This window comes from Streptomyces sp. NBC_01017, from assembly GCF_045162795.1.
GTDB lineage: Bacteria > Actinomycetota > Actinomycetes > Streptomycetales > Streptomycetaceae > Streptomyces > Streptomyces machairae.
This window is the reverse complement of the sequence record NZ_CP108683.1, coordinates 7,560,368-7,616,779: the sequence shown is the minus strand read 5'-3', so window position 1 is coordinate 7,616,779 and position 56,412 is coordinate 7,560,368. Positions and strand designations below refer to the sequence as shown.

The 56,412-nt window shown below is 71.1% G+C and carries 50 protein-coding genes and 1 pseudogene (2 of these 51 only partly in view); 28 read left to right on the top strand and 23 right to left on the bottom strand.

The window, feature by feature from the left end; translation table 11 throughout:
• The 4 genes from OG331_RS35000 to OG331_RS34985 all read right to left on the bottom strand — a co-directional run.
• A protein-coding gene (locus OG331_RS35000; RefSeq protein WP_406203746.1) for a glycoside hydrolase family 13 protein crosses the window boundary here: on the bottom strand, positions 1-384 show its 5' portion. It extends 1,296 nt beyond the left edge of the window; 384 of the gene's 1,680 nt are visible here — the first part of the coding sequence; the start codon lies at positions 382-384; its stop codon lies off the left edge, out of view.
• Between the two features lie 155 nt (positions 385-539).
• Positions 540-1,448 (bottom strand): sugar ABC transporter permease, encoded by a 909-nt coding sequence (locus tag OG331_RS34995; protein ID WP_406203743.1) that lies wholly within the window; start codon positions 1,446-1,448, stop codon positions 540-542.
• A 13-nt stretch (positions 1,449-1,461) separates the two neighbouring features.
• A complete protein-coding gene (locus tag OG331_RS34990) occupies positions 1,462-2,466 on the bottom strand; it encodes a sugar ABC transporter permease (protein WP_362378025.1) in 1,005 nt (334 codons plus the stop codon).
• Between the two features lie 112 nt (positions 2,467-2,578).
• Positions 2,579-3,847: an extracellular solute-binding protein gene (locus OG331_RS34985; protein WP_406203740.1), complete on the bottom strand. Its 1,269-nt coding sequence runs from the start codon at positions 3,845-3,847 to the stop codon at positions 2,579-2,581.
• Between the two features lie 382 nt (positions 3,848-4,229).
• On the opposite strand from OG331_RS34985, the gene OG331_RS34980 reads away from it, so the two are divergent.
• The gene (locus OG331_RS34980; RefSeq protein WP_406203737.1) at positions 4,230-5,264 is read left to right on the top strand and encodes a LacI family DNA-binding transcriptional regulator; all 1,035 of its coding nucleotides are present in this window, start codon (positions 4,230-4,232) and stop codon (positions 5,262-5,264) included.
• A gap of 143 nt (positions 5,265-5,407) precedes the next feature.
• Complete coding sequence (locus OG331_RS34975; RefSeq protein WP_406203734.1) at positions 5,408-6,391, top strand: phosphatase PAP2 family protein; 984 nt, start codon at positions 5,408-5,410, stop codon at positions 6,389-6,391.
• A gap of 72 nt (positions 6,392-6,463) precedes the next feature.
• Here the strand turns inward: OG331_RS34975 and OG331_RS34970 are convergent, their stop codons facing one another.
• A complete protein-coding gene (locus OG331_RS34970; RefSeq protein ID WP_406203731.1) occupies positions 6,464-9,463 on the bottom strand; it encodes a bifunctional [glutamine synthetase] adenylyltransferase/[glutamine synthetase]-adenylyl-L-tyrosine phosphorylase in 3,000 nt (999 codons plus the stop codon).
• A 172-nt stretch (positions 9,464-9,635) separates the two neighbouring features.
• On the opposite strand from OG331_RS34970, the gene OG331_RS34965 reads away from it, so the two are divergent.
• Both OG331_RS34965 and OG331_RS34960 read left to right on the top strand, forming a co-directional pair.
• A complete protein-coding gene (locus tag OG331_RS34965) occupies positions 9,636-10,148 on the top strand; it encodes a pyridoxamine 5'-phosphate oxidase family protein (protein ID WP_406203728.1) in 513 nt (170 codons plus the stop codon).
• Positions 10,149-10,159: 11 nt separating this feature from the next.
• Positions 10,160-10,612 (top strand): VOC family protein, encoded by a 453-nt coding sequence (locus tag OG331_RS34960; RefSeq protein ID WP_406203725.1) that lies wholly within the window; start codon positions 10,160-10,162, stop codon positions 10,610-10,612.
• A 53-nt stretch (positions 10,613-10,665) separates the two neighbouring features.
• On the opposite strand, the gene OG331_RS34955 is transcribed toward OG331_RS34960, so the two are convergent.
• On the bottom strand, positions 10,666-12,027 hold the full coding sequence (locus OG331_RS34955; protein ID WP_328428208.1) for a glutamine synthetase family protein: 1,362 nt from the start codon (positions 12,025-12,027) through the stop codon (positions 10,666-10,668).
• A gap of 331 nt (positions 12,028-12,358) precedes the next feature.
• Between OG331_RS34955 and OG331_RS34950 the strand changes: the two genes are divergently transcribed.
• Entirely contained in the window at positions 12,359-13,594 is a 1,236-nt protein-coding gene (locus OG331_RS34950) for a globin domain-containing protein (RefSeq protein ID WP_406203722.1), read from the top strand.
• Positions 13,595-13,607: 13 nt separating this feature from the next.
• On the opposite strand, the gene OG331_RS34945 is transcribed toward OG331_RS34950, so the two are convergent.
• Positions 13,608-14,042 (bottom strand): Rrf2 family transcriptional regulator, encoded by a 435-nt coding sequence (locus OG331_RS34945; RefSeq protein ID WP_369270625.1) that lies wholly within the window; start codon positions 14,040-14,042, stop codon positions 13,608-13,610.
• A gap of 176 nt (positions 14,043-14,218) precedes the next feature.
• Here OG331_RS34945 and OG331_RS34940 point away from each other — a divergent pair, with 176 nt between their 5' ends.
• From OG331_RS34940 to OG331_RS34930, 3 genes are all read left to right on the top strand, one after another.
• Complete coding sequence (locus OG331_RS34940) at positions 14,219-14,890, top strand: DUF3105 domain-containing protein (protein ID WP_406203719.1); 672 nt, start codon at positions 14,219-14,221, stop codon at positions 14,888-14,890.
• Positions 14,887-15,510: a DUF305 domain-containing protein gene (locus tag OG331_RS34935; RefSeq protein WP_406203716.1), complete on the top strand. Its 624-nt coding sequence runs from the start codon at positions 14,887-14,889 to the stop codon at positions 15,508-15,510. The genes OG331_RS34940 and OG331_RS34935 overlap by 4 nt, the downstream gene beginning before the upstream one ends.
• Before the next feature lie 190 nt (positions 15,511-15,700).
• A complete protein-coding gene (locus tag OG331_RS34930; protein ID WP_406203713.1) occupies positions 15,701-17,656 on the top strand; it encodes a protease pro-enzyme activation domain-containing protein in 1,956 nt (651 codons plus the stop codon).
• Between the two features lie 133 nt (positions 17,657-17,789).
• Here the strand turns inward: OG331_RS34930 and panB are convergent, their stop codons facing one another.
• Positions 17,790-18,668 (bottom strand): 3-methyl-2-oxobutanoate hydroxymethyltransferase, encoded by an 879-nt coding sequence (gene panB, locus OG331_RS34925; protein ID WP_406203710.1) that lies wholly within the window; start codon positions 18,666-18,668, stop codon positions 17,790-17,792.
• Between the two features lie 219 nt (positions 18,669-18,887).
• Here panB and OG331_RS34920 point away from each other — a divergent pair, with 219 nt between their 5' ends.
• The 6 genes from OG331_RS34920 to OG331_RS34895 all read left to right on the top strand — a co-directional run bounded on the left by OG331_RS34920 (position 18,888) and on the right by OG331_RS34895 (position 25,839).
• Complete coding sequence (locus OG331_RS34920) at positions 18,888-20,474, top strand: MFS transporter (RefSeq protein WP_406203707.1); 1,587 nt, start codon at positions 18,888-18,890, stop codon at positions 20,472-20,474.
• Between the two features lie 112 nt (positions 20,475-20,586).
• On the top strand, positions 20,587-21,216 hold the full coding sequence (locus OG331_RS34915) for a TetR/AcrR family transcriptional regulator (protein WP_406203704.1): 630 nt from the start codon (positions 20,587-20,589) through the stop codon (positions 21,214-21,216).
• A gap of 189 nt (positions 21,217-21,405) precedes the next feature.
• A complete protein-coding gene (locus OG331_RS34910) occupies positions 21,406-22,467 on the top strand; it encodes an endonuclease/exonuclease/phosphatase family protein (protein ID WP_406203701.1) in 1,062 nt (353 codons plus the stop codon).
• Positions 22,468-22,625: 158 nt separating this feature from the next.
• Positions 22,626-23,849: an MFS transporter gene (locus OG331_RS34905; protein WP_406210484.1), complete on the top strand. Its 1,224-nt coding sequence runs from the start codon at positions 22,626-22,628 to the stop codon at positions 23,847-23,849.
• 146 nt (positions 23,850-23,995) lie between these two features.
• Positions 23,996-25,021 carry an ATP-binding cassette domain-containing protein gene (locus OG331_RS34900; RefSeq protein ID WP_362378002.1) on the top strand — a complete coding sequence of 342 codons (1,026 nt, stop codon included), beginning with the start codon at positions 23,996-23,998 and terminating at the stop codon, positions 25,019-25,021.
• Positions 25,018-25,839: an ABC transporter permease gene (locus tag OG331_RS34895; protein WP_406203697.1), complete on the top strand. Its 822-nt coding sequence runs from the start codon at positions 25,018-25,020 to the stop codon at positions 25,837-25,839. Before OG331_RS34900 ends, OG331_RS34895 begins: the two co-directional genes overlap by 4 nt.
• 47 nt (positions 25,840-25,886) lie before the next feature.
• Here the strand turns inward: OG331_RS34895 and OG331_RS34890 are convergent, their stop codons facing one another.
• Positions 25,887-29,531, bottom strand: a complete 3,645-nt coding sequence (locus OG331_RS34890; protein WP_406203694.1) for an AfsR/SARP family transcriptional regulator — start codon at positions 29,529-29,531, stop codon at positions 25,887-25,889.
• A 291-nt stretch (positions 29,532-29,822) separates the two neighbouring features.
• Here OG331_RS34890 and OG331_RS34885 point away from each other — a divergent pair, with 291 nt between their 5' ends.
• Positions 29,823-30,623 (top strand): site-2 protease family protein, encoded by an 801-nt coding sequence (locus OG331_RS34885; protein ID WP_406203691.1) that lies wholly within the window; start codon positions 29,823-29,825, stop codon positions 30,621-30,623.
• Positions 30,624-30,635: 12 nt separating this feature from the next.
• On the opposite strand, the gene OG331_RS34880 is transcribed toward OG331_RS34885, so the two are convergent.
• The 3 genes from OG331_RS34880 to OG331_RS34870 are packed head-to-tail and all read right to left on the bottom strand — an operon-like array spanning position 30,636 to position 32,713.
• On the bottom strand, positions 30,636-30,821 hold the full coding sequence (locus tag OG331_RS34880; protein WP_391394561.1) for a hypothetical protein: 186 nt from the start codon (positions 30,819-30,821) through the stop codon (positions 30,636-30,638).
• 54 nt (positions 30,822-30,875) lie between these two features.
• Positions 30,876-31,601 (bottom strand): NADPH-dependent F420 reductase, encoded by a 726-nt coding sequence (gene npdG, locus OG331_RS34875; RefSeq protein WP_406203688.1) that lies wholly within the window; start codon positions 31,599-31,601, stop codon positions 30,876-30,878.
• 38 nt (positions 31,602-31,639) lie between these two features.
• Entirely contained in the window at positions 31,640-32,713 is a 1,074-nt protein-coding gene (locus OG331_RS34870) for an exo-alpha-sialidase (RefSeq protein WP_406203685.1), read from the bottom strand.
• 161 nt (positions 32,714-32,874) lie between these two features.
• On the opposite strand from OG331_RS34870, the gene OG331_RS34865 reads away from it, so the two are divergent.
• Positions 32,875-33,477, top strand: a complete 603-nt coding sequence (locus OG331_RS34865) for a hypothetical protein (protein WP_406203682.1) — start codon at positions 32,875-32,877, stop codon at positions 33,475-33,477.
• A 76-nt stretch (positions 33,478-33,553) separates the two neighbouring features.
• Positions 33,554-34,946: pseudogene (locus OG331_RS34860) on the top strand (MFS transporter).
• Here the strand turns inward: OG331_RS34860 and OG331_RS34855 are convergent.
• On the bottom strand, positions 34,947-35,177 hold the full coding sequence (locus OG331_RS34855) for a hypothetical protein (protein ID WP_362377992.1): 231 nt from the start codon (positions 35,175-35,177) through the stop codon (positions 34,947-34,949). It abuts the pseudogene before it with no gap.
• Between the two features lie 58 nt (positions 35,178-35,235).
• Here OG331_RS34855 and map point away from each other — a divergent pair, with 58 nt between their 5' ends.
• Together map and OG331_RS34845 are read left to right on the top strand one after the other, a co-directional pair.
• Positions 35,236-36,093 (top strand): type I methionyl aminopeptidase, encoded by an 858-nt coding sequence (gene map, locus OG331_RS34850; RefSeq protein WP_406203679.1) that lies wholly within the window; start codon positions 35,236-35,238, stop codon positions 36,091-36,093.
• A 122-nt stretch (positions 36,094-36,215) separates the two neighbouring features.
• On the top strand, positions 36,216-36,863 hold the full coding sequence (locus OG331_RS34845; protein WP_406203676.1) for a heme oxygenase (biliverdin-producing): 648 nt from the start codon (positions 36,216-36,218) through the stop codon (positions 36,861-36,863).
• 13 nt (positions 36,864-36,876) lie between these two features.
• Here the strand turns inward: OG331_RS34845 and OG331_RS34840 are convergent, their stop codons facing one another.
• From OG331_RS34840 to OG331_RS34825, 4 genes are all read right to left on the bottom strand, one after another.
• Positions 36,877-37,521, bottom strand: coding sequence for a PhzF family phenazine biosynthesis protein (locus tag OG331_RS34840; RefSeq protein WP_406203673.1), 645 nt, complete (start codon positions 37,519-37,521; stop codon positions 36,877-36,879).
• The gene (locus tag OG331_RS34835; RefSeq protein WP_406203670.1) at positions 37,518-38,402 is read right to left on the bottom strand and encodes a hypothetical protein; all 885 of its coding nucleotides are present in this window, start codon (positions 38,400-38,402) and stop codon (positions 37,518-37,520) included. The genes OG331_RS34840 and OG331_RS34835 overlap by 4 nt, the downstream gene beginning before the upstream one ends.
• 10 nt (positions 38,403-38,412) lie before the next feature.
• A complete protein-coding gene (locus OG331_RS34830; protein ID WP_406203667.1) occupies positions 38,413-39,948 on the bottom strand; it encodes an HtaA domain-containing protein in 1,536 nt (511 codons plus the stop codon).
• 99 nt (positions 39,949-40,047) lie between these two features.
• Complete coding sequence (locus OG331_RS34825; protein ID WP_406203665.1) at positions 40,048-41,472, bottom strand: HtaA domain-containing protein; 1,425 nt, start codon at positions 41,470-41,472, stop codon at positions 40,048-40,050.
• 127 nt (positions 41,473-41,599) lie between these two features.
• Here OG331_RS34825 and OG331_RS34820 point away from each other — a divergent pair, with 127 nt between their 5' ends.
• The 7 genes from OG331_RS34820 (at position 41,600) to OG331_RS34790 (ending at position 49,024) form a co-directional block, all read left to right on the top strand.
• A complete protein-coding gene (locus OG331_RS34820; protein ID WP_406203662.1) occupies positions 41,600-42,613 on the top strand; it encodes a hemin ABC transporter substrate-binding protein in 1,014 nt (337 codons plus the stop codon).
• Positions 42,610-43,695 carry a FecCD family ABC transporter permease gene (locus OG331_RS34815; RefSeq protein WP_406203659.1) on the top strand — a complete coding sequence of 362 codons (1,086 nt, stop codon included), beginning with the start codon at positions 42,610-42,612 and terminating at the stop codon, positions 43,693-43,695. Before OG331_RS34820 ends, OG331_RS34815 begins: the two co-directional genes overlap by 4 nt.
• A gap of 121 nt (positions 43,696-43,816) precedes the next feature.
• Entirely contained in the window at positions 43,817-44,632 is an 816-nt protein-coding gene (locus tag OG331_RS34810) for a heme ABC transporter ATP-binding protein (RefSeq protein ID WP_406203656.1), read from the top strand.
• A 148-nt stretch (positions 44,633-44,780) separates the two neighbouring features.
• Positions 44,781-45,926, top strand: a complete 1,146-nt coding sequence (gene efeO / locus OG331_RS34805) for an iron uptake system protein EfeO (RefSeq protein ID WP_406203653.1) — start codon at positions 44,781-44,783, stop codon at positions 45,924-45,926.
• A 10-nt stretch (positions 45,927-45,936) separates the two neighbouring features.
• Positions 45,937-47,196, top strand: a complete 1,260-nt coding sequence (efeB, locus tag OG331_RS34800) for an iron uptake transporter deferrochelatase/peroxidase subunit (protein WP_406203650.1) — start codon at positions 45,937-45,939, stop codon at positions 47,194-47,196.
• 3 nt (positions 47,197-47,199) lie between these two features.
• Positions 47,200-48,072, top strand: a complete 873-nt coding sequence (gene efeU / locus OG331_RS34795; RefSeq protein WP_406203647.1) for an iron uptake transporter permease EfeU — start codon at positions 47,200-47,202, stop codon at positions 48,070-48,072.
• A complete protein-coding gene (locus OG331_RS34790; RefSeq protein WP_406203645.1) occupies positions 48,032-49,024 on the top strand; it encodes a hypothetical protein in 993 nt (330 codons plus the stop codon). The genes efeU and OG331_RS34790 overlap by 41 nt, the downstream gene beginning before the upstream one ends.
• 14 nt (positions 49,025-49,038) lie before the next feature.
• Here the strand turns inward: OG331_RS34790 and OG331_RS34785 are convergent, their stop codons facing one another.
• On the bottom strand, positions 49,039-49,767 hold the full coding sequence (locus OG331_RS34785) for a bifunctional DNA primase/polymerase (protein ID WP_406203642.1): 729 nt from the start codon (positions 49,765-49,767) through the stop codon (positions 49,039-49,041).
• 156 nt (positions 49,768-49,923) lie between these two features.
• Positions 49,924-50,559 carry a TetR/AcrR family transcriptional regulator gene (locus tag OG331_RS34780; RefSeq protein ID WP_406203639.1) on the bottom strand — a complete coding sequence of 212 codons (636 nt, stop codon included), beginning with the start codon at positions 50,557-50,559 and terminating at the stop codon, positions 49,924-49,926.
• Between the two features lie 123 nt (positions 50,560-50,682).
• Here OG331_RS34780 and OG331_RS34775 point away from each other — a divergent pair, with 123 nt between their 5' ends.
• Complete coding sequence (locus OG331_RS34775) at positions 50,683-50,904, top strand: DUF6243 family protein (RefSeq protein ID WP_406203636.1); 222 nt, start codon at positions 50,683-50,685, stop codon at positions 50,902-50,904.
• On the opposite strand, the gene OG331_RS34770 is transcribed toward OG331_RS34775, so the two are convergent.
• From OG331_RS34770 to OG331_RS34760, 3 genes are all read right to left on the bottom strand, one after another.
• Positions 50,901-51,890 (bottom strand): small ribosomal subunit Rsm22 family protein, encoded by a 990-nt coding sequence (locus OG331_RS34770; protein WP_406203633.1) that lies wholly within the window; start codon positions 51,888-51,890, stop codon positions 50,901-50,903. The two genes, OG331_RS34775 and OG331_RS34770, sit on opposite strands and share 4 nt — an antisense overlap.
• A 184-nt stretch (positions 51,891-52,074) precedes the next feature.
• A complete protein-coding gene (locus OG331_RS34765) occupies positions 52,075-53,250 on the bottom strand; it encodes a serine hydrolase domain-containing protein (RefSeq protein WP_406203630.1) in 1,176 nt (391 codons plus the stop codon).
• The gene (locus OG331_RS34760; protein ID WP_406203627.1) at positions 53,202-54,518 is read right to left on the bottom strand and encodes a multidrug effflux MFS transporter; all 1,317 of its coding nucleotides are present in this window, start codon (positions 54,516-54,518) and stop codon (positions 53,202-53,204) included. The genes OG331_RS34765 and OG331_RS34760 overlap by 49 nt, the downstream gene beginning before the upstream one ends.
• 88 nt (positions 54,519-54,606) lie before the next feature.
• Between OG331_RS34760 and OG331_RS34755 the strand changes: the two genes are divergently transcribed.
• On the top strand, positions 54,607-55,665 hold the full coding sequence (locus tag OG331_RS34755) for a Gfo/Idh/MocA family protein (protein WP_406203624.1): 1,059 nt from the start codon (positions 54,607-54,609) through the stop codon (positions 55,663-55,665).
• Here the strand turns inward: OG331_RS34755 and OG331_RS34750 are convergent.
• On the bottom strand, positions 55,652-56,412 hold the 3' portion of the coding sequence (locus tag OG331_RS34750; protein ID WP_406203621.1) for an alkaline phosphatase D family protein. Its footprint extends 880 nt past the window's final position; the window shows 761 of its 1,641 coding nt (coding positions 881-1,641); its start codon lies beyond the right edge, outside the window; the stop codon is at positions 55,652-55,654. The two genes, OG331_RS34755 and OG331_RS34750, sit on opposite strands and share 14 nt — an antisense overlap.

Genomic DNA, 56,412 nt, shown 5'->3' with positions numbered 1-56,412 from the left:
CCATTCGTGCTGGTCGGAGGAGTGGTTGGGGACCAGGTCGACGATGATCCTCAGCGCCAGCTCATGGGCGTCACGGATCAGCGCGTCGGCGTCGAGGAGGTTGCCGAACATCGGGTCGACGGCCCGGTAGTCGGCGACGTCGTAGCCGGCATCGGCCTGTGGGGAGGCGTAGAACGGGCTCAGCCAGACGGCGTCCACGCCGAGGTCGCGCAGATACGGGAGTCGGGAGCGTACGCCTTCCAGGTCGCCCATGCCGTCGCCGTTGCTGTCGGCGAAGCTGCGCGGATAGACCTGGTAGATCACCGCGTCCCGCCACCAGTCGCGGCGCTTGGCGACGGTGGCGACGGCGGAGGTTTCGGACGGGTCGGCGGAGTGCTGGCTCATGGCGTCCTTGATGCGTAACGGAGTTCGGTTCATGGGGGTAGAGGGGTACGAGGCGGCCGCAATGACAGCGGGGCCGGATGGCCACAGCGGCCGCCTCGAGTTTCAGGGGGCGGGTTCTGACAACCGACGACCCATCGCGGCACCGCCGGCTCGGCTCACCCCTTGGTGCCGCCCGCGGTAAGGCCGGTCACCAGGTTCTTCTGCACGAAGTAGAAGAACGCCGAGACAGGTATGGCAATGAGCACGGCCGTCGCGGCCATGAGGTTCCGCTGTGCGTCATGCTCACTGACGAAGGTCTGCAACCCGACCGCGAACGTGTACTTCGTGTCGGACAGCATGAACGTCGACGCGAACGCGACCTCGCCGAAGGCCGTGAGGAAGCTGTAGAACGCGGCGACCGCCAGACCCGGCTTGGCGAGCGGCAGGATCAGCCGCGCGAAGGTGCCGAAGGGGGACAGCCCGTCGACGCGTCCGGCCTCGTCGATCTCGAACGGGATCGTGTCGAAGTAGCCCTTCATCAGCCAGGCACAGTACGGCACGGTCGTCGTGCAGTAGACGAGGATGAGACCGAGGTAGCTGTCGACGAGCTGGAGCCCGGACAGGATCTGGTACATCGGCACCATCAGGACGGCCACCGGGAACATCTGGGTCACGAGCAGCACCCACATGAACTTCTTGTACCCCGGGAAGCGCATCCGCGAGACCGCGTAGCCGGTGGTGGCGGCGATGACGACGCCGATCAGCGTGGTGCCCAGCGTGACGATCAGGGTGCTCGTCAGCCAGTCGAAGAACTTGGTCTCCTGAAGGACGAACGTGTAGTTGTCCAGCGTCATCTTCCCCCAGATGCCACCGGGGTGGAGGTAGTCGTCCTTGTCCGGGCCGAGGGACAGGAAGACCAGCCAGGCGACGGGGAACAGCGCGATCAGGCTCGCCACGATCAGGATGCCGTGGGAGACGACGGACGTCCTGCGGCTGTTCTCGCCCCGGCGGACCCCGCGCGGTGCGGCCGGCGACTTGGGGGGCTGGTCCGCCGGAGCAGTGGTCTTGACGGTCGTGGTGCTCATGGGGACTCCTGCCTCAGATCGCGAGCTGCGGATCATTGCGGTTCAGCCAGCGGCGGTAGAAGGAGGTGAAGACGATCAGGATGGCCAGCAGCAGAATGCCGTAGGCGGCCGACTGCGCGAAGTCACGCGGCTGCTGACCGAAGCCGAGGTAGTAGGCCCAGGTGACGAGGATCTGCGCGTCCGGAGCGGTGTCGCCGAACAGCAGGAAGATGATGGCGAACTGGTTGAAGGTCCAGATGATGCCGAGGAGTACGACGGTGGAGCTGACGGACCTCAGGCCCGGCACGGTGACGTACCGGAACTGCTGCCACCTGCTCGCGCCGTCCATCTCGGCGGCCTCGTAGAGCGAGGAGTCGATGGACTGCAGTCCGCCGAGCAGCGAGAGCATCATGAACGGCACACCGCACCAGGTGTTCACCATGATCGCGGCGAACCGCTGCCAGAAGGTGTCCTCCAGCCACAGCGGCGTCGGCAGGTGGAGCGTCTCCAGGAACGAGTTGATGATGCCGCCGTCGGCGAGCATGAACCGCCATCCGAAGACGGTGACGAAGGTCGGCACGGCCCACGGCAGGATCAGGATCAGCCGGTACAGGGTGCGGCCGCGCAGCTTCTGGTTGAGCAGCAGGGCCAGGCCCAGGCCGATCGTGTAGTGGAGGGTGACGCAGGCCGCCGTCCAGAAGATCGTCCAGATGAAGTGCGACCAGAAGCGGTCGTAGGCCGTCTCGCCCCACAGGATGTCGGCGTAGTTGTCGAAGCCGATGAACTTGTAGGTGGCCTCGATCTCGTTGACGCCGATCGTGCGCGCCGAGTTGAGGCTGTTGGCGTCGGTGAGCGTGAGATAGAAGCCGTACACCAGCGGATACAGCACGAGAACGCCGAGGACGATCACCACCGGGGCGATCATCGCGTAGGCATACCAGTGCTTCTGGTAGCCGTGCTTCAGGCGCTGGCGCAGTCCGGGCCGCGGCGCGCGGTCACCGCGGCGCTTGCCGGTCGCGCGGTCGATGGCGACTGTCATGGTTCGACAACCTTCTCGAAGTTCGGCAGATCAGGGGGTGTACGGCGCACAGGCCGGTGGCCGCCGGAACTCTCCCCCCAATGGTTCAGGGAGTTCCGGCGGCCACTCGGGGTCACTTGCTGAAGTCCGGGACCAGCTTGGCGATGGAGGTCTCGACGGTGCTCAGACCCTTGTCGAGGGACTCCTTGCCACCGGCGACCTTCAGCAGCTCGGTGTCCAGCGGGCCCCACAGGGAGCTGTACTCGGGCAGCGCCGGGCGCGGCTGGGCGGAGGCGAGGACGGTCTGGTAGCCGGCGATGCCCGGGTCGGCCTTCACCTCGGCGGTGTAGGCGTCGTCGCGGACCGGCAGCGTGGAGTTCTTGAGCGCGATCGTCTCCTGCGCCTTCTGCGACGTCATGAAGTTCACGAACTTCAGCGCGGCCTTCTGGTGGGCCTCGTCGGAGCCGGCGTACACGGAGAGGTTGTGGCCGCCGGTCGGGGCGCCCGCCTTGCCGGACGAGCCGGCCGGGACGGTGGCGATGCCGAGGTTGCTCTTCTCCTTGAACGCGGAGCCCTTGTAGAAGTTGGTGATCTCCCACGGGCCCTGCATGATCGCGGCGACCTTGCCGTTGACGAACGCCTCCTGGATGTGGGCGTAGGCGTCGGCGGTGGTGTCGGCCTTGTGCAGGCCCTTGCCGTCGAAGAGGCTCAGCCAGGTGCCGTAGCCCTTCTTGGCCTCGGCGCCGGCGACGGTGATCTTCTTGGCGTCGGCGTCGACGGTGTCGGTGCCCTCGCCGTAGAGGAAGGTCTGGGCGTAGTAGGCCTGGGTGGAGCCCCAGTAGCCGTCGACGCCGGTCTTGTCCTTGATCTTGGCGGCGGCCTTCTTCAGGTCGTCCCAGGTCTTGGGGGCCTCGACGCCGGCCTTCTTGAACAGGTCCTTGTTGTAGACGAAGGCGAGGGTGTCCGTGGTGAACGGAACGCCGTAGACCTTGTCCTCGTACTTGGCCTGCTCGATCAGGCTGGGCTGGAACTTGGCCTGGTCGGCGAGGGCCTCGGTGCCGTCCAGCGGCAGGAAGAAGCCCTTCTTGGCGAAGGCGGGGGTCCAGCCGACCTCGGAGCGCAGGATGTCCGGGGCGCCCTTGGAGCCGGCGGCGGTGTCGAACTTGTTCTGCGCCTGGTCGAACGGCACGTTGACGTACTTGACCTTGATGTCCTTGTTGGCGGCCTCGAACTCCTTGACCAAGGCCTGGTACGTCGGTGCCTCGTTGGTGGCGTTGGAGGTGTCCCACCAGGTGATGGTGACCGGCCCGTCGGCGCTGTCGCCGCTGTCACTTCCGCCGCAGGCCGTCGCCGCGAGGGCGAGGGACGCCACCAGCGCGGTGGCCGCTATGCCACGCCGCATGAGATCTCCTTGAGGGTGAAAGCCCGTGTGATGCAGGGGCGGCCCCGTCTGCCTGCCCTCTGCTGTCTTGCCGACTGCGCCGTTGCGGCCGCCGGGCGACGTGAACGTAACAGCGTTGAAAGACTTACGAAAGACCTTGCAGAAAAAAAGTGCAAGAGGACGTCGAAGTTATCCGGGTGTGACCGCTCGGCGACCACCATGAGACGCTTCTTTTCAACGGTGGAGCGGCATGCAGGCGGGTTGTGCAAGACTCTGCAAGCTCTTGCCATCACTTTCACGAGGGAGCGCGATGACGCAGCAGCCCGGGCCGCGACGGCCAACAGGTCGCCCACGGCGTCCGATTGGTGTGCAAGGCGACATACGGCCGGTACAGTCCAGTGCCGTGACCACACGGCTTGCCGACATCGCTGCTCAGGCGGGGGTCAGCGAAGCGACCGTCAGCCGCGTCCTCAACGGGAAGCCGGGCGTCGCTTCGACCACCCGCCAGTCCGTGCTGGCCGCACTCGACGTACTCGGCTACGAACGCCCCGTACGCCTGCGCCAGCGCAGCGAGGGCCTGGTCGGCCTGATCACCCCGGAGCTGGAGAACCCGATATTCCCGGCCCTGGCCCAGGTCATCGGCCAAGCCCTCACCAGGCAGGGCTACACCCCGGTGCTGGCCACACAGACGCCGGGCGGCTCGACGGAGGACGAGCTGACGGAGATGCTGGGCGACCGCGGAGTGGCCGGCATCATCTACGTCTCCGGCCTCCACGCCGACACCACCGCCGACATGCAGCGCTACGAGCGTCTGCGCGCCCAGGGTGTCCCCTTCGTCCTGGTCGACGGCTTCTCGCCCAAGGTCCAGGCACCTTTCATCTCCCCCGACGACCGCGCGGCGATGAACCTGGCCGTCACCCACCTCGCCTCGCTGGGTCACACACGCATCGGCCTGGCCCTGGGCCCCAAGCGCTTCGTCCCGGTGCAGCGCAAGATCGAGGGCTTCGTCCGCACGATGCAGGACCAGCTGAGCCTGCCGACGGACGTCATCGAGACCGAGCTGATCCAGCACTCGCTCTACACCCTGGAGGGCGGCCAGGCCGCCGCCACCGCTCTGATCGAGCGCGACTGCACCGCGATCGTCTGCGCCAGCGACATGATGGCGCTGGGCGCGATACGGGCGGCCCGGCAACTCGGCCGCGACGTCCCCAAGGACATCTCGGTGGTCGGCTTCGACGACTCCCCCCTGATCGCCTTCACCGACCCGCCTCTCACCACGGTCCGCAAGCCGGTCCCGGCGATGGGCCAGGCCGCGGTACGCACGCTCCTCGAGGAGATCGGCGGGACGCCCGCCCCCCACAGCGAGTTCGTGTTCATGCCGGAACTGGTGGTGCGGGGTTCGACGGCTTCGGCACCCGGTGACAGGATTCGTCCCTAAATCGTCCGCGAGGCGGAGAATAGACCGACCCCTCCCCTGCGTTGGTAGGAGTATGGATCTGTACGCCCGCCGTAGAACGTGCGTCCTGAACCCGACCGGAGGATGATCGGTCGGGGAAGTCTTTTCTGGCAGACTCTGTGCCCATGGGTGACACCACCGTGACGACACTGGAAGGCCGGGAAGCGGCCGTTCTACCCCCCGTCGCGGACGAGACGGGGCGGGGCCCCCTGCGCCGACTGCGCACTCCGCGCCGCCCTCGCCTCTGGTTCGAGGTCCTGCTGATCGCGGTGAGTTACTGGACGTACTCACTGATCCGCAACGCGGTCCCGGAGCAGCGGACCGAGGCCCTGCACAACGCCGACTGGCTGTGGAAGCTGGAGCACCAACTCGGCATCGCCGTCGAGGAGTCGATCAACCACGCCGTGAACTCGGTGACTTGGCTCATCGTCGGCATGAACTATTACTACGCGACGCTGCACTTCATCATCACCCTGGGCGTCCTCATCTGGCTCTACCGCAGCCACCCCGGCCGCTACGCGGCCACCCGCCTGGTCCTGTTCGCCACCACAGGCGTGGCCCTGGTCGGTTACTACCTGTACCCGCTCGCTCCCCCACGGTTGATGACCAACACCGGCTTCATCGACACGGTGCTGGTCCACGACACCTGGGGTTCGATGGCCTCGGGCGACCTGAAGAACATGTCGAACCAGTACGCCGCCATGCCGTCCATGCACATCGGCTGGTCCGTCTGGAGCGGCCTGACGATCTTCGCCCTGGCAAGGATCCCCTGGGTCCGCGTCCTGGGCCTCCTCTACCCCACGGCAACCCTGCTGGTGATCGTCGCAACGGCCAACCACTTCTGGCTGGACGCGGTGGGAGGCCTCATCTGCCTGGCGTTCGGCTACACAGTGGCCCGCCTCTGGTACGGAAAGCTGCCGTACGCACTGCCCAGGCGAGTGGCGCCACCCCGCACGGACCCGCAATCGCCCACGGCGGGCAGGGGCCGTGCCGGGGGGTGTCCGCCCGCAGCGGCGGGCGTCAAGGAACGGCACGTCCCGGCCGACGGCAACCGCCCGACCGAGGACGGACACCCCCCGGCACGGCCCCGACCCCAATCGCACCGTTAGGCGCTACGCACACCCCCACCGGGACCGCACAGGCCGCCGCGGGCACTCCGGCCCAGCCGCCGGAGGCACCTGTCACCCGCCGTAGAACAGCTCGTCCACCACACCCCGAGCCCGCCGAGCGGTACGCCGATACGCATCGAGCATGTCCCCGACGTGACCGAGCTCGTACCCCAGGTAACGCCCCACGGCGGCCAGCTCACGCGCATCCGACGGAAACGTGTCGCCGGCCCGCCCCCGCACCAGCATCACGGCATTGCGCACCCGAGTGGCCAGCACCCACGCCTCATCCAGGATCGCCGCGTCCTCGTCCGAGATGAGCCCGGCGCCGCAAGCGGCGGCGAGAGCCTCCCGGGTCCGGGTCGTCCGCAGTCCCGGCACCGCCGAGCCGTGCTGCATCTGAAGCAGCTGAACCGTCCACTCGACGTCGGAGAGCCCACCGGGCCCGAGCTTGGTGTGCAGCTTGGGGTCGGCACCGCGAGGCAGCCGCTCGGACTCCATGCGCGCCTTCAGCCGCCGGATCTCCCGCACGGCGTCCTCACCGAGCCCACTCGCGGGATACCGCAGCGGATCGACCATCTCGATGAACCGGCGCCCCAGATCCGCGTCCCCCGCCACCGCCTCGGCACGCAGCAAGGCCTGCGACTCCCACACCAGCGACCACCGGCGGTAGTACGCCCCGTACGAGTTCAGCGTCCGCACCAGCGGCCCCGACTTGCCTTCCGGCCGCAGATCGGCGTCGATCAGCAGCGGCGGATCCGCACTCGGGATCTGCAGCAGCCGCCGCATCTCCTCGACGACCCGGTTCGCGGCCACCGCGGCCTCGTGCTCGTCGACGCCGTCCTGCGGCTCGTGCACGAACAGGACGTCCGCGTCACTGCCGTAACCCAGCTCCTGCCCGCCGAAGCGCCCCATCCCGATGATCGCGAACCGGGTGGGCAGCGTGTCCCCCCAGCCGGCCCGCACCACTGCCCGCAACGTGCCCGCCAGCGTCGCTGCCGTGAGCCCCGACACCGCCGCCCCGACCCGGTCCACCAGGGCCCCCTGGTCGGCCTCGGGCGGCTTCGTCTCGGTGCCGTAGGAGTCGACGATGTCCGCGGCGGCCGTACGGAACAGCTCCCGCCGGCGTACCCCACGGGCCGCCGTGACCGCCTGGACGTCACCGTCGGCGCGGCGCACCGCGGCGATGATCTCCTGCTCCAGATGGCCGCGCGAGCGAGGCTCCAGCCCGCTGCCGCCGTCCCCGTTCCCGAGCAGCGCGACGGCCTCGGGCGCCCGCAACAGCAGATCGGGGGCGAGCCGGCCGGCCGACAGCACCCGGGCCAGGTTCTCGGCGGCGGCGCCTTCGTCTCTCAACAGCCGCAGGTACCAAGGGGTCTTGCCGAGCGCGTCCGACACCTTGCGGAAGTTCAGCAGGCCCGCGTCCGGATCGGCCGAGTCGGCGAACCAGCCCAACAGGACGGGCAGCAGGGTGCGCTGGATCGCCGCCTTGCGGCTGACGCCGGAGGCCAGCGCCTCCAGATGGCGCAGCGCGGAGGCCGGATCGGCGTACCCGAGCGCGACGAGCCGCTCGCGCGCCGCCCCGGCGCTCAATCGGGCCTCGCCTGGGGCGAGTTGGGCGACCGCGTCGAGCAGCGGCCGGTAGAAGATCTTCTCGTGCAGACGCCGTACGACGCTCGCGTGCCGTCGCCACTCGCGGTTCAGCTCGGCGACCGGGTCGGCGCGCAGGCCGAGGGAGCGGCCGATGCGCCGCAGGTCGGCGTCGTCCTCGGGCACCAGGTGCGTACGGCGCAGCCGGTAGAGCTGGATGCGGTGCTCCATGGAGCGCAGGAAGCGGTACGCGGCGTCGAGCTGCGCGGCGTCGGCACGGCCGACGTAGCCGCCCGCGGCGAGGGCCTGCAGGGCATCGAGCGTGGTGCCGCTGCGCAGGGACACGTCGTCCCGTCCGTGCACCAACTGCAGCAGCTGCACGGCGAATTCGACGTCCCTCAGTCCCCCCGGCCCCAGCTTGAGCTGGCGGTCGAGCTCGGCGACGGGGATGTTCTCCACGACCCGGCGTCGCATCTTCTGCACGTCGGGAACGAAGTTCTCCCGCTCGGCGACCTTCCAGACCAGGGGCTCCAGCGCGGCGACGTACGCCTCACCGAGGTCGATGTCGCCCGCCACCGGGCGCGCCTTGAGCAGCGCCTGGAACTCCCAGGTCTTGGCCCAGCGTTGGTAGTAGGCGAGGTGGCTGCTGAGCGTGCGCACCAGGGGGCCGTTCCTGCCCTCGGGCCGCAGGTTGGCGTCGACCGGCCAGATGGAGCCCTCGACGGTGGTCTCCGAGCAGATGCGCATCATGTGCGAGGCGATCTTGGTGGCCGACCGCAGGGCCTTGGCCTCGTCGGCGCCGTCCGCGATCTCGCCGACGAAGATGACGTCGACGTCGGAGACGTAGTTCAGCTCGTGCCCCCCGCACTTGCCCATCGCGATCACCGCGAGCCGGCACAGTGCGGCGTCCTCCGGTGCGGCGGCGCGGGCGATGGCGAGCGCGGCGCGCAGGGTCGCGGTGGCGAGGTCGGCGAGCTCGGCGGCCGTCTGGGCGAGGTCGGTGGTGCCGCACACGTCACGGGCGGCGATGGACAGCAGACAGCGCCGGTAGGCGACGCGCAGGGACACCGGGTCGGTGGCCCCGGCGAGTCCGCGCTCGAACTCCTCCACGCCGGGGTGCAGATCCCGCGGCTCGTACATGGCCAGTTCCTGCCAGTCGCCGGCGTGCTTGGCGAGGTGGTCGGCCAGCGCGGCGGAGGCGCCGAGCACGCCGAGCAGCCGGTCGCGCAGGGGCTTGGCCGCTATCAGCGTGTCCACCAGCTCTCGCTGGGCGGCGGGGCCGGGTTGCGCCTCGAGCAGCCGGACCAGGCCGTGCAGGGCGAGGTCGGGGTCGGCGGTGGCGCCGAGGGCCTCCAGCAGGACCGGGTCGTTCCTGACCGGCGCGAGCTCGTCGCTGTCCAGGAGGCGCTCGGCGTCCGACGGGTCGGTGAAACCGTGCCGCAGCAGCCGCGTGAAGGTACTGCTCCTGCGCCCCGGCGCCGTCATGCTCGCCCTCCCGTCCGATCGGGGTCGTGCGCGCCCGATCAAGGTCGTACCCGGTCGAGCCTAGCCGGAGAGTCCGACAGTGGCGCCGATGAGTTCGGGCGGTCCCTGGGGTCTTCCTTGTCGAGGGACACGTCCGACGACATATTCCGCCGACACATCTGGAGGCCGTCCGATGACCGACAAGCAACCGCAGACCCGGCTGGATGCGCGCTACAGCGACGAGACGGCCACGGCGGTCCCGTGGCCCGAGGCGGAGAAGCTGCTGGCCGAGGCCGAGCTGTTCTGGATCTCCACGGTGCGGCCGGACGGGCGGCCGCATGTGACCCCGCTGCCGGCGGTCTGGTCCCAGGGGGCGCTGCACTTCTGCACGGGCCCGGAGGAGCGCAAGGCGCGGAATCTGGCGGCCAACCCGCACCTCGTCCTGACGACCGGCACGAACCTCTGGGACAAGGGCTACGACCTGGTGGTCGAGGGCGAGGCGGTACGGATCACCGACGAGGCCCGTCTACACGAGCTGGCCGCCGGGTGGGAGGCGAAGTACGGCAGCTTCTGGCACTTCGACGTCGCGGACGGCAGCTTCCGGCACGGCGCGGGACACGCCTTCGTCTACTCGGTGGCGCCGAGCACGGTTTTCGGCTTCGGTAAGGGTGAGCCGTTCAGCCAGACTCGTTGGCGTTTTTCCTAGGAGGACCAGGAATGGACTTCACGCTCGAAGTGATCCCGCTGCCCGTGAGCGACATCGACCGGGCCCGCGACTTCTACCGGGACAAGGTCGGCTTCCACGTCGACATCGACCAGGAGGTCATGCCGGGCATGCGCATCGTCCAGCTGACGCCTCCGGGCTCCGGCTGTTCGATCGCCCTCGGGGACAGCATCTGGGACATGACGAAGGGCGAGACCGTCCCCGAGCCCGGCGCCTACCAGGGCCTCCAGCTCTGCGTGGCCGACATCAAGGCGGCCCACGCGGAACTGGTGGAACGCGGTCTGGACGTCTCCGAGCCGGTCCAGTACGCCCCCGACGACGGCGCCACCTTCATGTACTTCAAGGACCCCGACGGCAACGGCTGGTCGATCCAGGAGTACCGCCAGAGGGCCACGAAGCCGCTGCACCAGCTCCTGACGGAACAGGTGAACGAGCGCGGGCAGTAACGCCGCGAAGGGGCGCGGGGTGTGAACACGACCCCCGCGCCCTGTGCGAAGCCCTACAGCACCGGCAGATTCTTCCGCAGCTCGAACGCGGTGACCTCGGAGCGGTACTCCTCCCACTCCTGGCGCTTGTTGCGCAGGAAGAAGTCGAAGACGTGCTCCCCCAGCGTCTCGGCGACGAGGTCGCTGCGCTCCATCAGGGACAGGGCCTCGCCCAGGTTCTGCGGCAGCGGCTCGATGCCCATCGCGCGGCGCTCGGCGTTGGAGAGGGCCCAGACGTCGTCCTCGGCGCCGGGCGGGAGCTCGTAGCCCTCCTCGATGCCCTTGAGGCCGGCGGCCAGCAGGAGGGCGTACGCCAGGTAGGGGTTGGCGCCGGAGTCCAGGGACCGGACCTCGACCCGCGCCGAGCCCGTCTTGCCGGGCTTGTACATCGGGACGCGGACCAGGGCCGAGCGGTTGTTGTGGCCCCAGCAGATGTACGACGGGGCCTCGCCGCCGGCGCCCGCGGTGCGCTCGGAGCCGCCCCAGATGCGCTTGTAGGAGTTCACCCACTGGTTGGTGACCGCGGAGATCTCCGCCGCGTGCCGCAGCAGGCCCGCGATGAAGGAGCGGCCGACCTTGGAGAGCTGGTACTCGGCGCCGGACTCGTAGAACGCGTTGCGGTCGCCCTCGAACAGGGACAGGTGCGTGTGCATGCCGCTGCCCGGGTGCTCGGAGAACGGCTTCGGCATGAAGGTCGCCTGGACGCCCTGCTCCAGCGCCACCTGCTTCATGACCAGGCGGAACGTCATGATGTTGTCCGCCGTGGACAGCGCGTCGGCGTAGCGCAGGTCGATCTCCTGCTGGCCCGGCGCGCCCTCGTGGTGGGAGAACTCGACGGAGATGCCCATCGACTCCAGCATGGTGATCGCCTGGCGGCGGAAGTCCATGCCGATGTTCTGCGGGGTGTGGTCGAAGTAGCCCGACTCGTCGGCCGGGGTGGGCCGGGAGCCGTCCAGGGGCTTGTGCTTCAGCAGGAAGAACTCGATCTCGGGGTGCGTGTAGAAGGTGAACCCCAGGTCGGAGGTGCGGGCCAGGGCCCGCTTGAGGACGTAGCGCGGGTCCGCGAAGGACGGGGAGCCGTCCGGCATGAGGATGTCGCAGAACATGCGGGCGGTGCCGGGGGCCTCGGCGCGCCAGGGCAGGATCTGGAAGGTCGACGGGTCCGGCTTGGCGATCATGTCGGACTCGTACACGCGGGCGAAGCCCTCGATCGCGGAGCCGTCGAAGCCGATGCCCTCGTCGAAGGCCTGCTCCAGCTCGGCGGGGGCCACGGCCACTGACTTGAGGAAACCCAGCACGTCCGTGAACCACAGGCGTACGAACCGGATGTCGCGCTCCTCCAACGTCCGGAGCACGAACTCCTGCTGCTTGTCCATCTTGCGCTTCCCCATCCTTGCTGGTCAGGCCGCCTGTCTCCGGTGCGGCGGGAGGCGGTCGGGCACCTGAGCATCACACCACAACACCGTTTCAGGCGCGTTGCGCACCTTGATCGCCGCAGCGACCTCCGATCGAACGCCCGGCAAACGGCAGGTGTCCCGCCGTGATGCCCGGTGAACTGCTCTGCCGCCCATAGTGCCTGCTCGGACCGACATCCGTAATGCCGGGCCCCACAGGACCCACCCCACTTTAATTTGCATCTTGGATGCAAGTTTTAATGAAGGGCGGGCGGTGGCCCTTGCGCCGCCCGGTCGAGCCTGAGGAGACCCGATGCTGTCCGAGCAGTCCGTCGCCACCGTGCGTGCCACCCTCCCCGTCGTCGGCGGCGCCATCGGCGAGATCAGCGAGCGCTTCTACGCCGGGCTGTTCGCGGCCCGCCCCGAGCTGCTGCGCGACCTGTTCAACCGCGGCAACCAGGCGGCCGGCACCCAGCGCCAGGCCCTCGCGGGGTCGATCGCCGCGTTCGCGACGTACCTCGTGGACCACCCCGACGACCGGCCCGACGCGATGCTGGGCCGCATCGCCCACAAGCACGCCTCCCTGGGCGTCACGGCGGAGCAGTACGCGCTCGTCCACGAGCACCTGTTCGCCGCGATCGCCGACGTGCTCGGCGAGGCCGTCACGCCCGCGGTCGCGGCCGCCTGGGACGAGGTCTACTGGCTGATGGCGAACGCGCTGATCGCGATCGAGAAGCGGCTGTACGAGGAGCGCGGCGGCAGCGAATGGCGGGAGTGGGAGGTCGTCGGACGCGTCGAGGAGACCGCCGACGTGGCCACCTTCCGGCTGCGCCCTGCCGACGGCCGCCCGGCGGCGGACTTCCGGGCCGGACAGTACGTCTCCGTCCAGGTCGAGCTGCCGGACGGGGCTCGGCAGATACGCCAGTACAGCCTCTCGGCCGCGCCCGGCTCGCCCCTGCGCCAGATCAGCGTGAAGCGGGTGCGCGGTGGCACGGCTCCCGACGGCGAGGTCTCGAACCACCTCCACGCGCGCGTGGACGTCGGCGACCGGCTGCGCGTGTCGGCGCCGTACGGCGATCTCGTCCTGGTCGAGAACCCGGCCGGGAACCTGGCCGGCAACGGCACGGCCGCACCGCTGCTGCTCGCCTCCGCCGGCATCGGCGTGACCCCGATCGTCGCCATGCTGGGGCAGCTCGCGGACACCGGGCACCAGGGCCCCGTGGTCGTCGTGCACGGCGACCGCTCCCCCGCCGAGCACGCCCTGCGCGCCGATCACGAGGCGTACGCCGGGAAGCTGCCGGACGCGTCCGTCCACTTCTGGTACGAGGAGGGCGCCCACCACTACGAGGGCGGCGCCGACGCCTCCCACCGCACCGGCCGCGTCGACCTCACCGGCATCGCCGTCGCGAAGGGCACGCGCGCGTACCTGTGCGGTCCGCTGCCCTTCATGCGGGCGGTGCGGGCGCAGCTGATCGGGAAGGGTGTGGCACCGGCCGACATCCACTACGAGGTGTTCGGCCCGGACCTCTGGCTCGCGCAGGAGAGCTGACGCCGGGCCGGCCTCAGGGTGTCCGGCCGATCTGGAGGAGCAGCGGCCCGGTGGGGTCCGCGGTCACGTCGGCCAGCGTCAGCGGGTCCAGCGAGGCGAAGAAGGCCTCCTGGGCCCGCCGCAGCGCACCGCGCAGCCGGCACCCGGAGTTGAGCGGACAGGGGCTGTCGCCCTCGCACTCGACGACATCGCCGTCCCCCTCGAAGGCGCGCACGACCGCGCCGACCGAGGCGGTACGGCCCCTGTCACTGAGCGACAGCCCGCCGCCGCGGCCCCGGCGGGCGTCCACCAGGCCCAGGTGCTGCAACTCGGCGACGACCTTGGCGGCGTGCGTGTAGGGCACCTCCATGTCCGCCGCGACCTCGCGGGTCGTCGGCGTGCCGCCCTCCAGGACGGCGAGCCGCATGAGGAGCCGTAGTGCCAGGTCGGTGGAGCGCAACAGCCGCATGTACGGCAGCGTAGATAATGCGCATCCGCGGTTCAAAATATCGGGGAGGCGACCTCCGGCCCGCCGAGGGACTCGTCCCGATCCGGCCTTTCCTTTCTCCTCTCTACGAGATGTCACACCTTCCCCATTACGATCAGCGGACCCGACCGTCCCTTTCCCCAGAAGGACAACACCTCATGGGCTCCGCCAAGAACAAGAGCAACGCGGATCGCAAGGCTCGAATAGAGGAGATGCGGCGTGCCGAGCGTGCCCGTGAGCGTCGTAACCGCATCCTCACCATCGCGTCCAGCGTGGTGGTCGTCGTCGGTCTCGTGGCCGCCGGTGTCGTCCTCGTCCGGTCGCAGTCCGACGCCGACAAGGACGAGGCGAAGCAGCCGGCCGACAAGATCCCCGGGAAGTTCGTCACCGGGAAGGACGGCGTGAAGACCTGGAGCAAGAAGCTGCCCAGCACCCACGTCGAGACCAGTGTCGGGTACCCGATGGAGCCCCCGGTCGGCGGTGACCACCACCGGGCGTGGATGAACTGCAACGGCGACGTCTACGACAAGGAACTCGCGAAGGAGAACGCCGTGCACTCGCTGGAGCACGGTGCGGTCTGGGTGACGTACACGTCCAAGGCCGCCAAGGCCGACGTCGAGGCGCTGTCGGCGAAGGTCAAGCAGACGCCGTACACGCTGATGAGCCCGGACGAGAAACAGCAGGACCCGATCATGCTCAGCGCGTGGGGGCACCAGCGCACGGTGACGAGCGCGAGCGACCCGAACGTCGCCAAGTTCTTCGAGAAGTACGTCCAGGGCGAGCAGACGCCCGAGCCGGGCGCGGCGTGCACGGGTGGTCTGTCGGAGTGAGGCAGCACGTCGGCTGGACAGCGGGGACCGCGGCGGCCGTGCTCGTCGCGGTCGGCGCGCTCACCTACGCGGTCGCCGAGGACGGCGGTTCGACCGGGACGCCGGGTGCCGACTCGGCGGACGCCGGGTTCGCGCGTGACATGGCGGTGCACCACCAGCAGGCCGTGGAGATGTCGTACATCGTGCGCGACCGTACGAAGGACGAGGAGATCCGGCGGCTCGCGTACGACATCGCGCAGACCCAGGCCAACCAGCGCGGCATGCTGCTGGGCTGGCTGGACCTGTGGGAGCTGCCGAAGGTGTCGTCGGACGCGCCGATGACCTGGATGGGCATGGGTGACATGCCCGTCGGCGAGGACGGTGCGCTGATGCCCGGCATGGCGACCAACACGGAGATGAAGAAGCTTCAGGGGCTCAGCGGCAAGCAGGCGGAGATCTTCTTCCTCCAGTTGATGACGGCCCATCACAAGGGCGGCATCCACATGGCCGAGGGCTGCGTCGACAAGTGCGCGGTCGGTGTGGAGAAGCGGCTCGCGCAGACCATGGTGAACGGGCAGCAGTCGGAGATCGACCTGATGGCGGACATGCTGAAGGAGCGGGGCGCGAAGCCGCGGTCATGACGTCGCAACGTTCGCCACAGCTGCCGTAGCAGCCGTCGTCGTAGCTGTCGTCGTAGCTGCCGAAATGGCTTTGTCATTAGGTTAGTTGGGACCTTCTTGGGCCGGGCATTCCCCTGGCGTGAACGGTTCGTCGCTTAAGTGGCCACCGTCGGGTGATCCACTCGCACACACGAACCGCACAGGGGGTTCCATGAGATCGAACCGTGCCGCGCTGCGCGCCTCGGTGAGCTTGGCGGCGACACTGCCTCTCCTCACCGGCGCACTGGCGCTCGGCATACCCGCGGCGTACGCCGCGGACCAGGGCCGCGACACGCTCGCCGGCACCAAGCCCGCCTGGGCCACGGCGAGGGCGGACCGGGGCGCGGCCGCGGACAGCGCCCGGGTCTCCGCACGCGTCTACCTGGCGGGCCGGGACGCGGCCGGCCTCGCCGCCTATGCGAAGGCCGTGTCGGACCCGAGCTCGGCGTCGTACGGCAAGTACCTCAGTGCCGACCGGGCCCAGGCCCGTTTCGGCGCGACGAAGGCACAAGTGGCCGCCGTCAGGAGCTGGTTGCGGTCGGCCGGTCTGAAGGTCACAGGTGTCACACAGCACTATGTCGCCGTCACCGGCGAGGTCGCCGCCGCGGAGAAGGCGTTCGGCACCCAGCTGCACAACTACACCAAGGGCGCGAAGACCTACCGCGCGCCCACGGCGACCGCGTCGGTGCCGGACGGCCTCAAGGGCGCCGTCCTGACGGTCACCGGCCTGGACAACGCGCCGCACCTGGCGAGTCACCAGGGCCAACTCCCGCCACCGGAGACGGTGTTCCGCAATGCCGGACCCTTCTCGACGTACCACGGCTCGAAGGTGGCGACCACGCTGCCGGACGCGTACGGCACGAAGATCCCGTACGCCGTCCAGGGCTACACCGGCAAGCAGCTGCGCGCCGCGTACGGCGCGGGCAAGCGGACCGGCAAGGGCGTGCGCATCGCCATCACCGACGCGTACGCCTCCCCGACCATCGCCTACGACGCGGGCACCTACGCGAAACGCAACGGCGACGCGGCCTGGAAGAGCGGCCAGTTGCGCCAGGTCCTGCCCGCGCAGTACACGCGGACCGAGGAGTGCGGGGCGGCCGGCTGGTACGGCGAGGAGACCCTCGACGTCGAGGCCGTGCACGCGGTCGCGCCCGGCGCGCAGGTCACCTACGTGGGCGCCGCGTCCTGCTACGACGAGGACCTGCTGGACTCGCTCAGCAAGATCGTCGACAACCACCTGGCCGACCTCGTCTCCAACTCCTGGGGCGAGACCGAGGACGCCCAGACGCCGGACCTCGCTGCCGCCTACGACCAGGTCTTCCAGTTCGGCGCGGTCGAGGGCATCGGCTTCTACTACTCCTCCGGCGACGACGGCGACGAGGTCGCGAGCAGCGGCACCAAGCAGGTGGACATCCCGGCGAGTTCGGCGTGGGTGACGGCGGTCGGCGGTACCTCGCTGGCGGTCGGCAAGGGCGACAAGTACCTCTGGGAGACCGGCTGGGGCACCGAGAAGGCGGTCCTGTCGGCCGACGGCAGGAGCTGGACCGACTTCCCGGGCGCGTTCAACTCGGGCGCGGGCGGCGGCACCAGCAGGACGGTCACCGAGCCGTACTGGCAGAAGAGCGTCGTCCCGGACGCGCTCGCCAAGGCCAACAGCGCCGGCGGCAACCGCGTCGTCCCGGACATCGCGGCGATCGCCGACCCGAACACCGGGTTCCTGGTGGGCCAGACGCAGACCATGCCGGACGGGACGACGCAGGCCTACGACGAGTACCGCCTCGGCGGCACCTCGCTCGCGGCGCCGGTGATCGCGGCCGTCCAGGCCCTCGCGCAGGAGGCCCGCGGCGGCAAGCCGCTCGGCTTCGCCAACCCGGCGATCTACGCCCGGTACGGCTCGAAGGCGTACCACGACGTCACCGACAACCCGACGGGCTCCGGCCTCGCGGTCGCCCGCGTCGACTACGTCAACGGCTACGACGCGACCGGCGGCCTGACCACGTCCGTCCGCACCCTCGGCAAGGACAGCTCCCTGAAGGCCGTGAAGGGCTACGACGACGTGACGGGCGTGGGGACGCCCGCGGGCGGGACGCCCGCGGGCGGCTATGTGGAGTCGTACCGGCGTCGCTGAGCGGCGGCAACGCGGCACAGGCAGGGCACGATCACGCACGAGCACGGCACAAAAAGGCGCCCCGCCGACGGGGGAAGATCGGCGGGGCGCTGTGGTGCCGCAGTGGTTCAGGGGGGTCCGAGCCCGGCAGGGCTCAGTGGACCGAGTGCTCCTCCAGCGGGAACGTTCCGCCGACCACGTCGTCCGCGAACGCCTTCGCCGCGTTGCCCATGACCTCACGGAGGTCGGCGTACTGCTTGACGAACTTGGGGACGCGGCCGCCGGTCAGGCCCAGCATGTCCGTCCAGACCAGGACCTGGGCGTCGGTCTCGGCACCGGCGCCGATGCCGACGGTCGGGATGTGGAGTACCCGGGTGACCTCGGCGGCCAGTTCGGCCGGCACCAGCTCCAGGACGACCGCGAACGCGCCCGCGTCCTGGACCGCCTTCGCGTCCCGCAGGAGTTGCGCGGCCGCCTCCTCGCCGCGGCCCTGGACGCGGTAGCCCATGGCGTTGACGGACTGCGGGGTCAGGCCGATGTGGGCCATGACCGGGATGCCGGACTCGACCAGCAGGCGGATCTGCTCGTGCGAGCGCTCGCCGCCCTCCAGCTTGACCGCCCCGACGCCGGCCTCCTTGACCAGCCGGGTCGCCGAGCGCAGCGCCTGCACCGGGCCCTCCTGGTAGGAGCCGAAGGGCAGGTCGCCCACGATCAGGGCGCGGGAGGTGCCGCGTACGACGGCCGCCGAGAGCATGGTCATCTCGTCGAGCGTCACGGGCACGGTGGTCTCGTAGCCGAGGTGGCAGTTGCCCGCCGAGTCGCCGACGAGCATGACCGGGATGCCGGCCTCGTCGAACACGGACGCGGTCATCGCGTCGTAGGCGGTGAGCATGGGCCACTTCTCGCCCCGCTCCTTGGCGAGAGCGATGTCGCGAACGGTGATGCGGCGTGTGCCCTTCCCCCCGTACAGCGCCTTGCTGCTGCCGTCGGAGGGCTTCGCCTGAGGCGTCTGGGCAGCCGAAAGCTGCGTCATTGCAACGGCTCCTTCTGTCATCTCGAGGCGCCCTTACGGCGTCCCCGGATCCCCTCCATGGTGGCACCTCGTGCCAGGGACGGCCAGACCTCCCTGTGTGAGTTCCGCCCCGGTGTCGCGCCCCGGTGTTCCGTCCCGGTGTTCCGTCGCGCGTAAGTACTCGGTAAGAATTTAAGATACGAGACGGTTCCGTATCGTAAAGGCGATAGCGTCGACAGCATGACTTCTCCCGCCGCCACAGCCCCCCGCATACCGGAAGCCGTGCACCGGCGCCGTTGGGCGATCCTCGCCGTGCTGATGCTGAGCCTGCTGATCGTCGTCCTCGACAACTCGATCCTGAACGTCGCCATCAAGACCATTTCCACCCCGGCCCCGACCGGCCTCGGCGCCACCCAGAGCGAGCTGGAGTGGGCGATCAACGCCTACACCCTCGTCTTCGCGGGCCTGCTGTTCAGCGCGGGCATCCTCGGCGACCGGCTCGGTCGCAAGAAGGTCCTGCTCGGCGGGCTCGCCGTGTTCGGGATCGGCTCCGCCCTCGCCGCGTTCTCCGGCTCGCCCGGCGAGCTCATCACCTTCCGCGCCGTGATGGGCCTCGGCGCCGCCTTCGTCATGCCGGCCACCCTCGCCGTCCTGATGAACGTCTTCGAGCGCGAGGAGCAGCCCAAGGCCATCGGCATCTGGGCGGGCGGTGTCGGGCTCGCCATCGCCATCGGGCCCATCACGGGCGGCGTGCTGCTCGATCACTTCTGGTGGGGGTCCGTCTTCCTCATCAACGTGCCGATCGTGCTGCTCGCGCTCGCGCTGATGCTGTGGCTGGTCCCGGACTCGCGTGACCCGGAGCCCGGCCGTATCGACCCGGTCGGCGTCGTGCTCTCCGTCGTCGGCCTCGTCCTGCTCGTCTACGGCATCATCAAGGGCGGCCAGCTGGCCGACTTCACCAACCCGACGGTGCTCGCGACCATCGGCTCCGGCGTCGCCGTGCTCGCCGCGTTCGTCGTGTTCGAGAAGCGCAGCGACCATCCGTCCATCGACGTCACGTACTTCCGCAACAAGGTCTTCTCGGCCGCGATCGGCGTGATCGCGCTGGTGTTCTTCGCCCTGATGGGCGTGACGTTCTTCTCGGTCTTCTACACCCAGAGCGTGCGCGGCTACTCGCCGTTGGAGACCGGCCTGCTGATGCTGCCGCTCGCCGCCGCACAGATGATCTTCGCCCCGCGCGCCCGGCTCGTCGTCGACCGGTTCGGCAACCGGGCCACCACCACCGGCGCCATGCTGCTGATCGCCGCCACGCTGGCCGCGTTCGCCACGTTCGAGGCGGACACGCCGATCTGGATCCTGGAGGTGGTCTTCTTCCTCATGGGCACCGCGATGGCGCACATCATGACCCCGGTCAGCGTCGTCATCATGCAGGCCCTGCCCCGCGAGAAGGCCGGCTCCGCCTCCGCGCTCAGCAACACCTTCCGGCAGGTCGGCGGCGCGCTCGGCATCGCCGTGCTGGGCTCGGTCCTGTCGACGGCGTACCGGGGTGACATCGAGGACCGGCTCACGGTGCTGCCGGAGGGCCTGCGGCACACCGCGGGCGAGTCCATCGAGGCCACGCTCGGCGTCGCGGACCGGCTCGGCCCGCGGGGCGACGCCCTCGTCGGAGCGGCCCACGACGCCTTCCTGCACGCCATGCACGTCACCGCCCTGTGGGGCGCGGGCGTCGCGGTGCTGGGTGCTGTGGTCGTCGGGCTGTTCCTGCCGGGGCGGCCGGCGGCACCTCAGGAGGGCGAGACGGAACGGGAGTTGGCGGCCGCGGAATAGGAGGCGGGGGGTACGACAGGCGCCGACGCGCGCCTCGTACCCCGCGGCGTCGTGCACGCCGACGCCGTGCACCAGGGAGAATCACCCCAACCCACGGAAAGGACCGAGCCAAGTGAGCCTCGCCGACAGCCGGCCCCGGCAGGACGGCCCCACCCGGGGCCGCCCCCGCAGCGAGGCCGTGGAGCGGTCCATCATGGAGGGCGTCCTCAAGCTGCTGGAGGACGGAGTGCCGCTCGCGGAGCTGTCCATCGAGCGCATCGCCCGTACCGCGGGGGTCGGCAAGGCCACCATCTACCGCCGCTGGAGCGGCAAGGAGGAACTGTTCGTCGAGGTCGTGCGGGCCGCCGAGCCGCCGGACCCCGAACTGCCCGGCACCTCGGTGCGCGACGATCTCGTGGCGCTGCTCGAACAGTTGCGGCAACGCGGCCTGATGACCCGTTCGTCGGTACTCCTGCACAACGTCATCGCCCAGATGAAGAGCAGCCCGAAGATCTGGGACGCCTATCACGCGAGCGTCGTCGAGCCGCGGCGCAGGAAGCAGCACGCGATTCTGCTCCGCGGGCAGGAGAACGGTGAACTGCGCGCGGACATCGACGTCGACGTGATGAACGACATGATCTTCGGACCGATGCTGGTGCGTGCCGTCATGCGCCCGGACGCGGAACTTCCGGAAGGCCTGGCCGAGCAGATGGCCGACGCCGTGCTGGAGGGTCTACGGCCCGTCCGTTCACACACCCCGTAGATCGAATGTGCGCGTTTCGTCACAGAGCGCGCTTTCCCCCGGCGCATCCGGAACTCCTGAAGGTGACTTGTACGTCCTCGCCCCCGTACGGCCGTCATGAGTACGGCGGGATCGGAGCCGATCATCCCCTAGGGTTTCTCTGGGCGCGGGGGGACGACGGTGTTGCACAGCAGGTAGTGAGGCGACGGTATGGCGCAGCAGGCGTATGTGACGGAGACGGACAACGGAGGCTCGGGTCCCGAGCGCCGGGAACCCGGGCTTCAGCGCCTGACGAACCGACTGAAGAGCCTGGTCGCGGGCTGGCGCGGAGACCCACGCGTGTGGCGCCGCGGCCTCGTCCTGGCCGCCCTCGCGGTGATCCTCGCCCTGGTGATGCTGCTGCACGCGCAGATCCCGAACGCGATCGGCAACCTCGGCAGCCTGACAGAGACGTTCCTGCCCTGGCTGGGCCTGTTCGTGCCGGTGCTGCTCCTGCTGGCCCTCGTCCGCAGGTCCGCGATCGCGCTGATCGCCGTGCTGGTCCCGGCGATCGTGTGGCTGAACCTGTTCGGCGGCCAGCTCACCGACAAGACCGGCGTCGGCGGCGACCTCACGGTGGCCACGCACAACGTCAACGCCGACAACACCGATCCGGCCGGCACCGCCCGGGACGTGGCCGCGTCCGGCGCGGACGTGGTGGCCTTGGAGGAGCTGACGGCCGGGGCGGTCCCGACGTACGAGAAGGCGCTGGCGTCGACGTACAAGTACCACTCGGTGCAGGGCACGGTCGGGCTGTGGAGCAAGTACCCGCTGAGCGGCGTCAAGCCCGTCGACATCAAGCTGGGCTGGGTCCGCGCCATGCGGGCCGCGGTGGCCACGCCGTCCGGGCAGGTCGCGGTGTACGTCGCCCATCTGCCGTCGGTGCGGGTGAAGGTGGAGGCGGGGTTCACCGCCCGGCAGCGCGACAAGAGCGCCGACGCGCTGGGCGAGGCCATCAACGACGAGCCGCTCGGCAAGGTCGTCCTGCTCGGCGACCTGAACGGCACGATGAACGACCGCGCGCTCAACGCCGTGACCGCTCAGATGCGCTCGACGCAGGGCGCGTCGGGCAGCGGGATGGGGTTCAGCTGGCCGGCGTCGTTCCCGATGGCACGGATCGACCAGATCATGGTGCGGGGCCTGGAGCCGTTGAGCTCCTGGACGCTGCCGGAGACCGGGAGCGACCATCTGCCGGTGGCGGCGCGTGTGAAGGTCGACACATCCGCGTCCTGAAAATCCCTGGTCAGCGCCGTCTGGACGGGTCTCGGCAACCGGAGTGTCATCTGCCGGAATACCGGGCCTGAGAGGCTTTGTTCCGTACTTGAACATACGGAATGAACATCACGGAGTACGACGACTCCGCTCTCGACCCTGAAAGGCAAAGGCACTTCATGCCCCTGGCCCTGCTCGCCCTGGCCGTCGGCGCCTTCGGCATAGGTACGACCGAGTTCGTGATGATGGGCCTGCTGCCCGAAGTCGCGAACGACCTGGACATCTCGATTCCCACCGCCGGGCATCTGGTCTCGGCGTACGCCCTCGGCGTCGTCATCGGCGCCCCGCTGCTGGCCGCGGTCACGGCACGCATGCCCCGCCGCACCGTCCTGATCGGCCTGATGGCCCTGTTCGTCGCGGGCAACGCCCTGTCCGCCTTCGCCCCCGACTACCACTGGCTGATGGCCGCCCGCTTCCTCAGCGGCCTGCCGCACGGCGCCTTCTTCGGCGTCGGCGCGGTCGTGGCGACGAGCATGGTCGCGCCGGAGCGCAAGGCCAGCTCCGTGTCGCTGATGTTCCTCGGCCTGACGATGGCGAACGTCGCGGGCGTGCCGGTGGCCACCCTGATGGGCCAGAGCCTGGGCTGGCGGGCCACCTTCCTCGGGGTGAGCACGATCGGCCTGGCCGCGATGGCGGCGCTGGCGCTGCTCATCCCGCGCGCCGAGGCGCACACGGCTCCCCGGACGGGCCTGCGCGGCGAGCTGGCCGCCCTGCGCTCCCTCCCGGTGTGGCTGGCGCTCGGCACGACGGTCGCCGGCTTCGGCGCGCTGTTCGCCGCGTACAGCTACATCACGCCGATGCTCACCGACGCCGCCGGGTACACCGACGCCAGCGTGACGCTGCTGCTGGCGCTGTTCGGTGTCGGCGCGACGGCGGGCAACCTGCTGGGCGGGCGCCTGGCGGACCACGCGATGCGGGGGACGCTGTTCGGGGGCCTGCTCGCGCTGGTGCTGGTCCTGGCTCTCTTCCCGCTGATGATGTCGACGGCGTGGAGCGCGGCCCTCGCAGTGATCCTGCTGGGCATGGCGGCCTTCGCCACCGGCTCCCCGCTCCAGCTGATGGTGATGGAGAAGGCGTCCAGCGCCCCGTCCCTGGCCTCCTCGGCCAACCAGGCGGCGTTCAACCTCGCCAACGCGGGCGGTGCCTGGATCGGCGGCCTCGCCCTCGCGGCGGGCCTCGGCGTCACCTCTCCGGCACTGGCGGGCGCCGCACTGGCCGTCCTCGGGCTCGGGGTCGCGGGCGCCGCGTACGTGGTGGACCGGCGACGGGTCGCTCCGCCGGCCGGGCGACAGCGGGTGGTTGCGGGACAGGTTCCGGAGCGGGCCGAAGCAGTTCGGCACTGAGCTTCCCTGTCACGGGCGCGTTCCCCTCACCCCTCGGGCGGCGCCCTGTCGGTCTCTTGTCGGCTCTGTCGGCTCTGTCGGTGTCTTGTCGGCTCTGTCGGTGAGCTGTCGGTGGTTTGTCGGTGCGGCCTGACAACGTCGTCCCCATGACGCGAATCGACAAGAACCCCGGCGGCGCCGGCAGCGCCGTATCCGTGCGGGGGTTGGTCAAGCACTACGGCGAGACCAAGGCTCTGGACGGGGTCGACGTGGATGTGCGCGAGGGCACCGTGATGGGCGTGCTCGGGCCGAACGGGGCCGGCAAGACCACCCTCGTGCGCATCCTGTCCACACTGCTGACGCCGGACGCCGGTGAGGCGACCGTCGCCGGATACGACGTCCTGCGGCAGCCCCGGCAGCTGCGGAGGGTGATCGGGCTGACCGGTCAGTACGCCTCCGTCGACGAGAAGCTCCCCGGGTGGGAGAACCTGTACCTCATCGGGCGGCTCCTGGACCTGCCCCGCAAGGAGGCACGCACGCGTGCCGACGAGCTGCTGGAGCGGTTCTCGCTGACCGACGCCGCCAAGCGGCCCGCGGCGACCTACTCCGGCGGCATGCGGCGGCGGCTCGACCTGGCCGCCTCCATGATCGGCCGGCCCACGGTGCTGTTCCTCGACGAGCCGACCACGGGGCTCGACCCGCGGACCCGCAACGAGGTGTGGGCCGAGGTCAAGGCCATGGTCGGGGACGGGGTGACCGTGCTGCTGACCACCCAGTACATGGAGGAGGCCGAGCAGCTCGCCTCCGAGCTGACGGTCGTCGACCGGGGCAAGGTCATCGCGGGCGGGGGCATCGAGGAGCTCAAGGCCAAGGTGGGCGGGCGGACCCTGCGGATCCGGCCGACCGACGCCCTGCAACTGCGGCCCCTCGCCGGATACCTCGACGACCTCGGCATCACCGGCCTCGCGACCACCACCGTGGACACCGAGACCGGCACCCTGCTCGTCCCGGTGCTCAGCGACGAGCAGCTCACCGCCATCGTCGGCGCCGTCACCGCGCGGGGCATCACCCTCGCCTCCATCTCCACCGAACTGCCCAGCCTGGACGAGGTGTTCCTGTCCCTCACCGGCCACCGTGCCAGTGCCCCGCAGGACGCCGTGCCCACCGACGACCGCGAGGAGGTCGCCGTATGAGCGCCGCCACCACTACCCCCACGGCGGCACCCGCCGACGCCCGCATCTCACTGCGGGCCCATCTGCGGCACACCGGTGCGCTCGTACGCCGCAACCTCCTGTGGATCCGGCAGGACCCGGAGTCGATGTTCGACGCCATCCTGATGCCGATCGTCTTCACGCTGCTGTTCGTGTACGTCTTCGGCGGCTCGATCGGACAGGCGCTCGGCGGCGGCCAGGAGGACTACGTCCAGTACGTCGTGCCCGGCATGATGGCCATGATGGGCATGAGCATGGCCATGTCGGTCGGGACCGGATTCAACCAGGACTTCAACACCGGCGTCATGGACCGCTTCCGGTCCCTGCCGATCGGGCGCGGCTCGGTGCTCTTCGCCAAGATCGCGGTGGAGCTCCTGCGCATGATGATCGCCACCACGATCATGCTGATCGTCGGCGTCCTGGTCGGCTTCGACATCACCAACTGGGGCGGACTGCTCGCGGCCGTGGCGCTGGCCGCACTGTTCGGGTCGGCGCTGATGTGGGTCTTCCTGACCCTCGGCGTGATCCTGAAGAGCGCGCAGTCCGTGCAGGGGCTCGGCTTCCTGGTGCTGATGCCGCTCCAGTTCGGCTCGTCGATCTTCGCGCCGACCACGTCGATGCCGGGCTGGCTGCAGTCCTTCACCGACGTCAACCCGCTGTCCTCGCTCGCGGACGCCGCGCGCGGCCTGATGGTGGGCGGCCCGGTCACGCACGACCTGTGGGTGACCGTCGCCTGGTCGGTGGGCCTCACGGCCATCATGGCGCCGATCGCGATCCACAAGTTCCGCACGAAGAACTGACGTTCCGTACGAGGAGCCGACGTTTCCGTACGACGAACCGGCGGACGTCAGATCAGGGCGGTGGCCTCCCGGGAGGAGAGGCCACCGCCCTCCGTGTACGCCGCCTCGTAGGCCGCGTCGCCGAGCACCGCGCGGGTGCGGTCCGCCGCCCCTTCGTACACCTTGCGCTCGTGTGTCGACGCGACGTACCGGGCCGGCAGCAGTCCGTCGGCGGCGCCGAGGCAGCGGGCGGCGTCGCGGGCGCGGCTGCCGCCGTCGACGCGGGCCAGGGCGAAGGCGGCGGTGCTCAGAAACGCCGAGCGCATGTGCGGGGCGATCGCCTCGGACAGCGGTTCCTCGGCACGTTCCATGGCGCGCCTGATCATGTCCAGGCACCGTGCGTACCGGCCGTCGGCCGCGTCCAGCCAGGCCTCCGCACCGAGAATGAAGGCATCGAAGACAACGAAATGGGCGATCTTGAACTGCTCCCGCAGCAGCCGGAGTTGCTCACGCGCCTCGGGGATCCGGCCCGTCATGCCGAGCCGGCCGGCCAGGATCAGCCGGGCGAACGGCATCGACTGGTCGTTCCCGCCGCTCGCCTCGTCGATGACCGCACGCAGCAGCCGCTCGCCCCGCTCACCCTCGCCCGCCTCGATCATGACGCTGCCGAGCCGGGCCCTGAGAACGCCCTTCTGGGCGCGGGCGCCGAGCCGTTCGGCCCGCTCGATCGCCGCCTCGTAGTTCGCGGCGGCCCTGCCCCACTCACCCTTGCGTTCGCAGGCCTCGGCGCGCGCGGCGAGGGCCTCGGCGGTGCCCCACAGATCGCCGAGACGCTCGTAGATCTCCAGCGACTCCTCGGCATCGCGGATGGCGTCGCCCTCGCCCGCCCAGTCGCTGCGGTTGGCGTACATGTTGGCGCGCCACTGCAGGCTCGCTGCGAGCTCCCAGTCGTACCCGGGCGTCTCGCGGGAGGTGCGGACGGTGGCGTCGAGGACGGTGCGCAGCCGCTCCATGTCCCCGGTGAGCATGACGGCGAAGATCCAGAGGTAGCCGGGCAGCCGGCAGGTCTGCGGCATGCCCGGCTCGTAGGTGGCGGCGATGGCACGCAGCTTGGCCTGTGCCCCGGGGGTCTGCCAGGCCTCCAACTCGGTGTCCATGCAGGCGAGATGGACGAGATGGACACCGCGCCGTGCCTCTTCGAGGGCCTCCCCGGTCCACGGGGGCGGGGTGTCCGTGCAGCGCTCCCACACCGGCTGCGCGGGGCGGACCGGCTCGGCGAAGGGGTCGGGGCCGAGGGTCTGGACCTCGCGGGACCAGTTGCGGGCCTCGATCCGCAGTTCGCGCATCTGCCAGTACCAGGCCAGCGACAGGATCAGGCACACCGCCTCCTGCTCGTCGCGGCCGGCGACCGCGTGGCGCAGCGCGATGCGCAGATTCTCGTACTCGCGTTCCAGGCGCTCGATGGCGGCGAGCTGGCCGGGGCCGCGCAGCAACGCGTCGGTGGTGCGGGCGAGTTCGCGGTAGTACGTCAGATGCGCGCGCTCGGCCCCGGCGCGCCGGCCGGTCTCGTCGAGGCGCTCACCGGCGTACTCGGCGACGGTCTCCAGGAGCCGGTAGCGCATCGCGCCGTCCGCCGACGGGGCGGCCACCACCAGGGACTTGTCGACGAGGGAGCCGAGCGAGTCCAGGGCTGCGGGTCCGCACACGGCCTCGGCGGCGGTGAGGTCGCAGCCGCCCGCGAAGACGGACAGCCGCCGCAGCACGTCGCGTTCGTCCTCGTCGAGCAGTTCCCACGACCAGTCCACGACCGCCCGCAGGGTCTGCTGGCGGGGGCGGACGGTGCGGCTGCCGGAGGTGAGCAGGCGGAAGCGGTCGTCCAGACGGTCCGCGATCTGGCGTGGGGTGAGCATGCGGAGTCGGGCGGCGGCGAGTTCGATGGCGAGCGGGAGGCCGTCGAGGCGCAGACAGATCTCGGCGCAGGCCGCGGCGGTCTCCTCGTCGGCGTCGACACGGAAGCCGGGCCGGGCGGCGGCGCCCCGGTCGGCGAGCAGCCGCAGCGCGACGGGCTCGGGCAACGGCTCGACGGGCCGCAGCAACTCCCCCGGTACGCCGAGGGGTTCGCGGCTGGTGGCCAGCACCGTCAGCTCCGGGCAGCGCTCCAGCAGCTCCGCGACGAGACGGGCGGCGGCCTCGACGACGTGCTCGCAGTTGTCGAGGATCAGCAGCATCCGGCGTTTGCCGCAGTGCTCCGCGAGCCGCTCGACGGGGTCGTCGTGCCGGTCGGACCCGGCCCGCATGGCCTCGGCGCCGGCGCCGTACAGCACGGTCTCGCGGGCGCCGACAGCGGTGAGAACGGCCTCCGGGACGGCCTCGGGGGCGTCGACCGGCGCCAGCTCGGCCAGCCACACCCCGTCCGGGGCACCGTCCCGCACGCTCTCGGCGGCCTCCTGCGACAGCCGCGTCTTCCCGGCCCCGCCGGGGCCCAGCAGCGTGACGAGCCGGGCGGTCCTGAGGTCCCCGCGGATGGCCTCGATGTCGGCTTCCCGGCCGACGAAGGAGGTGAGCCGGGCGCGGAGGTTGCCGGGGGTCGGGACGGGGGCGGTGAGCCGGGGTGCGCCGGGCGGATCGGCGGAGGCGTCCGTGCGGGCGGCGAGATTGGCGGCGTCGGCCGAGGAGCCGAGCGTGAGGGCCCGACCGTACGCGGCGTCGGTGCTGCGCGCATCGGGCGCGGCGGGATCGCCGGGGGCGCTCGGAGGGCCGGGAAGGTGCGCCTCGCCGGACCCGCCCGTGCCTGCGTCGGCGTGCCTCGTACGGTGCGCTTCGGTGTCGGAGTCGGAGTCGGTGTCGGTGTCGGTGTCGGTGGGGCCGGGTCCGTGGGCGTCGGGGGCCGCGGGCGTTCCGCCGTTGCCCGGACGGTCCGCCCCAGCGTCAGCGTCACCGAGCCCGCCGTCGCCCACCCGCGGACCGAGCCCCCGGCCGCCGCCCCTCGGCCGGAGCAGGTCCGCATGCAGGGCGCGCAGTTCCGGGCCCGGGTCCGAGCCGAGGCGGTCTGCCAGCAGGCGTCGTACGTCCTCGTAGGCGACCAGTGCCTCTGCCGTGCGGCCCGCGTCGCGCAGGGCGCGCAGGCGCAAGGCCTGGAGGGGTTCGTCCAGGGGGTGGGTGTCGCACAGGGCGGTCAGTTCCGGCAGGGACTGTTCGGCGTGGCCGAGGGCGAGGGCGGCGGTGTGGCGGGCGCGCAGCGCGTCGAGGCGCCGGGTCGCCTGGCGGGCCGCCTCGGCGGTGCGGTCGGGGAGGTCGGCGAGGGCGGGCCCGCGCCACAGCGCCAGGGCGTCGTCGAGGACGACGGCGGCCTTGGCCGGGTCTCCGTCGGCCAACGCGCGCGTGCCCTCGCCGACGAGCCGCTCGAAGCGGTGCAGGTCGATGTCGTCGGGCGCGGCAGCGAGCTGGTAGCCGCCCTCCACCGAGACGACCGCGTCCGCCCCGAGGGCCCGCCGCAATCGCCCGACGAGCGCCTGCAAGGCACCCGTGGCGTCAGCGGGCGGCTCCCCTTCCCACACCTCGTCGACCAGCAATCCCGCCGGCACGGTCCGGCCACCCCGCAGCGCGAGCACGGTGAGCAGGGCGCGCAAACGGGCCCCGCCGACAGGAACGGGGCTGCCGTCGGGGCGTAGTACCTGGGTGGTGCCGAGGATGCGATAGCGCACGGGGTCCATTGTCTCTGGTGGTCGTCGGGCCGGTCACGGCATTGGTCGGCGGGGCGAGGCGGCTGCGGGGCGGGCGCGAACACGGTGTACCCGCCGCCCGTGGCAGCGGCCCGGCCGCCTCACCGCGTCCCCCGCCGAGAACGCCGTACCGCAGCGCCCCGTCCGCCCGCGCGCACACCACCCGCCGAAACCCATGCCCCCACCTTCCCCGGAACCAACGGTCCACCGCGAGACGTTTTCCCCGTGCGCCCGGTACGGTCGGGCAGTCCCGACGTCCCGCCGTCCCAGGAGCCCGTCCTCATGACCACCGCTCTCACCCGCCGCAGCGATCGGCGGATCAGCCCCGTCTTCGTGGGGATCCTGGCCGTCACGGCGGTGACGGGCTGGGCCACCTGGACCGGCTTCGCCGAGCAGCCCGGCCTGGCCGTGTTCCTGTTCGTGACGGCCGCCTGGATCGTGTCCCTGTGTCTGCACGAGTACGCACACGCGCGTACCGCCCTGCACAGCGGGGACATCTCGGTCGGCGCGAAGGGCTACCTCACGCTCAACCCGCTGAAGTACACGCATGCCCTGCTCAGCATCGTGCTCCCCGTCATTTTCGTGATCATGGGCGGCATCGGCCTCCCGGGCGGTGCCGTCTTCATCGAGCGCGGGCGGATCCGGGGGCGCTGGCGGCACAGTCTGATCTCGGCGGCCGGGCCGCTGACGAACGTGCTGTTCGCCGTCGTGTGCACCGCCCCGTTCTGGCTGGACGCCCTGGACGGCGTCCCCAGCGACTTCCGGTTCGCGCTCGCCTTCCTCGCACTGCTCCAGGTCACGGCGGCGATCCTGAACTTCCTGCCGGTCCCGGGCCTGGACGGCTACGGCGTGATCGAGCCGTGGCTGTCGCAGAAGGTCAGGCGCCAGGTGGAGCCGTTCGCGCCGTTCGGTCTGCTGTTCGTGTTCGCGCTGCTCTGGGTCCCGGAGGTCAACGGCGTGTTCTTCGACATGATCGACGCCGTCCTGCGCGGCCTCGGCATCAGCGACTTCGACACGTACTGCGGCTACGACCTGTTCCGCTTCTGGCGGGACTCGAACGAGCTCTGCTCGATCAGCGGATGACCCGGTTCGGGCTCAGCCCCTGGCCGAGTCCCGCCGCTCGTCCCTGCCCCGCTTCACGTAGTACCAGCACATGTTGCTGGACAGCCCCGCCAGCAGCACCCACACGATCCCCAGCAAGCTGCCCTGCGCGAACGAGACCACGGCCGCGGCCACGGCCAGCACGCAGACGATCAGGGCATAGACACCAAGGCGGGGCATTTCACTCGGCTCCTTCGGGGGACACTGCTACGCCGACCAGTGTCCCCCATCCCGTCATACGTCCGTGACGCGGAGCCCCGCGTGCGCCTTGTAGCGCCGGTTCACCGAGATCAGGTTCGCGACCAGCGCCTCCACCTGGTGGGCGTTGCGCAGCCGCCCCGCGAAGATGCCGCGCATACCGGGGATGCGGCCCGCCAGCGCCTGGACGATCTCGACGTCCGCCCGGACCTCGCCGAGGACCATCACGTCGGTGTCGATCTCGTCGATCTCCGGGTCCTCCAGGAGGACCGCCGACAGATGGTGGAAGGCGGCCGTCACCCGGGAGTCCGGCAGCAGGGCGGCGGCCTGCTCGGCGGCGCTGCCCTCCTCCGGCTTCAGCGCGTAGGCGCCCTGCTTGTCGAAGCCGAGCGGGTTGACGCAGTCGACGACCAGCTTGCCCGCCAGTTCCTCGCGCAGGGATTCGAGGGTCTTGCCGTGGCCCTCCCACGGCACGGCGACGATCACGATGTCGCTGCGCCGCGCGCACTCGGCGTTGTCGGCGCCCTCGACGCCGTGCCCGAGCTCCCCGGCGGCGGACTCGGCGCGCTCGGCGGCCCGCGAGCCGATGATCACCTTCTGGCCGGCCCGGGCGAGCCGGTAGGCGAGGCCCTTGCCCTGCGGCCCGGTCCCGCCGAGCACGCCGACGACGAGCCCGGAGACGTCCGGGAGGTCCCAGGGGTCCTTGGCCGGGGCCTTCGCGGGGGTCCCGGCGGGCTGCTGTGCACTGTCGCTAGAGGTCATGCGCCGACTTTACGTCCGCCCCACCCGGCCCAAAGGGCTCAGGTGAGCTCCGTCACGGGTACCCGCCGGAAGGTGATGGTCTCGTACGCGCTGAAGTCGCCGGTCTCGTAGAGGAGTCCGACCGCGTCGTCGTCGATCCGTACGAGGTCCGAGTACGCGGCGGGCAGTCCGTCCACCGTGTGCGCGGACCGCCAGGTGATGCCGCCGTCGGCGGAGGCGCGGATGGTCATCAGGGCGCGGAAGCCGGGGTCGGCGGGGCCGGCGTAGAGCAGCAGGTCGGGGTCGCGCAGCTGCAGGACGCTGCCCTCGCAGACGGGGGCGGCGAGGCCGGCCTGGGGGCGGAAGGGTTTCACCAGCGTCGCGCCGCCGTCCTCGGAGTAGGCGTCGGCGCGGGTGCCGGGGGACGTCGAGTCGTTGCGGGCGTTGAAGTAGACGCGCCCGTCGGGGAGTTCGGCGGCGGTGGTCTCGTTGACGTTGACGTAGCCGTCGGTGTTCCCGTCGACGTACCCGATGCGCCAGGTGGCGCCGCGGTCGTCGCTGAGCAGGCAGTGGCCCCCGTTGTACTTGCCCTCCGTGCCGTTGTCCCGTCCGGTCGGGGGCAGGGAGTGGTTGGCGGGGACGACGACCCGGCCGCCGGCCAGCTGGACGGCGTGGCCCGGGGTGGTGGCGTACCAGCGCCACTCCGGCCGCTTCGTGCCCTTGGTGATCTCCGTCGGTGCGGACCAGGTCGCCCCGTCGTCGTCGCTGTGCTGCACCCAGACCCGCCGCCCGTCCGCGGCGCTCACCGCACCGCGGCGGATGGCGCTCTCGGTGGCGAGGGCGGCATTGCGGACGTGGACGAGCAGGACGCGGCCGGTGTCGAGGACGACGGGAGCCGGGTTGCCGGCGAGGTCGTCACCGTTCTTGGCGGCGACCTGGAGCGGGCCCCAGGTGCGGCCGCCGTCGGTGGAGCGCTTCAGCACGATGTCGATGTTCCCGAAGTCGTCGTGCGAGCCGACCCGGCCCTCGCAGAAGGCGAGGAGGGTGCCGGTGGTGGTGGCGACGACGGCCGGGATGCGGAAGCTCGCGTAGCCCTCGCGGCCCGCGCGGAAGGGGACGCTGGTCTCTGCCATGGGGGGCTCCTCGAATGGCCGGTCGCCGCGGCTCGGTCACCCGTGGCTGCGCGGCCGGCGTACGGACGGATGTGCGGGACAACGAGTCCATCTGCCCAAGTCGGGCGAATTCGTGGTGAACTCCGGGTCAAGAGTGGTCGGTTGCGGCAGGATGCGGTCGCATGGATGCCGTACGTGTCGCGTTGCTGCGCGAAGTACTCGCCGGAACCGAGTGGTTGGGGGCCACCCGGCGGTTCGCGGGCGCGCTGCGGACGTCGGCGGTGGCGCACGGGGGCGGGCTGCTGCTGGTCGGCACGCCGCAGTACGAGCCGTGGCATCTGGCGGCCCATCTGGTCGACGAGGCCGCCTGGTCGGGCACTCCGGAGCTGGCCCCGACACTCGTACGGCATCACGCGCGGGCCTCGGATCCGGCCCATCTGGCGGTCGGGCTCGGGCGGTTGGCGGCGGCGCGGCGCGGGGAGACGCTGCTGGTGGTGTCGCCGCAACGGCCGGGCGCGCCGCTTCTGGAGGGGGTGCACGACGCCCGGCTGGCCGGCGCGACGGTGCTGGCGCTGGGCGCCGGCGAGGACGAACTGACGTCGATGGCCCACGAGACGCTGACCGTGCCGGAGGGTGCGGAGCTGGATCTGGACACCGTGCAGCACCTGGTGAGCGCGGCCGCCGGCGAGAACGCGCTGCCCTCTCCGCGGGGGCGCCGGCGCTTCCGGGACCGCCTGTCCCGCCTGGCGGACTCCCTGACGGCGCCGCCGCCCACGGGCTGGTGACCCACTGGCCGGTGCCGGGCGCCTCGCCCGCAAAACCGTTTGCCTCGGGCACCGCACCGCCTGAGCTTGACCTTTCGTGACCGACGACTCCCCCGCTCCCCCCACTCCTCCCTCGCCGGCTTCCCGCCTCCGGGCCGTGCTGCCCGACCTCGCACCGTGGCGGGCCTCCGTCGACTTCCGGCGGCTGTGGCTGTCAGGGCTGGTCTCCTACTTCGGCAGCTTCCTGACCTTCGTCGCGCTGCCCGTGCAGATCAAGGAGCTGACGGGGTCCGCCGCGGCGGTCGGGGCGATCGGGGCCGTGGAGCTGGTGCCGCTGATCGCGTTCGGGCTGTATGGGGGTGCGCTCGCCGACGCGCTCGACAAGCGGAAGCTGATCGTGTGGACGGAGGCCGGGCAGGCGGTGCTCAGCGCGGTGCTGCTGGTCAACGCCCTGCTGCGAGCCCTGCCATCTGGCCGCTGTATGTCGTCGCCGCCCTGTCCTCCGCCCTCGTGTCGGTCCAGCGGCCGGCCATGGACGCCCTGCTGCCCCGGATCGTGGCCCACGACCACCTCCCGGCCGCCGCCTCGCTCAACGCGCTGCGCTGGCAGGTCGGCGGCGTGGCCGGCCCGGCCCTGGCCGGCGTGGTCGTGGCGTACGCGGGGCTCGGCTGGGCGTACGGCGTGGATCTGCTGACCTTCGTCGTCTCCGTGCTGTTCGTGCTCGGTCTCGCCCCCTCCCCCGCCTCCCACGAGGCCGCGAAGCCGTCCTTGAAGGCCATCGCCGAGGGCGCCCGTTACGCCTGGAACCGCAAGGAGCTGCTCGGCACGTATGTGATCGACATCGCGGCGATGCTCTTCGCGATGCCGCTCGCCGTACTGCCGTTCCTCGCCGACGAGTTGAACGCCCCCTGGGCGCTGGGCCATGGGGGTCCCCCCAGGCCCTTAAGGCACTGGGGGAGTACGCGGCGGTACCCGCCGGGGCGATGCTGGTGAGCCTGACCAGCGGCTGGACCTCGCGGGTACACCGGCACGGGCGGGCCGTCGTCCTGGCGGACGCGCTGTGGGGCACGGCGATCGCGGCGGCCGGTGTCTCCGGGAACGTATGGCTGGTCCTGCTGTTCCTGGCCCTCGGCGGCGCCGCGGACATGGTCAGCGGCATCTTCCGCGGGGTGATGTGGAACCAGACGATCCCGGACGAACTGCGCGGCCGGCTCGCCGGGATCGAGCTGCTGTCGTACTCGGTGGGCCCGCAGCTGGGCCAGAGCTACGTCGGCGGCATGGCGGCCTGGCGGGGCGTGCGGACGTCGATCTGGTCGGGCGGGCTGCTGTGCGTGGGCGCGGTGGGGCTGCTGGCGCTGTGCCTGCCGAAGCTGATGACGTACGACGCGCGGACGAACGAGCATGCGGTACGGCTGCGGGAGCAGCGGGCGGCGGCAGCGGCCGCACAGGCGCCGGCGGCGAAACCCGCGCCGGCGCCCGCGGAGGGCTGATCAGTCGTCGTCCGCCGCGCGGTTCGGGGCGTCGTGCCACCGCGGGTCGCCCTCCCACTCCAGGTTGCGCTCACGGGCGAGGTCCATCGCCTGCTGGGCCTCCTGCGGGGTGGCGTACGGTCCGAATCGGTCCTTGGCCGGGCACTCGGGCCCCTCCTCGACCTTCTTGTGGACGAGGCAGTAGTACCACTCCCCCGGCTTGCCGACCGTCCGCTTCTTGAACAAGGCCATGTCCGGCTCCTCTCGCCACCGACATGTTCCCCCATGCCCGCTGGTTAGACTCGCTGGCATGTCTGGCCAGTCGCTGCTCGTCCCAGGGGAGCTCTCCCCCACCCGTTCCGTGCCCGGAAACATCCGTCGCCCCGAGTACGTCGGCAAGCCCGCGCCGACGCCGTACACGGGACCGGAGGTGCAGACTCCGGAGACCGTCGAGGCGATGCGTGTCGCCGGCCGTATCGCCGCGCGGGCGATGGCCGAGGCGGCGAAGCTGATCGCGCCCGGTGTCACGACGGACGAGCTGGACAAGGTGGCGCACGAGTACATGTGCGACCACGGCGCCTACCCCTCCACGCTCGGCTACCGCGGCTTCCCGAAGTCCCTGTGCACCAGCGTCAACGAGGTCATCTGCCACGGCATCCCGGACTCGACGGTGCTGCGCGACGGCGACATCGTCAACCTCGACGTGACGGCGTACATCGGCGGGGTGCACGGCGACAACAACGCCACGTACCTGGTCGGGGACGTCGACGAGGAGTCCCGGCTGCTGGTGGAGCGGACCCGGGAGTCCCTGAGCCGCGCGATCAAGGCGGTCAAGCCGGGCCGTCAGATCAACATCATCGGGCGGGTCATCGAGTCGTACGCCAAGCGCTTCGGCTACGGCGTGGTGCGTGACTTCACCGGCCACGGCATCAACTCGTCGTTCCACTCCGGCCTGATCGTCCCGCACTACGACAGCCCGCACGCGACGACGGTCATCCAGCCCGGCATGACCTTCACGATCGAGCCGATGCTGACGCTCGGGACGCACGAGTACGACATGTGGGACGACGGCTGGACGGTCGTCACGAAGGACCGCAAGCGCACCGCGCAGTTCGAGCACACGCTGGTGGTGACGGAGACGGGGACGGAGATCCTCACGCTGCCGTAACCGAGCAGGTCACCGAACCCGTCCTTCGCCCTGCGGAGGGCGGGTTTTCTCGGTACCCTTTTACCGACACAGCGTCGGCAACCCTATTGACTTAGGTAAGCCTAACCTCAGAAAATACTCCCATGGACTCCTTCTCGACAGTCATCCGCACCGCCTCCCACGAGCAGCACGTGGAGGCGGAGACCTCGACGTTCATGAGCGACCTGCTCGGCGGCCGGCTGGGCGTGGACGCGTACGCGCGCTACACCGAGCAGCTGTGGTTCGTGTACGAGGCGCTGGAGACCGGCACCGAGCGGCTGGCGTCGGACCCGGTGACCGGCCCCTTCATCCAGCCGGAGCTGTTCCGGCTGACGTCGCTGGAGCGGGACCTGGCGCATCTGCGGGGTCCGCAGTGGCGGACGGGGCTGTCGGCACTGCCCGCGACGCAGGCGTACGCGGACCGGGTGCGGGAGTGCGCCGACAGCTGGCCGGCCGGGTACATCGCCCACCACTACACGCGCTACCTGGGCGACCTCTCCGGCGGCCAGATCATCCGCGACAAGGCGGAGAAGACCTGGGGCTTCGCCCGCAAGGGCGACGGGGTCCGCTTCTACGTCTTCGAGGAGATCACCAACCCGGCGGCGTTCAAGCGGGGTTACCGCGAACTCCTGGACCAGGTCCGCGCCGACGACCTGGAGAGGCAGCGGATCGTGGCGGAGTGCAAGAGGGCGTTCGCCTTGAACACGGCGGTGTTCCGGGCGCTGGGCGAGGAGTTCCCGCTGAGCGCCTGAGTGCGCGCGGAAATCAGCGCTCCAGGAAGACTCGCCCTCCGATCTCCACCCAGCCCCCGGGCTGCGGTGCCGTGAGGATCTGGGACCCGGCTCCCTGGGTGATGTTGAGGGCGCGGCCCAGGCGGTCGGTGAGCTGCAGGGCCGCCGCGCCGGTCGCCTCGACCTCGTCGATGCCGTCGCCGCGGCCGGGGAAGGCACGCGCCCGGATACGGCCGGCCGCCTCGTCCTCCCACGCCCAGGCATAGATCCACTCTCCTGGCGGGGGCACGTCGAGCTCGTCCACCTCGGCCGCCGTCCCGTACTGCCGCAGGGTGCGCGGCGGGGCCCACTCCGCCCGTGCCTCGATCCAGCTGAACTCGCCGTCCAGCCGCGTGCCCACCACGCCGGCCGGGGTGATCAGTTCGGGCACGTCGAGGAGCCAGGCCGTGCCGACGCAGGGGTGACCGGCGAAGGGCAGGCGCAGGGTCGGGGTGTAGATGTCGATGACTCCGCGCTCGGGGTCGTCGACGAACACGGTCTCGCTGAAGCCCAGCTTGCCGGCGAAGGCCTGCCGGTCGGCCGGGTCGGGCATGACGGAGCCCTCGCGGACGACGCCGAGTTCGTTGCCGTATCCGCCGTTGGGGCCGCAGAAGACGCGCAGGACGTCGAAGTCAGTCACGGGGGAAATTGAAACATCACCCGGGCGGCGAGCTCGTCCCAGGCGGCGGCTCCGCCGGGGAGGGGCAGGAAGCGGGTGGGGGGCACGCCGTAGGGCAGCGAGGCGATCGTGTCGCCGTACGCCCTTTCCATGGTGGCCCGTTGGCGTTCCGCGCCCGGGTCGTCGGCGCGCGCCGCCAGGCCCTGCATACGGTGCGCGTGAGCCTCCGTCACCTCCTCGGCAGCCCTGCGCCAGTCGGCCTCGTCGGGCACCCGGCCCAGTTCCACGCACTCCGGCGTGCGGTCCTCCGCCAGTGCCGCCACCGCCCGGTCGTGACCGTCGAGGATCACCCAGCCGTCCAGGAAGGACACCCACCACAGCAGGACGGGCGCGAGTGTGCCGTCGCGGGCGTGCTTGCGGTACGCCTTCACCCGCGCGGCATCCGGCGACGAGAGCCGGCGCAGCGGGAGGACTCCGTGCCAGCCGCCCCCGCAGGACAGTGCCAGCCGGCCGCCGGGCCAGTCCCGTACGAAGTCCTCGGTCCAGATGCCCGGCGGGAAGCCGGTCCGCAGGGCCAGCTCCCAGCGTCCGTCCCGCAACGGGGCCCCGTCCGCCTCCTCCAGCCAACTGGCGTACCGGTGCGGCCAGTTGACCGACGATCGCATGGCCGACGAGCTCAGCGGCGGAAGCGGTGAGCGGTAGCCGTCGAGGCGGTGCAGATACAGCTCAGGGCAGCAGCCCTCGCCCACGGACCGGCCCAGCAGCACGGGGCGGTCCTCCTGCCGCAGCAGCAGCCGTCCCCGGTCCGCGGTCTCGAAACGCAATGCCGGCGGGCCGGGACGGTCTCGTACGTTCAGTACCAGCCGCCCCGGCCCCAGCAGTTCTCTGTGCCCCCTGTTCATGGGGACAGTCTTACGCCTCGGTACGCCGCCTGCGCATCGCGAATACCACGGCCGCGCCCGCGGCTGCGGTCACCGCGGCGGCCGTGCCCAGCGCCGCCACCGGCACGTCCGAACCGGTGTTGGCGAGGCCGCCCGTCACACCGCCGGTCGTCGAGCCCGTGCCGCCGGTGGTCGAACCCGCCGTGCCGGAGGAGCCGCGGGTCGAACCGCCCGTGGAACCGCCGGTCGATCCCCCCGTCGAGCCGTCGTCGCCGCCGGGCAGGTCCGCGTCGGCCGTCAGGGCCACCGCCAGGTCGACCGGGTCGAGTTCGGTGCCGGCGGTGTAGAAACCGCCGAAGGCCTTCGCGCCGGCCTCGGTGAGGGTGGCCTTGACGTCGTCGACCGTGATGACGTCGTCCTGCGCGGTCAGGTCTGACTCGTTCGCCTTCAGGCCGGCCAGGACCACGTCCTCGGTCTTCTCGCCGAGGCTGGTGACATCGGCGGTGAGTTCGCCTGTGCCCTCGTCGAGGGTCGCGCGGAGGTTGTTCAGGGTGAGGTCGAGGCCGTACCCGCCGTTCTCGCCCTCGCCCTTGTGGCCCTTGAAGTTGACGGCGCCCTCGAAGCTCGCGGAGAGGGTGCCTGCGTCGGTGTCGTACTCCCCCGTCGCGTCGACGAAGGTGAAGGCCCCGTTGCCGCTGGCCTGCGAGGCGCCGTCCGACGTCGTGATCTCGCCCTTCGCCACGGTGCCCACGACGTACGACCGGAAGGACTGCTTGACGCCCCAGTCGAGCGTGCCGTCGGCCATGTCGCCCTGGGCCGGGGCCTCGGGGGCGGACTCGGAGGGGTCGGCGCTCGTGGACGGCGCGGCGGATCCGGTCGCCGTGGCGGTCGGGGTCGGGGACTGCGTGGCCGTCGCGGTCGGCGTCGGGGTCGGGCTCGGGGACTGCGTGGCGGTGGCCGTGGGGGTCGGCGTGGGCGTCGGCGACTGGGGCGGCGTCTTCTGTACGACGGTGAGCGGGTCCCCCGCCGCGCCCTCGTAGCTCGCGCTGCCGAAGACGTCCGCGGCCTCCTTCGTCAGCTTGGTCGCCATGTCGGTCATCGCCCGGGTCACGGTGACGTCGGCGAGCGGCACGTCCTGCGCGGTCGTACCGGACTTGGTGACATCGGCGGTGATCTCGGCGGCCCCGCTGTCGAACCGCACGTCGGACAGGGCGATGTCGAAGCCGTGCAGCTTGGAGACGATCCGGAGGTCGCCCTTGAAGGCGAGGTCGACGGTGTGGGCCGTGGAGTCGTAGGTGCCGGTGCCGTCCGTGAAGGTGAACGCGCCGTTCCCGGTGGCCTGCGAGGCACCGTCCTTCGCGGTGAAGCTGCCGGCCGCCATGCCGGTCACGTAGGTGCGGTACGACTGCTTGATGCCCCACGTCAACTCGTAGCCGCTGAGCGGGACTTCGGCCGCCGAGGCGGTGCCGGCGCCGAGGGTGGCGAGTGCGGTGGCGCCCAGCGCGGCCGCGGTGGCGACAGCGGCGGCGAGGGTGACGGGACGGCGTCTGCGGGAAGTGGCGGACATGGTCCGGGTTCTCCTTGCGGTGGGTGGGAGTCCGCCGCGGCGGCCGGGGGCGGCGCGGGCACGGCGGTCAGGGCATGGGGGGAAGTCCTCTTGGGACGTTCAGTCCTCGTCGGACTGAGGGACGGCCTCGGTGGCCGGCCGGGTACGGCGCCTGCGTACGGCGACGAACGCGAAGGCCGCGCCCGCGAGCAGCAGGAACCCGGCCGCGAGGCCGATGGGCAGGGCGGGGACGCCGTCGTCGGAGGTGCTCGCGACGGGTTCGGCCGACGGGTCGGGGGACGCCGACGACTTGTCCGGCGTCGCGCTCGCCGTGGGGGTGCTGCCCAGGTCGGGCAGGGCGGGCAGGGCGGCGTCGTCGGTGGTGGCGACGGCCAGGGACACAGGGTCCATCTCGGTGCCCGCCTTGTACATCCCGCCGAAGGTCTTGGCGCCCTCGGCGGTGAGCTTCGCGGCGGCCTCGGTGACCTTCGCCAGGCCGTCCTTCGCCTTGAGGTCCTTGGCCGTGAAGGTGACCAGGGGGACCTTGTCGCCGGTGAAGCCTGCGCCGGCCACGTCGGCGAGGAGCGTGCCCTTGCCGTCCTCGACGGTGGCACGGACGCCGCTCAGTCTCAGGTCGAGGCCCTGTGCCCCGGTGAAGCGGACCGCGCCCTTGAACGACGCCCGGAGGTCGCCGTCCTTGAACGTCCCCTCCCCGTCGGGGAAGCGGAACAGCGCACCGCCGTCCTCGGCGCCGGACGACAGGGTCCACTCGCCCTTGGCGATGTCCCCGGTGACGTATTCGCGGAAGGTGCGGCGCACACCCCAGTCGACGGCGCCGTCCAGGAGCTTGCCGCCCGAAGTCTCCTTCTTCGCCGGGGACTTGGTGGTGCTCGGCGTGGGCGAGGGTGTCGGCTTCTTGGTCGCCGCCGCCCGCACGTCCGCCGACAGGCTCACCGGGTCGAGCGCGGTCCCGGCGGTGTAGTACCCGGCGAAGGACTTGGCGCCCTGCGCGGTGAGCGTGGCGGGCAGGTTGTTGAGGGCGACCGTGGTGCCGCCGCCCCTCATGTCGATCCCGCCGAGGGAGAGGGAGGCGAAGGGCACCTGCGAGGACGTCGTGACCGCCCCGGTGCCCTTCGCCTTGCTGGTGACGTCGACGAACAGCGTGCCGCTGGAGCCGGATACACGGACGGTGGGCCGGCTGATGGTGAGGTCGAGCTGGTAGCTGCCGCCACCCGTCCCGTGGCCGACGAAGTGGACGCCGCCGGAGAAGGACGCGGTGAAGGCGCCGGTGGCGCCGTCGTACGTCCCCGTGGCCGAGTGGAAGCGGAAGCCGCCGCTGCCCACGGTGGCCGCACCACCGGTCAGGGAGTAACTCCCCTTCGCGATGGGCCCGGTGACATAGCTCTGGAAGGACGCTTTGACACCCCAGTCGAGCCGCCCGCCCTGCACGGTGCGGCTCGCGGCGGACGCGGCGGTCACCGGGAGCAGGGCTCCGAGGACGACCGCGCAGAGCACGGCGACCAGAACACGTGGGCGGACAGGCATGAGAGGTCCTCCGGAGACGACGGACACGACGACCGGTAGCGAACGAAGGTAAGGCTAACCTAAGCTTTGGCCAGCTGAAACGGCCGTGACCGAGCTGAAACGGCACACCGAGAGGAACGGACGGACCGTGCGACCCTTGCGCACACGACTGACGGGCGCACTGCTGGCGGTGCTCGCCCTCACCACGGCGACGGCCTGCGGTGGCTCGTCGGCAGCGGACCCGGCGAAGAAGCCGGCCACCACGACGACGACCGCCAACCGGGTCGAGCCCCTGGAGAACACCCCGGCCCCGAGCCTCCCCGCCACGGTCCTTGCGGCCGACGGCAAGAAGGTGACGGTCGAGAAGGCCGGGCGCCTCGTTCCCCTCTCCGGCAGCCTCAGCGAGATCGTCTTCACGCTCGGGCTCGGCGACCGCGTCGTCGCCCGGGACATCACCGCCACGTTCGAACAGGCGGAGAAGCTGCCCGTCGTCACCCGTGGTCATGACGTCTCGGCGGAGAGCGTGCTGTCGCTCAAGCCGGACCTGGTGCTCGCCGAGACCACCACCGGCCCCGAGGAGGCCATGGACCAGATCCGTGCCGCGGGCATCCCGGTCCTCGTGGTCGCCCCGGCCCACGGCCTGGACGATGTCGGCCCGCGCATCCGGGCGGTCGCCGACGCGCTCGGCGTACCGTCGGCGGGCAAGCAGCTTGCCGAGCGGTCACAGGAACGGATCGCCGCCGTACGCAGGGAAGTTCCCCGGCAAAGCGAGAAGCCGCGGGTCGCCTTCCTCTATCTGCGCGGCTCCGCCTCCGTCTACCTCATCGGCGGTAAGGACTCCGGCGCCGGCTCCCTCGTCGAGGCGGCCGGCGCGGTCGACGCAGGGGCCGAGTCGGGACTGGACAAGGACTTCACCGCCATCACCAGCGAGGCCCTCATCAAGGCGGCGCCGGACGCGATTCTCGTGATGTCCAAGGGACTTGATTCCGTCGGCGGCGTCGACGGACTGGTGAAGATCCCGGGCGTCGCCGAGACCCCGGCGGGGATGAACCGCCGGGTCGTCTCGATCGAGGACGGCGCACTGCTGAGCTACGGCCCGCGCACCGACCAGGTGCTGAGGTCGGTCGTGGAGCAGCTCTACAAGAAGAGAGACGCGGCATGACCGTGCTGGAGAAGGCCGCGCCCGAGGCGGTGGCCGAAGTGCCGCCCCGCAGCCGGCACACCACCGCGTTGCTGCTGACCGTCGGCATGAGCGTCGCTCTGCTCGTGCTCGTCCCGCTCGCCGCCGGGATCGGCGCCTACCCGATCCCGGTCGGGGACGTCCTCGGCTCCCTGCAGCACAAAGTCGGGCTCGGGGGCGGCGAGTTGGACCGGGTCGCCGAGTCCGTGCTGTGGAACGTGCGCTTCCCCCGGATCGTGCTCGCGCTGCTCATCGGGGCTTCGCTGGGCTGCGCCGGAGCGCTGATGCAGGGCGTGTTCGGCAACCCGCTGGCCGAACCGAGCACCATCGGCGTCTCCCTGGGCGCGGCCGTCGGGGCGGTGGCCTCCATCTCGCTCGGGCTGACCTTCCTCGGCAACTGGACCCTGCCCGCGATGGCGTTCGTCGCCGGGCTCGGCACCGTGCTGCTGGTGTACTCGATGTCGCGCTCGGCCGGCCGTACGGAGGTCGTGACCCTGATCCTCATGGGCATCGCGGTCAACGCCTTCGCCGGGGCGCTCATCGGCCTGTTCATCTTCCTCGCGGACACCGCCGCGGTGAACCAGATCACCTTCTGGCAGCTCGGCTCCCTCGCCCAGTCCACCTGGCCCAAGGTGACGGCGGTCCTGCCCTGTGCGGTCGTCGGTCTGGTGGCGGCACCGCTGTACGCACGCCGCCTGGACCTGCTCGCGCTCGGCGACCGGCCCGCGCGGCATCTGGGGGTGGACGTGGAGCGGATGCGCGTCGCGTTGATCCTGGTCGTCGCGCTGCTCACCGCTGCCGCCGTGAGTGTCTCCGGGGTCATCGGGTTCATCGGGCTTGTCGTGCCGCATCTGTTGCGGATGGCGGCGGGACCGGGGCATCGGTTTCTCATTCCGGGGAGTGCGCTGGGTGGGGCGGTGGTGTTGCTCGCGGCGGATCTCGCTGCGCGGACGATCGCGGCGCCGGCGGAGCTGCCGCTGGGTGTCCTGACGGCTCTGCTGGGGAGCCCGTTCTTCTTCTGGTTGCTGCGTCGGACTCGGCGTCGACAAGGGGGGTGGGCCTAGGGGGCGTATGTCGACTGCGGGTGTGTGGGGGCTGGTCGCGCCCACGCGGCGGAGCCGCACATTGATACAGCCCCGCGCCCCTCAAGTTCTCCAGTCCCCTTCCCGACAAGGACCCCCTCCTGTGAGACTTCTCCGCCCTCGCCCCGTTCCCCCGGCCCCCGCCGAACCCGGCGACACTCTCGCCGAGACTGAGAACCTCCATGTGCGCCTCGGCTCCCGCGAGGTGCTGCACAGCGTCTCCGTCACCGTCCGCGCCGGCGAGGTCCTCGCTCTCGTCGGGCCCAACGGCGCCGGCAAGTCCACCCTGTTGAGTGCGCTGGCCGCCGATCTTCCGGCCGCCGAGGGTGTCGTACGGATCCACGGGCGCCCGGCGGGCGACTGGTCGGCGCCCGAGCTCGCCCTGCGCCGGGCCGTGCTTCCCCAGTCGGCGTCCCTCTCGTTCCCCTTCGCGGTCGAGGAGGTCGTCCGGATGGGCCGCGCCCCCTGGGCGGCCGTACAGCCCGACGGGGACGACCGTGCCGTCGCCGAGGCCATGGCCGCCACCGAGGTGACGGAGTTCGCTGTACGGCCGTTCTCCGCGCTCAGTGGAGGCGAGCGGGCCCGGGTCGCGCTCGCGCGGGTGCTGGCGCAGCGTGCCCCGCTGCTGCTGCTCGACGAGCCGACGGCGGCGCTGGACCTCAAGCACCAGGAGCTGGTGCTGCGGTTGTGCCGGGAGCGGGCGCGGGCCGGGGACGCGGTGGTGGTCGTGCTGCACGATCTGGGGCTCGCGGCGGCCTACGCGCACCGGGTGGCGATCCTGCGTGCCGGGCGGGTCGCGGCGGACGGGCCGCCGGCCGACGTGTTCTCGGAGCGGTTGCTGTCGGAGGTCTACGACCAGCCCGTCGAAGTGTTGTCGCACCCCCGAACAGGAGCGGTCCTGGTCACCCCGCAGCGCTGATCCCGGGGCAACCTTTGACTTTCCTTTGACTTCTCCATGGGGTCGATTTTGGCCACTTAGGCGATCCTTATGTGCGTTAGGTGAGCCTCACCTTGCTAGTCAGGTGAAGCTCGCCATGCACCATTTCCGGCCATCCCCTGGAGCCTTCATGCGACCCGCCAGACTCTCCGTCGTCACCGCTGCCGCCACCGTGGCGGCCCTGACCGCCGTCACGGGGTGCACTGAGAAAGGCAGCGCGGCGGGCGATGACCGGGTCGTCAGCGTGACCGCGACGGACGACAAGTGCGAGGTGTCGAAGAAGGAGTTCCCGGCCGGGCACGTCGAACTCGCCATCGAGAACAAGGGTTCCAAGGTCACCGAGGTCTACATCCTCTTCCCGGACGACCGCATCGTCACCGAGCGCGAGAACATAGGCCCCGGCACCAAGCAGACGGTGACCGCCGAGGTGAAGGCGGGCGACTACACCATCGCCTGCAAGCCCGGCATGAAGGGCGACGGCATCCGGCAGACCGTCAAGGCCACCGGCAAGGGCGCGGCCGCCAAGCGCGACCCCCGGCTGGACAAGGCCGTCGCCGCGTACCGCGAGTACGCGCAGGAGCAGGCCGACGAGACGCTGCCGAAGGCGGAGGCGTTCGCCAAGGCGGTCAAGGACGGCGACGTCGAGGCCGCGAAGAAGGCCTACGCCACCTCCCGCATCGGCTGGGAGCGCACCGAGCCGGTCGCGGAGTCCTTCGGTGACATCGACCCGAAGGTCGACGTCCGCGAGGACGGCCTGGAGGACGGCCAGAAGTGGACCGGCTGGCACCGCCTGGAGAAGTCCCTCTGGCAGGACAAGAAGCTCACGGCGGAGGACACCACTCTCGCCGACCAGCTGATCACCGACCTGAAGGACTGGCAGAAGCGGGTCGGCAAGGCCGAGATCACCCCGACCTCCATGGCCAACGGCGCCAAGGAACTCCTCGACGAGGTCGCCACCGGCAAGGTCACCGGCGAGGAGGAGCGCTACTCGCACACCGACCTGGTCGACTTCAAGGCCAACGTCGAGGGCGCCGAGAAGGCGTACGAGCTGCTGAAGCCGGTCGCGCAGGAGAACGACCCGGCGCTGGTCACCGAGCTCGACAAGCAGTTCGCGGCGCTGGACACGCTGCTCGACAAGTACCGGGCGGACAAGGCGTCGTACGACTTCACCTCGTACGACAAGGTCGGCAAGGCCGACCGCAAGGAGCTGTCGGACGGCGTCAACGCCCTCGCGGAGCCGCTGTCCAAGCTCGCCGCCGCCGTCGTCGTGAAGTAGGGACACCGTCATGACGGAATCGCCCGAAGGCACTACCTCCCGGCGTGCGCTGATCGGCTGGGGCGGTGCCGGGCTCGCGCTCGGTGCCGTCGCGGCCGGCGGTGCCGTGGCCATGACGCGCACCGGCAACGACGTGGAACCGGTCGGCGCGGCGGCAGGCGGTGCCGTCGCCTTCCACGGTGACCACCAGGCCGGTATCGCCACCCCGGTGCAGGACCGGCTGCACTTCGCCGCGTTCGACGTGAAGACCGACGACCGGGCCGAGTTCGTGCGGATGCTGAAGGACTGGACGGCCGCCGCACGCCGGATGACCGCCGGGCAGGCGGTCGGCGAGGGCGGGTTCGGCGGTCTGGCCGAGGCGCCGCCGGACGACACCGGTGAGGCGCTCGGGCTGAAGCCGTCGCGGCTGACGCTGACGATCGGCTTCGGGCCGTCGCTCTTCGAGAAGTACGGCGAGAGCTTCGGCATCGCGGACGCCCGCCCCGAACCCCTCGTCGAGCTGCCGAAGTTCGCCGGCGACAACCTGGACCGGAACCGCAGCGGCGGCGACCTGTGCATCCAGGCCTGCGCGGACGACCCGCAGGTCGCCGTGCACGCGATCCGCAACCTGGCCCGCATCGGCTTCGGCAAGGTCGTCATCCGCTGGTCCCAGCTGGGCTTCGGGAAGACCTCGTCCACGACCCCCGAGGAGCAGACCCCGCGCAACCTCATGGGCTTCAAGGACGGCACCCGCAACATCGCGGGGACGGAGACCGACCGCCTGAAGAAGTTCGTGTGGGTGGACCCTTCCGAGGGTCCCGCGTGGATGAGCGGCGGCTCCTACCTCGTCGCGCGCCGCATCCGTATGCACATCGAGACCTGGGACCGCACGTCCCTCCAGGAGCAGGAGGACATCATCGGCCGGGACAAGGGCGAGGGCGCCCCGGTCGGCAAGGCGAAGGAGCGCGACGAGCCGTTCCTGAAGGCGATGCTGCCCGACGCGCACGTCCGGCTCGCGCACCCCGACTCCAACCACGGGGCGACGCTCCTGCGCCGCGGCTACTCCTTCACCGACGGCACCGACGGCCTCGGCCGCCTGGACGCGGGGCTGTTCTTCCTCGCCTACCAGCGGGACCCGCGCACCGGGTTCATCCGGATCCAGCGCAACCTGGCCCCCGACTCGCTCAACGAGTACATCCAGCACGTGGGTTCGGCGCTCTTCGCGGTCCCGCCCGGCGTCCGCGACAAGGACGACTGGTGGGGCAGCACGCTGTTCTCCGAGGAGGCGTAGCCCGTGTTCTCCAACTACCTGATCGGCCTGCGCGAGGGGCTGGAAGCGAGCCTCGTCGTCTGCATCCTCATCGCGTACCTGGTCAAGACCGACCGCCGGGACGCGCTGAAGCCCATCTGGATCGGCATCGGTGTCGCGGTCGCGATCGCGCTCGGCTTCGGCTGCGCGCTCGAATTCGGCTCGCAGGAGCTGACGTTCGAGGCACAGGAGGCGCTCGGCGGCTCCCTGTCGATCGTCGCGGTGGTCCTGGTGACGTGGATGGTCTTCTGGATGCGGCGCACCGCCCGGCATCTCAAGGCGGAGTTGCACGGCAAGCTGGACGCGGCCCTGCAGATGGGCACGGGCGCGCTGGTCGCGACCGCGTTCCTGGCCGTCGGCCGGGAGGGCCTGGAGACGGCCCTGTTCGTGTGGGCGTCGGTGCGCGCGGCGGGCGACGGCACCCCGCGCCCGCTGATCGGCGTCGCCCTCGGCATCGCCACGGCGGTCGTCCTGGGCTGGCTGTTCTACCGCGGCGCCGTGCGCATCAACCTCGCCAAGTTCTTCACATGGACGGGCGGCATGCTGGTCGTCGTGGCGGCGGGCGTCCTTGCGTACGGAGTCCACGACCTCCAGGAGGCGCGCTGGGTGCCGGGCCTGAGCGAAAAGGCGTTCGACATCAGCGACACCATCGATCCGTCCAGCTGGTACGGCACCCTGCTGAAGGGCGTCTTCAACTTCCAGCCGGACCCGACCGTCCTCCAGGTCACGGTGTGGCTGCTGTACCTGATCCCGACACTCGCGCTGTTCCTCGTCCCGGTAGGGTTCGCCTCCGGGAAGGGGAAGGTGAAGGCACCTGATGAGCAGGGATCGCGGCCCTCGAAGGCTCCGCAGGCTTGACCGGAGCGCACTGATAGCGGCATCGCTGACCGCTTTGTCGTTGACGGCAAGCGGATGCGTGGTGGTCCACGGGGAGAAGGAAGTGCTCCCCTCGGCCACCAAGGCGGAGGCCGCCAAGGCCCTCCAGCAGTTCACAGCCGCGTACAACAAGGCCGACAAGGCCTACGACAGTTCCCTGGACGCCAACCATGTCACCGGCGCCTTCGGCGCCATCGACGAGGCGCGGCTGAAGGCGGGCAAGGCGGTCAGTCCCGACGGCAACGCGGCGCACGCGCCGCTGGAGCTGTCGGACACCAAGTTCACGATCCCGAAGAAGGCGGGCTGGCCGCGCTGGTTCGTGACCGACGCGGCCGCCAACAAGGGCGGCAGCGCCCGCTGGGTGTTCGTGTTCAGCCGGGACGGCCTGGCCGATCCGTGGGAGGCGGCGTATCTGACGCTGCTGGCCCCCGATGACGTACCGCAGTTCAAGACGGACAAGGACGGCTGGGCCGAGGCCGTGCCCGCGAACTCGTCCGAACTGGCCGTGGCGCCCGAGGACTTGAGCAAGGACTACGTCACCTACCTCAAGGACGGCGGGGACACCTTCGCCGGCGGCCGCCACACCAGCGCCTGGCGTACCGAGCGGTCGCAGAAGGCGGAGCGACCGGGTCTGGTCAGGCAGTACATCGACGAGCCGTTGACGAGCGGCGACTACCAGCCGCTGGCGCTGCGCACGAAGGACGGCGGGGCGCTGGTGTTCTTCACCACGCGCCACTACGAGAAGGAGACCGCCCACACGGGTGCGGCCGTCCCCACCCCGGGCAAGGGCGTGCTGGCGCTGACGAACGGCGAGATCAAGCAGTCGCTGACGATGGAGTTCGTCTCCACCGACGTGGCGCTGGACCCGAAGGGCTCCGGAAAGGTGAAGGTCATCGGCCGGATCCAGGGGATGACCTCGGCGAAGGGCGAGTAGCGGGCCGCCGGGACTCAGTGGCGGCGCACGGGCCAGGCCGCGGAGACGTGATCGGGCTCCTCGCCGACGTAGCGGGCGCAGGCGTCGGTGAGGATCTCCAGGAGGCTGAGCGGGTCGGGCAGCGGGTGCTCCAGGCCGCGTACCCAGTGCACGGACTGGTCACCGGGCAGCTGTGCGGGCGGTACGAGGACGTACGAGCCGCGGCAGTGCCAGCGCAGTCCCGGGTGCTCGTCCATGGTCTCGGGGTGGCAGTCCAGCTCGCAGGGCCACCACTCGTCCTCGTCCTCGGGGGTGCCGCGGGTGAGGGTGAAGAACAGCAGGCGGCCGTCGTCGCTCTCGGCGACGGGACCGACCTCGATGCCGGCGACGAGCAGCCGCTCCAGGGCCTCCAGCCCGGCTTCGACCGGGACGTCCATGACGTCGTGCACCATGCCGGTGGCGGTGATGAAGTTGGCCTGCGGCTGGTGGCGGGCCCAGCGCTCGATCTGGGCGCGGTCGGTGGTGGACTGCGTCTGCCAGGCGAAGGACACCGGGTGCCGGGCGGGCGTGGGACAGCCGACGCGATCACAGGAACATCGGTAGCCGGCCGGGTGCGCGGCGGGTGCGAGCGGCAGTCCCGCCGCCGCGGCGGCGAGCAGCAGGGCCTCCCGGCCACCGTCGCCGGCGGCCTCCTTGGGGCGGCGTCCGCGCAGCCACTGGGAGAGTTTGCCCTGCAGGCCGGTCCGGCCCAACTCCGCGCTCATCTATCCCCTCGCCTCGCTGTCGTGCGGAACAGCATGCCCTATGGTCCCACCATCGTGCGCTTCGGGGGGCCGTAGCGGACAACCGGGCCAGGTGGGGCGAGGCGTACACAGCACCTGGATCATCCGCAATGCGCTGCTTCGGCGCTATTCACGCCCTTACCGCGCGCGCGGGGCGATGCCGTGGAGGGCGTAGTCGACCAGGGTGTCCGTGTACTCGTACGTGATCGGGCCCGTGTACTGGAGCCAGCGCTGGGCGAGCGGGGAGACCCAGAGTTCGAGGGCGATGCGCGGATCGACGTCCTGGCGGACCTGGCCGGCCTCCTGGGCGGCGCGCACCCGGTCGACGTACAGCTGGAGCGAGGGCGCGAGGAGCTTGGCCACGAAGACCCGGCCGAGCTCCTCGTTGACCACGCCCTCGGCGGCCAGGGCACGGGACGGGATCTCGAAGCCGGGGTCCTTGAGCTGGTCGACGGTGAGGCGCAGCACGGCCTTGAGGTCGGCGGCGAGGTCGCCGGTGTCCGGGATGGCGAACTCGTACTCCGGGCCCGCGTCCCGGGACGCCTGTTCGCTCAGGTCGAGGAAGGCCTCCAGCAGGACGTCGGCCTTGGACGACCACCAGCGGTAGATCGTCTGCTTGCCGACACCGGCGCGGGCGGCGATGCCCTCGATCGTGGTCCTGGGGTAGCCGACCTCCCCGACGAGGGCGAGGGCGGCGTCGTAGATGGCCCGGCGGGACTTCTCGCTCCGGCGGGTGCTGTTGGGTACGGGCTGAGCGGACTTCTGAGCTGCCATGGCTCGAATTTATCAGGTTGACAAGACGGAGCGTCTCGCTGGATTCTGAGAGGGCAGACAATCGAGACGATACGTCTCGTCACTCTGTGGGTGGCGAGAACGGATGCGGAGAGGAGCCACACCATGGCCCGAGGCGGAGGAAACATGCTGGGCGTCGGCGGCACCCGCCGGCACCTCGGCCGCACGGAACTGCGCGGCGGCGGCCGCAACGGCCGGATCGGCGGCGGGGTCGACCCTCAGGCGCAGAAGAAGGAGCTGCTGCGCAGGTTCCAGGAGAAGAACGCCGACCACGAGGAGCACGAGCAGGGGGCGGAGGTGTCCCAGGAGAACGAGCAGGCGTCCTAGTCGACCGCCGGCGGCCACGCGTCGCCCCAGTCCGCGTCACGGGCCGCCTTGTAGAGGTCGCCGTGGCGCTTGGTGACCGTCGTGCGGCGCAGGGCCGGTTCGGTCTCGCACAGGTCGAGGAGGACCTGGCCCTTGCGGATCTGCGGCTTGCGGACGATACGGGCGGGGGCCGGGGTGACCGGGCGGCGGGTGGCGGCGACGTAGCTGAACTTCTCGTCCTCGTAGGCGAGGGAGCCGCCCTTGATCTGGCGGTGCAGGGAGGAGCGGCTGACCCTGGCCGAGAAGTGGCACCAGTCCGTGCCGGGGACGATCGGGCAGTCGGCGCTGTGCGGGCAGGGCGCGGCGACATGGAACCCTGCGCCGATCAGGCGGTCGCGGGCCTCGATGACGCGGGCGTAGCCGTCGGGGGTGCCGGGTTCGACGATCACGACGGCCTGGGTGGCGGACGCCACGGTGTCGAGGAGGGTGGTGCGGTCGGGGGCGGTGAGCTCGTTCAGGACGTAGGAGACGGTGACGAGGTCGGTGGGGTCGAGGGTGAGGGCCGGGCCGATGCGGGCGCGCTGCCAACGGGCTTGTCGCAGCGCCGGGTTGGCGGCGGCGATCTCCCTGCCCGTCTGCAGGGCGGGTTCGGCCCAGTCCAGCACGGTGACGCCGCGCTCGCCCGGCCAGGTCGCGGTGACGGCCCAGGTCGCGGCGCCGGTGCCGCCGCCGACGTCGGTGTGGCTGCCGGGGGTCCAATCCGGTACGGCCTGTGCGAACGCCTCCAGCGCCGAGTGGACCGCCTCGAAGGTCGCGGGCATCCGGTACGCGGCGTAGGCCGCCACGTCGGCGCGGTCGCGGAGGATGGGGGCGTCGGTGGGGGTGGCGCCCCGGTAGCTGGCGATCAGCCGCTCCACGGCCTGCGCGGCCTGGCGGGGCGGGAGGCCGTCGAGGAGGGTGGCGAGGCTGCTGCGCAGGGCGTCCGCCGGGGATGCTGGGTCGTTCACCCGGCGATTCTATGGGGGCCGGAGGGGCTGAGTTTCCAGCGCCGGTCCAGGAGATCCAGCCCGTCTGGGGGTGCCCCCTCTGGGAGAGTTTGAGGACGAGGCCCGTTCAGGGCCGATGCGGGGGTCTGGGGGCGGCAGCCTCCAGGAACGGGACGGGTAGGGGCGGCGGGGGCGAACAACGGCCCTACAACGCCCGCACCGCCCGCGCCACCCTCGTCCCCGCCCTGGCCCGCGGCCCGCTGTCAGCAGCCCGCCTCCGCGGATGCACCGTGTTCGCCAGCAGCACCGCAAACGTGTCCGTCACCGGATCCACCACCAACGACGTCCCCGTGAACCCCGTATGCCCCGCCGCCCCCCGCCCCGCCAACTCCCCCATGAACCAGGGCTGATCCACTGCGAACCCCAGCCCGGGCGCGTCCAGCAGCAGCTCCACGAAGTCCGGGCCGAGGATCCGCGCCGGACCGTACGCGCCGCCGGAGAGCAGGGCCCGGCAGAAGACCGCGAGGTCACGCCCCGTGGAGAAGAGGCCGGCGTGGCCCGCCACCCCGCCCAGTGCCCAGGCGTTCTCGTCGTGGACGACACCCCGCAGCATCCCCCGGTCCGCCTTGGCCCACGGCCGCCGCTGGTCCTCGGTCGCCGCCGCAGCGGGGCAGGGGCCGAAGTGGGTGGCGGTCATGCCGAGGGGCCGGGTGATCCCGTCGTGGATCAGGACGTCGAGCGTGCGGCCGCTGATGCGTTCCAGGACGTGTTGCAGCAGCAAGAGGTTCAGGTCGGAGTAGCAGTACGTCCCCGGCACCCCCACCGGCGGCTCCGCCCGCAACCGCTCCAGCCGCTCCGCGTCGTCCGCGCAGTCGTACAGCGGCAGTTCGGGCCGCATCCCCGAGGTGTGCGTCAGTAGCTGACGCACCGTGACGTCATGCCGGGCCGCCGCGCGGAAGTCCGGCAGATACGCCCCGACGCGCGCGTCGATCCCCAGCGTGCCGCGCTCGATCTGCTGCACCGCGGCGACCGAGGTGAAGAGCTTGGTGAGGGAGGCGAGGTCGAAGGGGGTCGAGGTGGTCATGGGGACCTGCCTCTCGGGCGGCAGTTCCACCCCGGCGTCCTTCCTCTCGTCGAAGGAGGCATACCGCACCGCCCAGCCCACGGCCTCCTCGACGGCGAGGTAGGGTCCCCGCCCGACGATCAGCACCGCCCCGGCGGCCCAGGGGCGGGAGCCGGTCGTGAGGTCGTGGACCTCGCGGACGAGCTGACGGATCTCCTCGGGGTCGAGTCCGGCCCTCTCCGGCGTGTCCCCGCGCAGTCTCGGCGCGCTCAGCTCTCTGCTCCCTCCGCACCCGCACGGCTGTTCCAGGGACGGCACATTCCCATGAAGCAGGCCAGGGCCACCAGTGCTGCGGCCAGTTGGACGACGGCCATCGGGACGGCGGTGTCCTCGCCGGCGATGCCCACGAGGGGCGAGGCGATGGCGCCGACGAGGAAGGAGGACGTACCGAGCAGCGCGGACGCGGACCCGGCGGCGTGCTTGGTGCGCAGGAGGGCGAGGGCCTGGGTGTTGGGCAGGGTGACGCCCATCGCGGACATCAGGACGAAGAGTGCCGCCGCCACCGGTACCAGTCCGACCTCGCCGAAGACGCCCAGCGACATCAGCAGCAGCGCGGTCGCGGCCAGGATCACCACGGCCAGCCCCGTGCCCAGCACCCGGTCCAGGCTGACCCGCCCCACCAGCACCTTGCCGTTGATCTGGCCGACGATCACCAGCCCGACCGAGTTGAGCCCGAACAGCAGGCTGAAGGTCTGCGGCGAGGCCCCGTAGATCTCCTGGATCACGAACGGCGACGCGGCTATGTAGGCGAACAGTGCGGCGAAGGCGAACCCGCCGGCCAGCATGTACCCGGCGAAGGCCCTGTCGGCGAGCAGTCCGCGCATGGCCCGCAGGGCCTCACCGACCCCGCCGCTGTGCCGGTCCTGCGGCGCCAGGGTCTCGGGGAGGCTGCGCCAGACGAGGGCGGCGAGCAGTACGCCGACCACCGTCAGCACGACGAACACGCCCCGCCAGTCCGTGACCCGCAGGACCTGGCCGCCGATGAGCGGCGCGACGATCGGGGCGACCCCGGAGATCAGCATGAGGGTGGAGAAGAAGCGGGCCATGGCCACGCCGTCGTACAGGTCGCGTACGACGGCCCTCGCGATCACGATCGCCGCCGCCCCGGCGAGGCCCTGCGCCAGCCGGAAGGCGACGAGGAAGCCGATGCTGGGCGCGAGCGCGCAGAGCGCGGTGGCGACGACGTACACGGCAAGGCCCGTCAACAGCGGGCGCCTGCGGCCCCATCGGTCGCTCATCGGGCCGACCACCAGCTGCCCGAGCGCCATGCCGGCCAGGCAGGCGGTGAGCGTGAGCTGCACGGTCGCTGCGGGCGCGTGCAGGGACCCGGTGACCTGGGGGAGCGCCGGGAGGTACATGTCCATCGCCAGCGGAGGTGTCGCCGTCAGGCCGCCGAGGATGAGGGTGACGAGCAGACCGGTGGTCCGCAGGGATCGGGTGGGCGGTCTGTCCGTCTTCGGTACGGCCGACCGCGACACGTCCGGTATCGGCTCCGCCGGCTGTATCGGCCCCCCACTGTCGCCCATGCGCCCCTCCCTCTCCGTGTGATCCGCCCTCTATGCTCTCAGCTCGAACACAGTGCCGAGGGCCACATGAGCGAGGGGTGGGGTCGCAGTGACGGAACCAAGCGTGCGGTGGGGGATTCTGGCGACCGGCGGGATCGCGGCCGCGTTCACCGCGGATCTGGTGGCTGCATCCCATAGCGGCTCCGCCGCGGGGCCGGATGCCGAGGTGGTGGCCGTGGCCTCGCGGAGCCAGGACTCCGCCGACGCGTTCGCCGAGCGCTTCGGGATCCCGCGGGCGTACGGCGACTGGAACGCGCTCGCCGAGGACGGCGACATCGATGTCGTGTACGTCGCCACGCCGCACTCGGCGCACCGCGTCGCCGCCGGGCTCTGCCTGGAGGCCGGCCGCAACGTGCTGTGCGAGAAGGCGTTCACGCTGAACGCGCGGGAGGCCGGGGAACTGGTCGCGCTGGCGAAGGCACGCGGCAGCTTCCTGATGGAAGCCATGTGGATGTACTGCAACCCGCTCGTCCGGCGGCTCAAAGCGCTCGTGGACGACGGCGCGATCGGCGAAGTGCGCCATGTGCAGGCCGACTTCGGGCTGGCCGGCCCCTTCGCGTCCTCGCACCGGCTGCGCGACCCGGCGCAGGGCGGCGGCGCGCTGCTGGACCTCGGCGTGTACCCGGTCTCCTTCGCCCAGTTGCTGCTCGGGGAGCCGTCGGACGTCACGGCGCGCTCGATGCTGTCCGCCGAGGGCGTCGACCTCCAGACCGGCGCCCTGCTGTCCTGGGACAGCGGCGCCCTCGCCTCCCTGCACTGCTCCATCGTCGGCGGTACGGCCACCGCCGCGTCGGTCACCGGCTCGGGCGGCCGTATCGACATACCGCACGGCTTCTTCTTCCCGGACCGTTTCGTCCTGCACCGCGACGGCCGTGACCCCGAGGAGTTCACGGCCGACCCGGCGGACGGGCCGCGCACCAGCCTGCGGCACGAGGCCGCCGAGGTGATGCGGGCCCTGCGCGCCGGCGAGACCGAGTCACCGCTGGTCCCGCTGGACGGCACGCTGGCCGTGATGCGGACGCTCGACGCGATCCGGGACCGCGTCGGCGTCCGCTACCCGGGCGAGGCCCCTGAAGCGGACCGCGCGCCCGCACTCACTCCTGTGTGAGCCCCGGCTCCCCCACCTCCGTCACGAAGGACGCGGCCGTCGTGACCGGCGCTCCGGGCCTGGTCACGTACGGCACCGTCTTGAAGTCGGTCCGCGCCAGCTGCTGCCCCAGCGCGACGGTCACATAGCCGCGCCGTCCGTTGTAGAACTTCATGTGCGGGTTGGCCTGCATGTACGTGTCCCAGTTGGCCGGCTTGTCGATGCCGTCCCGGCCGCTGGCGATCGACGTGGCCACGATCTCCGTACCGAGCGTGGCGGAGTCGGGGTCGTCGAAGTCGTCCTTGATGTCGAAGCCGTACCCGACGTGGACGTCGCCGGTGAGCACCATCAGGTTCTCGACGCCGGCGGCCTTGGCGCCGTCCAGCACACGGCGGCGGGAGGCGCGGTAGCCGTCCCAGGCGTCCATCGACACCCGTGACGGCTCGGTGAGGTCGAACGCGCGCTGGGCGAAGGTGACCTGCTGCGGTACGACGTTCCACAGCGCCGTCGAGTCGCGCCAGCCGTCGAGCAGCCACCGCTCCTGCGTCGCCCCGGTCATCGTGCGCGCCGGGTCGTCGACGTCCGGTCCGGGGATCTGCGAGCCGTCGCCGTAGGCCTGGTTGGAGCGGTACTGCCGGGTGTCCAGCACGTCGAACTGGGCGAGCCGGCCCCAGCGCAGACGCCGGTAGAGCTGCATGTCGGGGCCGACGGGCTGCTGCGGGCGGCGCAGCGGCTGGTTCTCCCAGTAGGCGCGATAGGCGGAGGCCC

What these genes read in the sequence shown, in the direction of transcription:
- OG331_RS34995 (WP_406203743.1), bottom strand. Translation starts at nt 1,448, where the DNA reads ATGAGCACCACGACCGTCAAGACCACTGCTCCGGCGGACCAGCCCCCC.
- OG331_RS34990 (WP_362378025.1), bottom strand. Translation starts at nt 2,466, where the DNA reads ATGACAGTCGCCATCGACCGCGCGACCGGCAAGCGCCGCGGTGACCGC.
- OG331_RS34985 (WP_406203740.1), bottom strand. Translation starts at nt 3,847, where the DNA reads ATGCGGCGTGGCATAGCGGCCACCGCGCTGGTGGCGTCCCTCGCCCTC.
- OG331_RS34975 (WP_406203734.1), top strand. Translation starts at nt 5,408, where the DNA reads ATGGGTGACACCACCGTGACGACACTGGAAGGCCGGGAAGCGGCCGTT.
- OG331_RS34970 (WP_406203731.1), bottom strand. Translation starts at nt 9,463, where the DNA reads ATGACGGCGCCGGGGCGCAGGAGCAGTACCTTCACGCGGCTGCTGCGG.
- OG331_RS34965 (WP_406203728.1), top strand. Translation starts at nt 9,636, where the DNA reads ATGACCGACAAGCAACCGCAGACCCGGCTGGATGCGCGCTACAGCGAC.
- OG331_RS34960 (WP_406203725.1), top strand. Translation starts at nt 10,160, where the DNA reads ATGGACTTCACGCTCGAAGTGATCCCGCTGCCCGTGAGCGACATCGAC.
- OG331_RS34955 (WP_328428208.1), bottom strand. Translation starts at nt 12,027, where the DNA reads ATGGACAAGCAGCAGGAGTTCGTGCTCCGGACGTTGGAGGAGCGCGAC.
- OG331_RS34950 (WP_406203722.1), top strand. Translation starts at nt 12,359, where the DNA reads ATGCTGTCCGAGCAGTCCGTCGCCACCGTGCGTGCCACCCTCCCCGTC.
- OG331_RS34945 (WP_369270625.1), bottom strand. Translation starts at nt 14,042, where the DNA reads ATGCGGCTGTTGCGCTCCACCGACCTGGCACTACGGCTCCTCATGCGG.
- OG331_RS34940 (WP_406203719.1), top strand. Translation starts at nt 14,219, where the DNA reads ATGGGCTCCGCCAAGAACAAGAGCAACGCGGATCGCAAGGCTCGAATA.
- OG331_RS34930 (WP_406203713.1), top strand. Translation starts at nt 15,701, where the DNA reads ATGAGATCGAACCGTGCCGCGCTGCGCGCCTCGGTGAGCTTGGCGGCG.
- panB (WP_406203710.1), bottom strand. Translation starts at nt 18,668, where the DNA reads ATGACGCAGCTTTCGGCTGCCCAGACGCCTCAGGCGAAGCCCTCCGAC.
- OG331_RS34920 (WP_406203707.1), top strand. Translation starts at nt 18,888, where the DNA reads ATGACTTCTCCCGCCGCCACAGCCCCCCGCATACCGGAAGCCGTGCAC.
- OG331_RS34910 (WP_406203701.1), top strand. Translation starts at nt 21,406, where the DNA reads ATGGCGCAGCAGGCGTATGTGACGGAGACGGACAACGGAGGCTCGGGT.
- OG331_RS34905 (WP_406210484.1), top strand. Translation starts at nt 22,626, where the DNA reads ATGCCCCTGGCCCTGCTCGCCCTGGCCGTCGGCGCCTTCGGCATAGGT.
- OG331_RS34900 (WP_362378002.1), top strand. Translation starts at nt 23,996, where the DNA reads ATGACGCGAATCGACAAGAACCCCGGCGGCGCCGGCAGCGCCGTATCC.
- OG331_RS34895 (WP_406203697.1), top strand. Translation starts at nt 25,018, where the DNA reads ATGAGCGCCGCCACCACTACCCCCACGGCGGCACCCGCCGACGCCCGC.
- OG331_RS34890 (WP_406203694.1), bottom strand. Translation starts at nt 29,531, where the DNA reads ATGGACCCCGTGCGCTATCGCATCCTCGGCACCACCCAGGTACTACGC.
- OG331_RS34885 (WP_406203691.1), top strand. Translation starts at nt 29,823, where the DNA reads ATGACCACCGCTCTCACCCGCCGCAGCGATCGGCGGATCAGCCCCGTC.
- OG331_RS34880 (WP_391394561.1), bottom strand. Translation starts at nt 30,821, where the DNA reads ATGCCCCGCCTTGGTGTCTATGCCCTGATCGTCTGCGTGCTGGCCGTG.
- npdG (WP_406203688.1), bottom strand. Translation starts at nt 31,601, where the DNA reads ATGACCTCTAGCGACAGTGCACAGCAGCCCGCCGGGACCCCCGCGAAG.
- OG331_RS34870 (WP_406203685.1), bottom strand. Translation starts at nt 32,713, where the DNA reads ATGGCAGAGACCAGCGTCCCCTTCCGCGCGGGCCGCGAGGGCTACGCG.
- OG331_RS34865 (WP_406203682.1), top strand. Translation starts at nt 32,875, where the DNA reads ATGGATGCCGTACGTGTCGCGTTGCTGCGCGAAGTACTCGCCGGAACC.
- OG331_RS34855 (WP_362377992.1), bottom strand. Translation starts at nt 35,177, where the DNA reads ATGGCCTTGTTCAAGAAGCGGACGGTCGGCAAGCCGGGGGAGTGGTAC.
- map (WP_406203679.1), top strand. Translation starts at nt 35,236, where the DNA reads ATGTCTGGCCAGTCGCTGCTCGTCCCAGGGGAGCTCTCCCCCACCCGT.
- OG331_RS34845 (WP_406203676.1), top strand. Translation starts at nt 36,216, where the DNA reads ATGGACTCCTTCTCGACAGTCATCCGCACCGCCTCCCACGAGCAGCAC.
- OG331_RS34835 (WP_406203670.1), bottom strand. Translation starts at nt 38,402, where the DNA reads ATGAACAGGGGGCACAGAGAACTGCTGGGGCCGGGGCGGCTGGTACTG.
- OG331_RS34830 (WP_406203667.1), bottom strand. Translation starts at nt 39,948, where the DNA reads ATGTCCGCCACTTCCCGCAGACGCCGTCCCGTCACCCTCGCCGCCGCT.
- OG331_RS34825 (WP_406203665.1), bottom strand. Translation starts at nt 41,472, where the DNA reads ATGCCTGTCCGCCCACGTGTTCTGGTCGCCGTGCTCTGCGCGGTCGTC.
- OG331_RS34815 (WP_406203659.1), top strand. Translation starts at nt 42,610, where the DNA reads ATGACCGTGCTGGAGAAGGCCGCGCCCGAGGCGGTGGCCGAAGTGCCG.
- efeO (WP_406203653.1), top strand. Translation starts at nt 44,781, where the DNA reads ATGCGACCCGCCAGACTCTCCGTCGTCACCGCTGCCGCCACCGTGGCG.
- efeB (WP_406203650.1), top strand. Translation starts at nt 45,937, where the DNA reads ATGACGGAATCGCCCGAAGGCACTACCTCCCGGCGTGCGCTGATCGGC.
- OG331_RS34790 (WP_406203645.1), top strand. Translation starts at nt 48,032, where the DNA reads ATGAGCAGGGATCGCGGCCCTCGAAGGCTCCGCAGGCTTGACCGGAGC.
- OG331_RS34785 (WP_406203642.1), bottom strand. Translation starts at nt 49,767, where the DNA reads ATGAGCGCGGAGTTGGGCCGGACCGGCCTGCAGGGCAAACTCTCCCAG.
- OG331_RS34780 (WP_406203639.1), bottom strand. Translation starts at nt 50,559, where the DNA reads ATGGCAGCTCAGAAGTCCGCTCAGCCCGTACCCAACAGCACCCGCCGG.
- OG331_RS34775 (WP_406203636.1), top strand. Translation starts at nt 50,683, where the DNA reads ATGGCCCGAGGCGGAGGAAACATGCTGGGCGTCGGCGGCACCCGCCGG.
- OG331_RS34760 (WP_406203627.1), bottom strand. Translation starts at nt 54,518, where the DNA reads ATGGGCGACAGTGGGGGGCCGATACAGCCGGCGGAGCCGATACCGGAC.